This is a genomic window from Gardnerella sp. KA00718, from assembly GCF_049244285.1.
Lineage (GTDB): Bacteria > Actinomycetota > Actinomycetes > Actinomycetales > Bifidobacteriaceae > Bifidobacterium > Bifidobacterium vaginale.
The window spans coordinates 1614798-1672468 of the sequence record NZ_CP058370.1 but is presented as its reverse complement, the minus strand read 5'-3'; the positions used below and the strand labels follow the sequence as shown (position 1 = coordinate 1672468).

General features: G+C 44.2%; 39 protein-coding genes and 3 rRNA genes (1 of these 42 only partly in view). 37 read left to right on the top strand and 5 right to left on the bottom strand.

The genetic code is table 11. The features are described from left to right. The 4 genes from HXT55_RS06755 to HXT55_RS06740 form a co-directional block, all read left to right on the top strand. On the top strand, window positions 1-416 hold the final stretch of the coding sequence (locus HXT55_RS06755; protein WP_116439723.1) for a DNA polymerase III subunit delta'. 772 nt of this gene lie to the left of the window's left edge; only the last 416 of its 1188 coding nucleotides appear in the window; its start codon lies off the left edge, out of view; it ends in the stop codon at window positions 414-416. 245 nt (window positions 417-661) lie between these two features. Continuing rightward, on the top strand, window positions 662-1213 hold the full coding sequence (locus HXT55_RS06750) for a YbhB/YbcL family Raf kinase inhibitor-like protein (protein WP_004113843.1): 552 nt from the start codon (window positions 662-664) through the stop codon (window positions 1211-1213). A 183-nt stretch (window positions 1214-1396) separates the two neighbouring features. Then, window positions 1397-3004, top strand: coding sequence for a C69 family dipeptidase (locus tag HXT55_RS06745; protein WP_246979635.1), 1608 nt, complete (start codon window positions 1397-1399; stop codon window positions 3002-3004). A 187-nt stretch (window positions 3005-3191) separates the two neighbouring features. Then, a complete protein-coding gene (locus HXT55_RS06740) occupies window positions 3192-4709 on the top strand; it encodes a formate--tetrahydrofolate ligase (protein ID WP_064623389.1) in 1518 nt (505 codons plus the stop codon). A gap of 251 nt (window positions 4710-4960) precedes the next feature. Here the strand turns inward: HXT55_RS06740 and HXT55_RS06735 are convergent, their stop codons facing one another. Next, window positions 4961-5806, bottom strand: coding sequence for an alpha/beta hydrolase (locus HXT55_RS06735; protein ID WP_410309734.1), 846 nt, complete (start codon window positions 5804-5806; stop codon window positions 4961-4963). Window positions 5807-5961: 155 nt separating this feature from the next. Between HXT55_RS06735 and rsmI the strand changes: the two genes are divergently transcribed. Further along, a complete protein-coding gene (gene rsmI / locus HXT55_RS06730; RefSeq protein WP_004118187.1) occupies window positions 5962-6855 on the top strand; it encodes a 16S rRNA (cytidine(1402)-2'-O)-methyltransferase in 894 nt (297 codons plus the stop codon). On the opposite strand, the gene HXT55_RS06725 is transcribed toward rsmI, so the two are convergent. Together HXT55_RS06725 and HXT55_RS06720 are read right to left on the bottom strand one after the other, a co-directional pair. Beyond that, window positions 6850-7161, bottom strand: coding sequence for a hypothetical protein (locus HXT55_RS06725; RefSeq protein WP_004113848.1), 312 nt, complete (start codon window positions 7159-7161; stop codon window positions 6850-6852). The two genes, rsmI and HXT55_RS06725, sit on opposite strands and share 6 nt — an antisense overlap. Next, a complete protein-coding gene (locus HXT55_RS06720) occupies window positions 7151-8041 on the bottom strand; it encodes a hypothetical protein (protein ID WP_421792769.1) in 891 nt (296 codons plus the stop codon). The genes HXT55_RS06725 and HXT55_RS06720 overlap by 11 nt, the downstream gene beginning before the upstream one ends. Before the next feature lie 223 nt (window positions 8042-8264). Between HXT55_RS06720 and metG the strand changes: the two genes are divergently transcribed. Further along, entirely contained in the window at window positions 8265-10130 is a 1866-nt protein-coding gene (metG, locus tag HXT55_RS06715) for a methionine--tRNA ligase (protein WP_004112755.1), read from the top strand. A gap of 733 nt (window positions 10131-10863) precedes the next feature. Here metG and HXT55_RS06710 read toward each other — a convergent pair. Next, window positions 10864-12303, bottom strand: coding sequence for an aminopeptidase C (locus HXT55_RS06710; RefSeq protein ID WP_004112753.1), 1440 nt, complete (start codon window positions 12301-12303; stop codon window positions 10864-10866). A gap of 485 nt (window positions 12304-12788) precedes the next feature. On the opposite strand from HXT55_RS06710, the gene HXT55_RS06705 reads away from it, so the two are divergent. The 9 genes from HXT55_RS06705 (at window position 12789) to HXT55_RS06665 (ending at window position 27345) form a co-directional block, all read left to right on the top strand. Next, window positions 12789-13772, top strand: coding sequence for an ABC transporter permease (locus tag HXT55_RS06705; RefSeq protein WP_004138444.1), 984 nt, complete (start codon window positions 12789-12791; stop codon window positions 13770-13772). A gap of 27 nt (window positions 13773-13799) precedes the next feature. Then, on the top strand, window positions 13800-14747 hold the full coding sequence (locus HXT55_RS06700; protein ID WP_004113854.1) for an ABC transporter permease: 948 nt from the start codon (window positions 13800-13802) through the stop codon (window positions 14745-14747). A 20-nt stretch (window positions 14748-14767) separates the two neighbouring features. Next, the gene (locus HXT55_RS06695; RefSeq protein ID WP_103013370.1) at window positions 14768-16663 is read left to right on the top strand and encodes an ABC transporter ATP-binding protein; all 1896 of its coding nucleotides are present in this window, start codon (window positions 14768-14770) and stop codon (window positions 16661-16663) included. 325 nt (window positions 16664-16988) lie between these two features. Further along, window positions 16989-18737, top strand: coding sequence for an ABC transporter family substrate-binding protein (locus HXT55_RS06690; protein WP_004118189.1), 1749 nt, complete (start codon window positions 16989-16991; stop codon window positions 18735-18737). A gap of 332 nt (window positions 18738-19069) precedes the next feature. Beyond that, a complete protein-coding gene (locus tag HXT55_RS06685; protein WP_421792766.1) occupies window positions 19070-20896 on the top strand; it encodes an ABC transporter ATP-binding protein in 1827 nt (608 codons plus the stop codon). Window position 20897: 1 nt separating this feature from the next. Further along, window positions 20898-22694, top strand: a complete 1797-nt coding sequence (locus HXT55_RS06680; RefSeq protein ID WP_421792764.1) for an ABC transporter ATP-binding protein — start codon at window positions 20898-20900, stop codon at window positions 22692-22694. Window positions 22695-22759: 65 nt separating this feature from the next. Continuing rightward, entirely contained in the window at window positions 22760-23740 is a 981-nt protein-coding gene (locus HXT55_RS06675; protein WP_421792762.1) for a TatD family hydrolase, read from the top strand. A gap of 200 nt (window positions 23741-23940) precedes the next feature. Continuing rightward, on the top strand, window positions 23941-26442 hold the full coding sequence (locus HXT55_RS06670; RefSeq protein WP_013399429.1) for a KUP/HAK/KT family potassium transporter: 2502 nt from the start codon (window positions 23941-23943) through the stop codon (window positions 26440-26442). A 69-nt stretch (window positions 26443-26511) separates the two neighbouring features. Continuing rightward, complete coding sequence (locus tag HXT55_RS06665; RefSeq protein WP_004118194.1) at window positions 26512-27345, top strand: HD domain-containing protein; 834 nt, start codon at window positions 26512-26514, stop codon at window positions 27343-27345. A gap of 29 nt (window positions 27346-27374) precedes the next feature. On the opposite strand, the gene HXT55_RS06660 is transcribed toward HXT55_RS06665, so the two are convergent. Continuing rightward, window positions 27375-28115, bottom strand: coding sequence for a FadR/GntR family transcriptional regulator (locus tag HXT55_RS06660; RefSeq protein WP_004112733.1), 741 nt, complete (start codon window positions 28113-28115; stop codon window positions 27375-27377). Between the two features lie 161 nt (window positions 28116-28276). Between HXT55_RS06660 and HXT55_RS06655 the strand changes: the two genes are divergently transcribed. The 22 genes from HXT55_RS06655 to HXT55_RS06550 all read left to right on the top strand — a co-directional run bounded on the left by HXT55_RS06655 (window position 28277) and on the right by HXT55_RS06550 (window position 57613). Next, entirely contained in the window at window positions 28277-28804 is a 528-nt protein-coding gene (locus tag HXT55_RS06655; RefSeq protein ID WP_415691161.1) for a gluconokinase, read from the top strand. Between the two features lie 179 nt (window positions 28805-28983). Beyond that, window positions 28984-30324, top strand: coding sequence for a GntP family permease (locus HXT55_RS06650; RefSeq protein WP_004112718.1), 1341 nt, complete (start codon window positions 28984-28986; stop codon window positions 30322-30324). 97 nt (window positions 30325-30421) lie between these two features. After that, window positions 30422-31297 carry a phosphogluconate dehydrogenase (NAD(+)-dependent, decarboxylating) gene (gnd, locus tag HXT55_RS06645; protein WP_004118197.1) on the top strand — a complete coding sequence of 292 codons (876 nt, stop codon included), beginning with the start codon at window positions 30422-30424 and terminating at the stop codon, window positions 31295-31297. Between the two features lie 72 nt (window positions 31298-31369). Continuing rightward, window positions 31370-31678 (top strand): hypothetical protein, encoded by a 309-nt coding sequence (locus HXT55_RS06640; RefSeq protein ID WP_415682516.1) that lies wholly within the window; start codon window positions 31370-31372, stop codon window positions 31676-31678. Between the two features lie 190 nt (window positions 31679-31868). Continuing rightward, window positions 31869-33396: ribosomal RNA gene (locus tag HXT55_RS06635) — 16S ribosomal RNA — on the top strand. 373 nt (window positions 33397-33769) lie between these two features. Next, window positions 33770-36831 (top strand): 23S ribosomal RNA (locus HXT55_RS06630). A gap of 164 nt (window positions 36832-36995) precedes the next feature. After that, window positions 36996-37112 (top strand): 5S ribosomal RNA (gene rrf, locus HXT55_RS06625). Together the 16S, 23S and 5S rRNA genes form the textbook arrangement of a ribosomal RNA operon. Window positions 37113-37302: 190 nt before the next feature. Next, window positions 37303-37857 carry a cysteine hydrolase family protein gene (locus tag HXT55_RS06620; RefSeq protein WP_004113723.1) on the top strand — a complete coding sequence of 185 codons (555 nt, stop codon included), beginning with the start codon at window positions 37303-37305 and terminating at the stop codon, window positions 37855-37857. Window positions 37858-38090: 233 nt separating this feature from the next. Further along, window positions 38091-40481: a choice-of-anchor M domain-containing protein gene (locus HXT55_RS06615; RefSeq protein ID WP_101886313.1), complete on the top strand. Its 2391-nt coding sequence runs from the start codon at window positions 38091-38093 to the stop codon at window positions 40479-40481. Between the two features lie 13 nt (window positions 40482-40494). Beyond that, window positions 40495-41883 carry a choice-of-anchor M domain-containing protein gene (locus tag HXT55_RS06610; protein WP_064623324.1) on the top strand — a complete coding sequence of 463 codons (1389 nt, stop codon included), beginning with the start codon at window positions 40495-40497 and terminating at the stop codon, window positions 41881-41883. After that, complete coding sequence (locus tag HXT55_RS06605; RefSeq protein WP_064623322.1) at window positions 41876-44305, top strand: choice-of-anchor M domain-containing protein; 2430 nt, start codon at window positions 41876-41878, stop codon at window positions 44303-44305. Before HXT55_RS06610 ends, HXT55_RS06605 begins: the two co-directional genes overlap by 8 nt. A 25-nt stretch (window positions 44306-44330) precedes the next feature. Then, window positions 44331-46175, top strand: a complete 1845-nt coding sequence (locus tag HXT55_RS06600; RefSeq protein ID WP_064623320.1) for an anchored repeat ABC transporter, substrate-binding protein — start codon at window positions 44331-44333, stop codon at window positions 46173-46175. 32 nt (window positions 46176-46207) lie between these two features. Continuing rightward, on the top strand, window positions 46208-47029 hold the full coding sequence (locus tag HXT55_RS06595) for an anchored repeat-type ABC transporter ATP-binding subunit (protein ID WP_064623318.1): 822 nt from the start codon (window positions 46208-46210) through the stop codon (window positions 47027-47029). Further along, window positions 47029-47901: an anchored repeat-type ABC transporter permease subunit gene (locus HXT55_RS06590; protein WP_064623317.1), complete on the top strand. Its 873-nt coding sequence runs from the start codon at window positions 47029-47031 to the stop codon at window positions 47899-47901. The genes HXT55_RS06595 and HXT55_RS06590 overlap by 1 nt, the downstream gene beginning before the upstream one ends. Before the next feature lie 34 nt (window positions 47902-47935). Further along, window positions 47936-48817 (top strand): lysophospholipid acyltransferase family protein, encoded by an 882-nt coding sequence (locus HXT55_RS06585; RefSeq protein WP_064623315.1) that lies wholly within the window; start codon window positions 47936-47938, stop codon window positions 48815-48817. 166 nt (window positions 48818-48983) lie between these two features. Beyond that, window positions 48984-49979, top strand: a complete 996-nt coding sequence (locus tag HXT55_RS06580; protein ID WP_004113710.1) for an NAD(P)H-dependent glycerol-3-phosphate dehydrogenase — start codon at window positions 48984-48986, stop codon at window positions 49977-49979. Window positions 49980-50064: 85 nt separating this feature from the next. Further along, entirely contained in the window at window positions 50065-51210 is a 1146-nt protein-coding gene (locus tag HXT55_RS06575; protein ID WP_421792757.1) for a D-alanine--D-alanine ligase family protein, read from the top strand. A 143-nt stretch (window positions 51211-51353) separates the two neighbouring features. Then, window positions 51354-52346: a CPBP family intramembrane glutamic endopeptidase gene (locus HXT55_RS06570; protein ID WP_048730846.1), complete on the top strand. Its 993-nt coding sequence runs from the start codon at window positions 51354-51356 to the stop codon at window positions 52344-52346. A 72-nt stretch (window positions 52347-52418) separates the two neighbouring features. Next, window positions 52419-53807, top strand: coding sequence for a homoserine dehydrogenase (locus HXT55_RS06565; RefSeq protein WP_116773057.1), 1389 nt, complete (start codon window positions 52419-52421; stop codon window positions 53805-53807). A gap of 92 nt (window positions 53808-53899) precedes the next feature. Continuing rightward, complete coding sequence (gene thrB, locus HXT55_RS06560) at window positions 53900-54931, top strand: homoserine kinase (protein ID WP_004113705.1); 1032 nt, start codon at window positions 53900-53902, stop codon at window positions 54929-54931. A gap of 33 nt (window positions 54932-54964) precedes the next feature. Then, window positions 54965-56398, top strand: a complete 1434-nt coding sequence (locus tag HXT55_RS06555) for a Maf family nucleotide pyrophosphatase (protein ID WP_004113704.1) — start codon at window positions 54965-54967, stop codon at window positions 56396-56398. A 354-nt stretch (window positions 56399-56752) separates the two neighbouring features. Further along, window positions 56753-57613 carry a KilA-N domain-containing protein gene (locus HXT55_RS06550; protein WP_004113703.1) on the top strand — a complete coding sequence of 287 codons (861 nt, stop codon included), beginning with the start codon at window positions 56753-56755 and terminating at the stop codon, window positions 57611-57613. Window positions 57614-57671 lie beyond the last annotated feature (58 nt).

Here is a 57671-nt window from a genome sequence, read left to right as displayed (position 1 = left end):
GCCAGGCAGAAGACGAAGTGCAAAAGTCTGTTGAAGCTGAGCAAAGCGAGTTTTTGCGCATAAATGGCATTAAGCCAACAGATAAAATCCCACCTAAAATTCGTAGCGCATACAATGCGATTGGCAAAAAAGACGATGTTAAGCGCAAAGTCACTCGCGTAAGCAGAGACGTTTTAAACCGCGCAATAGATGCGATTTGCAGCGTGTACAGAGATGTGCTTGTTGTGCTAAACAATGCGCAATCGCAAACACCACTTGTGAATCAAGAATTTAAAGCAGAAATTATGCAGCTTTCTAAAAAGAATACAGCAGAGCGCGCGCTTAAATGCCTGGACGCGCTTGCGGTTGCTAAAAAGCGGCTTGCTGGCAATGGAAACGCAACGCTTGTTTTTGAAGCACTTTTATGTGCGCTTTGACTGAGCTTGAAATTGCATAACGCATTTCAAGCTCCTTCAAAGCGCTGAGCCGCTCAAGGCAGAAGCACTGCTTCTGCGCGGCGAAGACGCTCGCGCAGCTAACCTGCGCGAGCGATGGGTCAAATTTGGTACAAAGTGCGGAAGTTTTTCCGCTTTCCTGCGAGTTTTTTTAATTTTGTGTATTTGTGTATTTGTGTAAAAATGAATTATTTCCTATAGTCACAGCGGTAGTAGATACTTAAATTATGAATATTTCTACAGATTTCACCACTATTCCAGACAACTTTGCAAAAGCTGCGCCGGAAGAAAACAAGATTAACGGCGTTCCAGTCGTGTCTTTTCCATTTTATGTAGACAAGTTGCCGGATTTTGTGCACTACTTGCATTGGCGATTTGTAGACGACGACGCTATACCAGTGTGCGGATTTCAGTGGATTCATTGGGTTGTGGCAAATGTTCCAGTGGAAGCGCTTATGTTTGACTTTAATGACTCGCGCGCTTTGCAAATTCCGCAAGACTTTTCGCGCACAATGCCAACTATGATTCCAGAAGTTGTACAAGGGCGAAACTCGCAAGCTAGCCGATTTGTGGGTTGCACAGACCCTGCAATTACAATGCGCTACAATGGCCCGCAGCCGCCAGACAAGGATCACGACTACATGCTAGAAGTGTTCGGCACGCAAAAGCCTCTTCCAAATCTTAAAGAAGGCTTCTATCTTAACGAAATGATGAATGAAATCAGGCATTACGATTCGTATGTAGACGTTAACGGATTATATTTGCGAGGAAAAGCTTAGAATTTAGGATTTAGGCTTTATATGACTTCGTGCGGATTAGTCGCAAGCAGCTTACGACTATATATGCGTGCGTAAAATAGTCAAAAATAAGCAAAACCAATCAAACTAATCTAAACAAACAAAATAATCAAAAATAATCAAATAACCAAAATAATCAAAAATTAGAAAAATGAGGATGCAAATATGGCATGCACAACAATTTTAGTAGGACGCAAAGCGAGCTACGACGGATCCACGCTTATCGCGCGTAACGAAGACTCAGCAAATGGCGAGTTTAATCCAAAGCGTTTAGTGGTAGTAAAGCCGCAAGACCAGCCTCGCGTTTATAAGTCCGTGCTTAGCCACGTAACAGTAGAGCTTCCAGATAATCCAATGCAATACACAAGCGTTCCAAACGCAGACTTGCGCGAAGGAATTTGGGGAGAAGCTGGCGTTAACGAAGCAAACGTGGCAATGAGCGCAACCGAAACGCTTACATCCAACGAGCGCGTGCTGGGCGCAGACCCAATGGTGGAGCTTCAAAAAGCGCAAGGTAAGGAAGGCGACGCTGATTATAAGTCAGAAGTGCCAGGAGGAATTGGCGAAGAAGACTTCTTAACGCTTGTTTTGCCTTATATTCGTAGCGCTCGCGAAGGCGTTGAGCGTTTGGGCGCGTTGCTTGAAAAGTACGGCACTTACGAGATGAACGGCGTTGCATTCTCGGATGTAAACGAGATTTGGTGGATGGAAACTGTTGGCGGACACCACTGGATTGCTAAGCGCGTGCCAGACGAGGCGTATGTTGTTATGCCAAACCAGCTTGGAATCGACGAGTTCGATTTGGAAGACGCTTTGGGAGACCAAGAAGAGCACATGTGCTCGGCTGATTTGCTTGAGTTTATTGAAGAAAACCACTTAGATTTGTCGGTTGAAAACGCTTCGCCATTTAATCCTCGTGATGCTTTTGGCTCTCATTCAGATGCCGACCACGTGTACAACACTCCTCGCGCGTGGTTTATGGAGCGTTTCTTGAATCCTTATGACGAAGTGTGGGATGGTAAAGACGCTGATCACAAGCCAGATAGCAACGATATTCCGTGGGCGCGTCAGCCTGAGCGCAAAGTGACGGTTGAAGACGTTAAGTACGTGCTTAGCTCGCACTATCAGGGCACTGAGTACGATCCTTACGGCAAGCTTGGCGATGAGCATACTCGTCATCTTTTCCGTCCAATCGGCATCAATCGTCAAAGTCAGCTGGCTGTTATGCAAATCCGCCCTTACGTGCCAGAAGCGTTCCGCACAATTCAGTGGATGGCGTACGGCTCTAACCCATTTAATGCGCTTGTGCCGTTCTATCCAAATGTAAACGAAACTCCAAAGTATTTGGAAGATACGACTACTCGCGTAACAAGCGAAAACTTCTATTGGGAGAATCGCATTATTGCAGCTCTTGCGGATGCCGCATTTAACGACACTGCAAACGCGATTGAGCGTTACCAAGAAGTTGTCGGTTCCCTTGGTCACGCAATGGTTAAGTCTACGGATGCTGCCGTGGCAGACATTCTTGGCGTTTCTTTGAAGGATTACGAACCAGAACGTGAAGGTAATGAAGGCGAAGATTACGATGATTTAGTTCGCGATCCTGAAGCTATTATTGCAGAGCTTCGTAACGACAAAGTGCGTGAAGCTTTGGCTGAAGCGAACGACGATATGGCAGCAAAGTTGAAGAAAGAAACAGATTCTTTGCTTGACACAGTGCTGTACATAACTAGCATGCGTATGAAGAATGGTTTTAATCGTTCCGATCACTGATCGCAAGCTGTTATAGACATTAGTGATAACGCGCATAGTTTTAATGTAATATTGCTATACCACGCCCATGCAATCGTATAGTATAAAAATTGTTCATTTACATTAGCTATGCGCGTTTAATATTGAACGTTTGTTATTGAACACTATTGGGCATCTACTAGGCTTTTTGCTTATGAAAGTGGGGAATATGAGCATTCTTGATTCGTTTACTACGCAATTTGGATTAGTTAAAAAAATAGACGCCTTCGGATTTATGGATTATTTAAAGAAGAATCCAAGTGAGCAAAAAAAGCACGGTAAAGTGCTACTCGTTACAGCTGATACTCCTCTTAAGGCTTCTAGAGGAGAAGGCAAAACAACTACCACTATTGCGCTGGTAGACGCGTTGCGCGAACGCGGGGTAGATGCGGCGGCTGTTTTGCGCCAGCCAAGCATGGGCATTACTGCAGCGGGTTCAAAAGGCGGCGCTAGCGGCGGCGGAAAGTCCTCACTTTCGCACCCTGAGCTAATCGATTGGGGATTGTGCGGAGAAATGGCTGCCATTGAATGTGCGCAGAATTTGCTTGTTTCTTTTGCAGAAAAAGCGATTGACGAGGGTATTTTAGACACGATTTTAGTGCCGCGCGTAAGTGAAGTACCTTCAAGATCTTTGCGTAGTATTGCTGTTGACTTTGGCAAGAGCACGGTTGCGGAGCGCGTTGTGTTAACGCCAACTTGTGAGCTTATGCAAATTGTAGTGCTTTCGAGAAGCATGGAAGAAATCGCAAATCGCGTTGCTGCCATGATTGCTGGCACAAAAGACGGGAATCCTGTTAAATTTGGCGATTTTGTTGACTTGTGGCGAATCACAAATATTCTTGCCGATGCTGTAAAGCCTGCAAAAACTGAGACGATTAATGGTTCTCCGATTTATGTTCATTGCGGGCCATTTGCCAACGTATCTCTTGGTATTCCAAGCCTTGTAAGCGTTGAAATGGCTTGTGCGTTGCACGATGTTGTTGTTGTGGAAGCAGGCTATGGCACGGATGCTGGTGCGCAAAAGTGGCTAGATATTGCTGCTCGCGAATTTGGCGCAAAGTGGCCTGCTGCTGCGGTTGTTGTTACTCGAGCAACTACTTGGCGAGATGACGAAACGCTTGCATGGCGCTACCCGTTCCACGTTTCGCGCCTTGAGTCGCTTGATATTCCTACTTTCCCTCTTATTAATTTGTGGGAAGGGGAAGATAGCCAAGTTCCAGATTTGCTTGAGCAAGCTAAGACTTTGGGATTCCGTAAGCCGATTGTTGGCAATTTATTCCGAGATGGCGGAGATGGATTGGCAGATCAGCTAGACGATTTTGTGTCTGTGATTACCGCTGATGCTGAAACGAAAGTTCCAGAAAGTAGGCGAGGAAAGTCGCTTCGCGAGCGCATTAATCTGCTTTGCTCCGAGGCGTATGGTGTGCCTGCTGAGCGCGTAATCGACAAAGCAGGTTTTGCTGATTCGTTGAAGGAAGCGCAGGATTTGTGCAATAAGGCTGGTGTTGATTTTGATAGCTTGGCTCTTGTTGCTGTAAAGTCGCCAGCAACCATGACTGATGACGATCACGCGCCTGAAGATTCTCGCACTGTAACTTTAAAGAAAGTAGAAGTTCACGCTGGAGCTGGGGTTGTTCAAGTCAACCTTACATCTTCACTAACAACGCCAATGCCAAAAATCGTGTGATCTTTCTCAACTATTTCCGCTTTTTGTAGTTAGACACGCTGATTAGAGCTACAAAAAGCGGAATTGTTTTCCCGAGTTTGTACCAAATTTGACCTAAATCACGTACAATCTCGGGCAGGTCCTGTCGTTCGCGCGGTCTAAGCGCGCGAACGACTTCGCTTGCGTTGAAAACACACTGTGCTTTCAACTTTGAGCAAGCTCAGCGCTCCGAATTACCTTCGCGCTACGCTCTAAGCTCGAAGACAGGTCGATTAGCACGCAAATGTGCGACGAAGCCAATCGCAAGCAAGATCAATCCACTGCTGAACTTCTGGTTGTACAAACTCAGGAATCACTGCGCCATTTTCATCGCGCTTAGCAGTTTCTTTAACAGCCAAAGCCAAGCCGTGCGGACCCTTAGGGAACAAATGTGCTTCCACGCTTACGCCAGCTTTAACACAAGCATTAATAAACATAATTGAGTTTTGAACTGGAACCGTTTGGTCTGTAATCGTTTGCCAAACGAACACAGGTGGAGTCTTAGAATACACGTGATTTTCCAGCGAAAGCTGTTCAACGAGTTGCGCGCGAGTGTTAGAATCTACGTCTCCAAAAAGACGGTCGAAAGTTGGCTTATGTGCGTATTCGCCAGCGGAAATCACTGGGTAAGCAAGCATAAGAGCGTTTGGACGAACGTCATTTGCGTTGTATCCATTTGTTTCTTCAACATCGTCGCTAACGCTAGTCGCAAGATTTGCTGCAACATGGCCTCCTGCAGAGAATCCAATAATCGCCACTTTTTGCGCATCTACATGCCATTCTTTTGCATTATCGCGAATCAATTGCATAGCTTGTGCTGCTTCCAAAAGCTGAGTCGGGTGTGCACTAGGCACAAGAGAATAGCGCAGAACAAATGCGTGGAATCCAGCAGCAGCAAACTTCATAGCAACAGGTTCTGCTTCGCGATTAGAAACGCGCAAGAATCCGCCGCCTGGCAAAATCAGCACTGCTGGGCGTGTTTGATCCCCTTCGCTATCTAAGTTGTCATCTAAAACATATCCAGTAAGAAGCGCGTTGCTACCGTCAATGCCTTTAATTTGGCGTTCTATAATCTTCATGGTATCTCTTTTCGTTTTGCTTATTTGCAATTTATGTTAAGCATAATTACTAAGCGCAATTACTAAGCATAATTCTAATCAAATATCTTATTTTTTAAGTGCGTTATTTTATAAATTCGTGTAGAGTCTTAAGAGGTTTTATAAGGAGATTTAAGATGCGTAATGAAGAAGATAATTTGGGTAAAGTTGTTCTTGCAGCCACTCCTATTGGCAATATGGGAGATGCTTCATCGCGCTTGATTAATCTTCTAGAAACCGCGGATATTGTTGCAGCGGAAGACACGCGCAGGCTTTACGATCTTGCAAATCGCCTTGGCGTGCATGTTTCTGGGCAAGTTATTGCATATCATGATCACAATGAGCACAATAAGGCAGATGGCTTGCTGGATAAGGTTGAGCAAGGCAATACCGTTCTTGTTGTTTCCGACGCTGGTATGCCTACGATTAACGACCCAGGGCTTGCGATCGTTCGCCGTGCAATAGAGCGCGATTTGCCTGTTACTTGCGCTCCTGGGCCGAGTGCCGTACTAGATGCTCTAGCGCTTTCTGGCTTGCCAACAGACCGTTTTTGCTACGAAGGTTTTTTGCCGCGTAAATCTGGAGACAGACAGCAGCATTTGCGCTCGCTTCTTTCAGAGCGGCGAACAATCGTTTTTTATGAGGCGCCGCACAGAATTGCGGAGTCAATGGAAGATCTTCTTGCAGTTTTTGGCGCAGATCGCAAAATGGCGTTATGTCGCGAGCTTACAAAGGATTTTGAGGAAATAAGGCGAGGAACAATTTCTCAAATATGCAAAAGCGTAGAAAACGACCCTCCGCGCGGAGAAATTGTTCTTGTGATTGCGGGAGCTAGCGATGAAGAAATCAAGCAGCAAAACATTGATTTGAGCGTTGAACAGCTTGCGCAAATGTCTTACGATCTTTCGCAAAACGAGGGTTTGCGTATTAAAGATGCTATAACGCGTATTGTTTCACAAAATCCTCTTTCAGACGGTTCTTTTGCGAATCGTAAAGAAGTTTATGCTGCTTGTTTAAACATCAAGTCATGAAATCTGTTTCGCGTAATCGTAGCTTTCTAAAAGTACGTCTAAGCTATGCTTAACATCTGGACCGCCTTTCTGTGAAATATACTCCAGTATTTTTGCGTCAGCGGCTGGGTTTGCTATAACCCATTTTCGTAAGTGCGGAATGTTTCTCGCTATGTGCCAAAGTATTTCTTTGTCTGTATTTTCACAGCATGCTACTTGCTCTGTGAGAATAATTGGCGGTTTTGGCGGTAGGTCTTTTGTTTGTGTTTTATGGAAATTTTCTGTATTTTCTTGTACTTGATTTAAGTGTTCAATATTAATATTCATAAAAAATATCTTCCTGTTCTATAACGTTTTTTAGCCAATCTTTTGCTTTTTGTGCTCCTGGAAAATGTGGGTTGCTGTTTATGATTTTTTCGCATTCTTTAAAGCTTGTGTCATATTCTTGAATCAGATTGAAAATTGTGTCTTTTTTGCGTATCTCGTCGTAAATATTTTTAGACGGTGTTAATGCTATGTCGCAGATTGTTCGAGCAGGAGATGTTATGCGCAAATCTTTAATCACCTTTTGTTCTCTCTTCAACAATTTTCGTCTGAATACTCGTAATGGATGATCATGTGGCACTACACGATAATGGCTGCCAGAGATAATGTCTAATATGTTTGGAATTGTTCCTCCAAGCCAAATCCATGATGCTGTAAACATGCATGCTGCAGAGTCTCGTGGTATTAGTTTTTTGAGTATTTTGCACCGCCCCTCAATGGACTTTGCAGTGGAATGTGCAAATCCGCTTCTTATTGACAATCGTTCAAAAGCTCCGAATTTAGATAATTTCTTCATGCACAATGGTCCTGGCAGATGCGTTGTGTCTAGTAAGGTTGGAAGATTTTTACTAATGTCAATGTGTTGATTTTTATTGTCGTAATTTTCAAGAATTATTTTTGTTTCTTGAGCTATATCTTTAGTCGTACTGTATTTATTCGCATCATAGTTTCTGCTTTTTGAAGTCGTTTTTGAATTGTGCCTTGAAGTCTGTCTTGAAGTCTGTCTTGAAGTCTTTTTTAAATTTTTAGCGATTGGCTTGATCGTGGATTTATCTGTTCTTTTATTTGTTTGCTTATCGGTTGTTTTGCATGTGTATTTACTTGTAGTATTAGTCGAATTGTTAATAGTTTTGTTTGCAATAATTTCTGCTTCGTTATTCATAATCCCTCCTTTCTTGTTAGACATAATGATTGGGAATAATTTTTTAGACATATGGTTTTAGACATATGGTTTTAGACAGAATAGATACGTTTGTTCATGTTGTCCATAAGATTTTTGCGAAATGTGTAAAAGTGGATTTTTAAGCATTTTTACATTAAAAAATGTGCATATGTGTATATGTTTTTTATTAAGGTGTCCTCGCTGAACAAGATAATATTTGGCTATGAGTCATATTTTGGTGAATGTTGCATGGCCTTACGCAAATGGCCCTCGTCATATTGGTCACGTTGCAGGATTTGGTGTTCCTTCAGACGTGTATGCGCGTTATGAGCGTATGAAGGGCAATGACGTGCTTATGGTTTCTGGTACAGACGAACATGGCACGCCGATTTTAGTTGAGGCAGATAAAGAAGGCGTTAGTGCTCAGGAGCTTGCAAACCGCTATAATCGCGTGATTACTAAAGATTTGTGCGATTTGGGTTTAAGCTACGATTTGTTTACGCGCACGACTACAGCAAATCACGAGCATGTTGTTCAAGAGATGTTCCGTCAGTGCTTAAAGAACGGATACATTTATAAGGGTACTCAGAAGGTTGCGATTTCGCCTTCTACAGGTCGTACTCTTCCAGACCGCTACATTGAAGGCACATGCCCACTTTGCGGCGCGGATGGTGCTCGAGGCGACCAGTGCGATGCTTGCGGAAACGAGTTGGATCCAGATGAGCTTATTAACCCTGTATCCAAGATTAACGGTGAGACTCCGCGATTTGAAGAAACAGAGCATTACTTCCTCGATTTGCCTGCTTTAGCTGATGCTAATTTAAGCTGGCTTAATTCAAGGGATGGTTGGCGTACAAATGTTATCAACTTCTCGATTGGATTATTTAAGGAAGTTAAGCCTCGAGCTATTACGCGTGATATTGACTGGGGTATTCCTGTTCCTGTAGAAGGATGGGTTGATAACCCGAATAAGCGCCTGTATGTGTGGTTTGACGCTGTTATTGGCTACTTGTCTGCATCTATTGAATGGGCACGTCGTCAAGGTAAGCCGGATGCTTGGCGCGATTGGTGGTGTGACCCTAAGTCTCCTGGCTATTACTTTATGGGCAAAGATAACATTACTTTCCATTCTCAGATTTGGCCTTCAGAAATGCTTGCGTATAATGGCGCTGGCTCTAAGGGTGGCGAGGCTGGAGTTTATGGCCCGCTGAATATGCCTGAGCAAGTTGTTGCTTCTGAGTTTATGACTATGGAAGGCAAGAAGTTCAGTTCTTCGCGTGGAATTGTGATTTACGTGAAGGATATTTTGGCGCGTTATCCTGTGGATGCTGTGCGTTACTACATTTCTATTGCTGGTCCTGAAAATTCTGATGCCGACTTTACTTGGGCAGAATTTGTTCGTCATAATAACGAAGAGCTTGCTGCCAGCTGGGGTAATTTGGTAAATCGTGTCGCTAATTTGATTCATAAGAATTTCGGAGAGATTCCTGCTCTGGATGAAAATTCAATGACAGATATGGATCGCGCTTTGCTCGATCAAACCTCTAATGCTTTTGAGATTGTTGGTGGTTTGATTGAACGTCATCATCAGAAGAATGCGCTTAACGAGGCAATGCGTGTTGTGTCGGATATAAACAAGTATATTTCTGCAACTGAGCCTTGGAAGATTAAAGATGATGAAGCACGTCTTGGTACTGTTTTGCACGTTGCAGCTCAAGCTGTTTCTGATGCTAATCATTTACTTGCTCCATTCTTGCCACATTCTGCGCAAAAAGTGTGGGAAGCTCTTGGTGGTACGGGTGTGTTCTCGCCTCTGCCAAGAATTGAAGAGGTGACTGACTTAGATAATCCAGATTTTAAGTATCCGATTATTACTGGCGACTATCGTCTTGGCGAAACTGTTCACCCGTGGGAGAGTGAGGAATTAGTGACTGGTACGCCTGTCGCTAAGCCAACTCCGATTTTTGCCAAAATTCCTAAAGAGGCTATTGATGAGGAGCTTGAGCGTTTTGAATCTGCGCTTGCTGCTCGTCGTAAAGCTGACGAAGAAAGATTGGCTGCGGCTAAAAAATCACTAGAATCTAAGTGATTAAACGAAAAATTTTAAGTTATAGTGATGCATGTAACAAAAAATAGGTTGACTATCAGGATTTAAAAAATTTTTTAAGGAAATTTTTAGGTTATATGCGTGTTTTGCGAGAAAAGTGTGGTTATAATGAGTATTGCTGATGGTTATCCATCAGTGAGGTTCGTTCGCGAACCCCATAACTGAAACCTTCTTCTCTCTTTCTCTCTGCCCCGGTGGGTCTTCTCTTTCCCACCGGGCTTCTTTTTATCTTTTTTAACTGTTCGCTGCTTACCCCGATTTTGTAGCTGATTTACGGCGTGTAGGGCTACAAAAAGCGGAAATTTATGGCTTGTGTAGTGCGTTTGTATCACGACACGCCGTAAACTAGGTACAAACGCACTACATGATTACGCCAAATGTGGTAGAGATTCGAGATTTTTCGCAGCGAAAGAGGCGAGCCTCAGCGCCGAAGGTGGTGACTCGCCGAGAGAGCAAGAAAAATCGAGAATCTCAGCGATGAAAACCACGTAAAAGTTCCAGATATTCAGAAGGTTTGATGTATTTCTATACGAGCAATAAAAGAGGAGCGTAGCGACGGGACTTGCGAGGAGAGAAATACTCAAACCTCGCGCAATACCAAGTAAGGAGCGCGCAACCCCAAATAGGAAAGCGCAATAAAATAAAAAACGCAGATTGCATTTGTAATTTGCGTTTGCAATCTGCGTTTATAAATCAGTTACACTCTATATCAAGTTTAGCGGCAGCGCTTTGTAAGTGGAATCCACGGATCAAGCATTACAGGCTCCTGATCCAATATTGCTCGCGTTGCTTCATCAAGATACTTCTTGTTAATAATGATTTCTGTAACGTAGCGGTCAAACCACTGCGCGGATCCAACGTAGTATCCGTCTTCGCCGTTATCTTTACCCCAGCTGTTTTCAATCTTCCAGCGGTCTGGCTCACCATCTTTGTTAAGGTTTACGCCAGTAAAGGTCATTGCGTGGTTGCCTGGGCAATCCATATATTCCAAACCTTTAGCTTTGTCGAATGTAAACTCTACATCGAATAGCTCGTCTACGCGCACAACTGCTGGGTCAAAGAACCCATCTTGCCTTAGCGAGAATTGCGTGCAATCGCAAGCAAACCAAATTGGATGTCCGTCTTTTAGCTGATCGACAGCTGCTTTTCGGAATACTTCTAGCGCAACGTTTGCAAACTCCATTTCCTTCGTCTCAGCAACGTTTGTGGTGTATTTAAGCTGATAGAGCTTGTTGAACGGAGTGTGTTCCATTGGGGAGTTGCACAAGCTCACAAAGTCGTTTACGTCAATTGGAACGTATTTCTTTGCGAATTCTAGTGGTGTTATTCCATATTCGCGAATCATTGGACGATCGTCTTTGCCAGTCTTTGGCTTATCGTCCTTCTTATCGTCTTCTTTGGCTTCGTTCTTTTTGTCGTCCTTTTCGTCTTTCTTATCGTCGTCATCTTTAGTACGTGCAATAAAGTCGAAACGCTCTGGTGGCTCGCCAAGTGCGATAGCTGTCATACGGTATACGGTTTCAAGGTCGCGGATTTTCATTTCGCGCAACTCTTCTATGGAAGTACCGTTCTTGTGTGCTTCGCGCAATTCAGCCGCGAATTCACGCAACTTGGTATTTATGTATTGTACGAATGCATCTGAGTCAATAGCATTCTGTGAATCTGGGTATGCGCTTTTTGGTACGAGTCCGTACTTGTTTACCAAGTTAACGAACATTTGCCACCATCCGCCGTCGTCGATCGGACCGTAGTTAATGTTTTCAAAGACTCGACTATCTAGGGTTTCGTCTAATGTTGCCAACACGTTTTCCAAGTACGCATTTGCCTTTTCAATCTTGTCCCAGAAGAACAGGTAGCTTTCGGAAAACTCGAAGTCGTCTAAATTCCACTTGTGCATTAATTCGTAACGCAAAGTGTTAAGGGAAGCGAACATCCAGCAACGTCCAGAGTGCTGTTGGTTTGTTATTGATCCTTGTTTTAATTCTATGGAGAAGTTGCGTGGTAAAGCGCGTTGTCCTTGATAGCTTGTTGCAGCTTTAAGAACGCCGCTTGCTACAGAAGCGTTTGCGGCTACTCGATTTGCTCGCTGTTCGTTAAAATGCTTGGAATATTCGCGCACGTTGTCTATGGTAACGGCTTTTACGTTTTCAGACATATATCTCCTTTTGTTGTTAGGTTGAAAATAGGCGAATAAGCGTTATTGTAGCGTGTTCAATGCACGAGTAGCGTTTTGCGTGATTTGTGCTTTTTAGTAGGATGCTAGTAAAACTAATTGCAATGTGTTTTGTTAGTACGAAATGTTATTGTATTTACACTTTTATTACGATTTACGAAACTAATTTTCGTAAAATTTAAATAATTCCGTTAAATATTCTGATGTTTTGTTGATTTTGTGTATTAATTTTTGTGATAATTGATATTTATTCCGTATTATTGCATGTTTATTTTAAGCAATGTACATAGGTTAGCTAAAAATATACTAATTACATGTCCCATTTATGAGGGCTTACTTAAGTGTGCCTTGAGTATGCTTTTGATTTGCTTTTGCAACTGGGTATAGCAAACGATGGCAGTGTGCAAGCTTTAGGCTTGCAGTTACCAGATGGAGGTAACAATGGTTAGACGTAGAAAAGAGTCACAATGATACGATACATCGTTAAACGATGCCTGAATTATGTTGTGATGCTGTTTGTCTCCGTATCCATGACGTATTTCTTGGCAAGTGCTTTTATGGATCCGCGATCGAATTATATGTCTAGGCATCCGCATCCACCAATTCCTTCGATTAACCGTTCTTTGGATTTGGCGAACATTAACGACCAAACTCCAGTTATTACGAGATATTTGCGTTGGATTACTGGCGTTCTTACTCGTTGGGATTGGGGATTAAGCCCAGAGCAGGCTCCTGTTGGTCCTGCGATTGCGGCTCGTATTGGTGCGTCTGTCCAATTAGTTACTTGCGCAACTGTTCTTGGTATTGTTTTCGGTGTTAGTGTTGGCGTTTATACTGCTATTCGTCAGTACAAGTGGCAGGATCGAGTTCTTAACTCTATTGCTACGTTCTTGCTTGTTGTTCCAGCTGCTGTGTTTGGATTGCTTATTGTGTTAGCTGCAATTAGCGTTAACAATGCTGCTGGCTCTCGTTTATTCTTTGTTACGGGATTGCATTCTTATCAAGGTTCTAACCCTATTGCTTTTGTTCTTGACTTCTTACAGCATTTGATTTTGCCGACAATTGTTATGACTGTTCCTGGCATGGTTGGATACCATCTTACGCAGCGTACTTATTTGCTTGACACTATGAATGCTGATTATGTTCGCACTGCTCGTGCTAAGGGCTTGCCTTTGAACATTGCTATTCGTCGCCATGCTTTGCGTACTTCTTTGATTCCTACGGCTGTGGATGTTGCCTTCTCTATTGCAGGTGTGTTCACGGGTGCTGTGATTACTGAGACCGTGTTCGCAATTAACGGTTTGGGTAGCTATTTTGTGCAAACAATTTCTAATAATGACATTAATGGTTCTGTTGCTATTGCTGCATTCGGAGCTGTGTGTACTTTGGCTGGAGCTTTGCTGGCAGATATCTTCTCTGCTTGGCTTGATCCACGTATTCGCTTGAACTAATTGCAGAACAGTGTAGGTGTTATTGATATGAGTAAAAAAGATGTATCTTCAAACCTTCAAGAGTCTGCTGCAGACAAGAAGGCGACTGCTAATTCTTGGGGTAATTTTAAGCGCACTGGCAAGATTACGCTTTATACGCGTCGTTTCTTTAGGCGACCATCTGCCGTTGTTGGCTTGGTTCTGCTTGTGTTCTTGATTCTTCTTGCGTTGTTTGGATCTAAGATTAGTAAGTGGGGCTACGATGAGCCTGATTTTACGGCTCTTGCAACTCCTCCTAGCGCAGAGCATTGGCTTGGCACAACGCCTGGCGGTTCTGACATGTATGCGATGGTTGTTCGCGGACTTGGTCGCTCGCTTTCTATTGGTATTGTAAGCTCCATTTCTATTACAATTATTGCTGCTTTGGTTGGTACTGCTATTTCTTACTTTGAGGGTTGGTTTGAGCAGGTTGGCATGTGGGTTTTGGACATGCTTTTGATTGTTCCATCCTTCTTGCTTATTGCTTTGATTGTTAGCTCCGCGACTGGTGGCAATGATTGGCTTTGGCTTGCGTTTGGTATGACTTCCTTTGGTTGGATTGGTTATGCTCGTACGCTTAGAACTTTGACTTTGAGTTTGCGCGAGCGTGAATATGTGCGTGCAGCCAAGTTTGAAGGTGTTTCTTCGTTCCGCATTATTGTTCGCCACCTTGTTCCAAATCTTGGTTCTGTATTGATTATTAATACGGTTCTCGGTGTTATTGGTGCAATCAACGGCGAAACCGCATTGAGCTTCTTGGGTCTTGGTATCAAGGCTCCAGATACTTCTTTGGGTACTCTTCTTAATGTTGGTCAAAGTAGCGTTATGACCTCTCCTTGGGTTCTTTTGGTTCCTTCTGCGGTTTTGGTTATTTTGACTTTCTCTGTTCAGCTTATTGGCGATGGTCTTCGCGATGCGATTGATCCATATTCTAGGTCTGTTGGTAAGGCCGAGTAAGGCTTGTTGGAGGTTTAAACATGACTGATATGGTGAATGACGCAATTAAGGAAGATTCTGTGATGGAAAATCAGAACAACGAACCACTTCTTTCTGTACGCAATTTGCAAATTAGCTTTGCTTCGGAAGCTGGTACGGTTCATGCAGTACGCAATATGAATTTTGATTTGTACCGAGGAAAAACCATTGGTATTGTAGGTGAATCTGGATCTGGTAAGTCGGTTACTTCTCTTGCTGTTATGGGTTTGCTGGATAAGAACGCGTCTGTTAAGGGTTCTGTTGTTTATAAGGGCGAAGAGCTGTTAACGAAGTCTGATGCAGAGATGAGTAAGATTCGTGGCAAGAATATTGCTATGGTGTTCCAGGATCCTCTTTCTGCTTTAACTCCAGTGTTTTCTATTGGAGATCAGCTTAAGGAAGCTTTGGTTATTCATAATCCAAATATGACCGAAGATCAGATTCGTGAGCGCTCTATTGAATTGCTTAACTTGGTTGGTATTACTAAGCCAGCTGAGCGCTTAAAGGCTTTCCCTCACGAGTTTTCTGGCGGCATGCGTCAGCGCGTTATGATTGCAATGGCAATTGCTAACAACCCAGATATTATTATTGCTGATGAGCCTACTACCGCTTTGGATGTTACGATTCAGGCTCAGGTTTTGGATGTTTTGAAGAAAGCACAGAAAGAAACTGGCGCCGCAATGATCTTCATTACTCACGATTTGGGTGTTATTGCTGGCGTTGCAGACGAAGTTATTGTTATGTATGCGGGTCATTTGGTTGAGCATAATAGCGTTGAAGAGATTTTTACTCACCCAACTCAGCCATACACAATCGGCTTGCTTGGCGCTGTTCCGCGCGTTGACCAAAAGCGTACTCGCCGCTTAACTCCAATCTCTAAGCCAACAATGGATATGTTGATGGCAGAAGAAAAGAGTGGAGATACTAGCGATATGATGGGTCTTGAGGCAGAAAGCGAAACCGTTCGTGCGCTGCTTCATGCAGAAACCGAAAAAACTATTAAGCCAATGTTTGAGGGCATTCCTCGCGAGGATCGCAAGGTTGTTTTGGATGTTAAGGGCTTAGTTAAGACATTCCCAATTACTGGTGGCGGTTTCTTGCGACGCAAGGTTGGCGAAGTTCGCGCTGTTGATGGCATTGACCTTGAGATTCGCGAAGGCGAAACTGTGGCCCTTGTTGGCGAATCTGGTTCTGGTAAGTCAACTACTTTGATGGAAATCATGAGTTTAAAGAAGCCAGAAGCTGGCTCTATTACAGTTTTTGGCACCGATCTTAACGATAAGTTGACTAAAGAGCAGCGTCGCGAGCTTCGTTCTAAGATTCAATACGTGTTCCAGGATCCTATGAGCTCTCTTGATCCTCGTATGCTTGTTTACGATATTTTGGCAGAGCCTCTTCATGTTCAAAAGAAGTCTAAAGAAGAGATTCGTCAGCGTATTGCGGAGCTTATGCAGCTTGTTGAGCTGAATCCAGATCAGGTTGATCGATTCCCAACTCAGTTCTCTGGTGGTCAGCGTCAGCGTATTGCTATTGCTCGTGCTTTGGCTGTGAATCCTAAGCTTTTGCTTCTTGATGAGCCTGTTTCTGCTTTGGATGTTTCTATTCAGGCTGGCATTATCAACTTGCTTGAAGACTTGCAGGATAAGTTGGGAGTTGCATACTTGTTCGTGGCTCACAATATGGCAGTTGTTCGTCACATTTCTAGCAGAATTGCTGTTATGTACCATGGACGCATTGTTGAATCTGGAGAAACGGATGAGGTGTTTGATAATCCTAAGCATCCGTACACTAAGGCTTTGATTAGTGCTGTGCCAATTCCAGATCCTACGATTGAGAAGAATCGTAAGCGTATTATTCTCAACGAAGAAGATTCGTTTGATGACGTTGCAAGCGTCTGATTCTAATCTTTTGTGAATACGCCTAAACTTTTGTTTAGGGCAATTTTGATCGCGTGTGTTATGCAAGACACACGCGATTTTTTGTTACAGGCATATAAATTCTAAAAAAAGTAATATATTTTGTTTTTTAATTAAAATAAACTAAAAAATTTTCTGTTTGACTGTTTTATGTATTTAATTTTCTTTTTTATGGATTAAATCTTAAGTAACAAAAGCTTAAATTCAGTATTTGTTAAAAAAGTCGTAACACAAAATGTCAAAAGATTAGATATACTCTACACACATACCAGAAAGCGGACATCATTTCTGGGGAATGAGAGGAATCATGAAAAAAACTAATGCAGGCAAATTAACTGTATTCGCCGCAGCTGCACTTTCTGTTGCAATGCTGCTCGGCGCTTGCGGTGGCACAACTGCTACTACAGCAGATAAGGCCAAGGGCGGTATGACCGAAGAGCCAGCCGCAGGTGTGGATACTTCCTACGCTGGCGCTCTTCCAATGCCTAAGGTTGACAAGCGTTATGACAATCCACAGCCTCGTGACAATGTTAAGGATGGCGGTACTTACACGTTCTCGCTTTCTGACATGGGTCCAAACTGGAACTACGCTTCTAACGACGGTAACACCGCGTATATGAGCACTTTGTGGGGCTTCTACCAGCCATCGCTTCCTTATTACGATACCGTTAAGGGCGAGAAGGTTAAGTACAACCCTGATTACATTACTTCTGTTAAGAAGGTTAGCGACAAGCCACTCGTAGTTCAGTACGATTTGAACCCAAAGGCTAAGTGGAACGATGGTACAGACATCGATTACACTGCTTTCAAGGCTACTTGGGAAGTTATGAATGGCCAGAACGAAGCCTACTCTGTACCATCTCACGAGGGCTATGACTGCATTGAGTCCGTTGAGCAGGGCGCAAATCCTAAGCAAGTAATCGTTAAGTACAATAAGCCATGCGCAACTTGGGAATTGCTTTTCGCTCCATTGGTTCATCCAAAGGCAACCGATCCAACCGTATTCAACCAGGGTTGGGTAAATAATCCTCACAACGAGTGGGGTGCAGGTCCATTCGAGATTCAGTCCGCAACCGAAGATCAGGTTGTTTTCGTGCGCAATCCAAAGTGGTGGGGCAAGAAGGCAAAGCTTGACAAGGTTGTTGTAAAGCGTATGGAAGATACCGCTGCAATGAACGCCTTCCAGAACGGCGAAATCGATTCCGTGGATTCCATCTCCACCAAGGATAAGGTTAAGGCTGCTCGTAGCGTTAAGGGCGCTCAGCTCCGTTACGGCTACAGCACCAAGATTCGTGTTATTAACTTAAACGCAAAGGCTGGCGCATTCAAAGACAAGGCCGTGCGTAAGGCCGTTGTCCAGGCATTCGACGTTGCCACCTACAACAAGATTCAGTTCCAGGGTATGAGCTGGAAGAGCGAGCAGCCAGGTTCGGAGCTTCTCTCCATGTTCCAGGCTGGCTACAAGAACAACCTCCCAGCTGATGGTAAGTTCAACGTAGAAAACGCTAAGAAGACTCTTGAGGCCGCTGGCTACAAGATGGGCAAAGACGGTTACTACGCTAAGAATGGTAAGACCGTTCAGTTCACATTTACCTTCTTCGGCGATGACTCTACTCAGGCAGCTCTTGCTAACGCATTCCAGGCCATGATGAAGAAGGCTGGCATGAAGTGCAAGACTGTAAACAAGCCTGCTTCTAAGTTCTCTAAGACTGTAAGCTCCTTCGACTTCCAGGTGCTTCCAATGGCTTGGGTTTCCCAATCCCCATTGAGCTTCGTGGGATCCGCTTCCCAGGTCTACGGTTCTAAGAGCGATTCCAACTTTACTGGCACTGGCAACAAGAAGATTGATGCCCTGCTCGCCAAGGTTGGTAAGACTTACGATTACAAGGAACAGACTGCATTGGCCAACAAGGCTGAGTCCATGGCTTTCGCCGAGTATGGTACGCTTCCAGTTTCTGCTCCTCCAACCTATCAGGCATACAAGAAGGGCTTCGCTAACGGCGGTCCTGCTGGATATGCTAACGTTTTTGTTGAAAACATTGGTTGGCAGAAGTGAGTAAATTTGTAGCGATAACTCGCGCAAGTTTACTAAGCTGATTGCTTAACTTATAGCATGTGGCGTGTGGTCTTTGGCTGCACGCCACATGCTTTTGAGTGCGCTTTGACTGAGCTTGAAATCAACAGGATTTCAAGCTCCTTCAAAGCGTGATTTGGCTCAATTGTGAAGCACGGTGTGCTTCACATGCCAAATCAGCCGAACGGCTATGCCGTGAGGAATAAGCGCTCGCTATGAAACTCGCTCAACACCAAACAAGAGCTGTCGATTAAACTATAAATTTAAGATTAAGTCTCAAAAAACAAAGTCAAAAATAAGGGAGAATCTAGCGCATGTATGTAAATCCAAATAAACGCAAAGACGCGAGTAACGTGCGCTGGGTTTTGCAATATTGTAAGCCAGATATGTGGAGAGTAGGCGTATCGCTAGTTCTTTTTACTATAAACGACACAATGGCAATGACAATGCCTCTGCTTTCGGGCTTTATTGTAGACAAAATAATTATTGGCAAACAGCATGATTTACTTCTTGGCGTATGCGTGCTAATGGTTGCAATGATGATTGTTCGCGTTGGATCAAGGTATATCTACCAGCTTCTAATGGAAAAGTTTGGTCAAAATGCCGTGTATCGCCTTGTAAGCGACGAGTACGAAAAGCTACATTCACTTGACTTTACGTACTTTAATCACACGCGCACAGGCGACATTATGAGCCGCATGACTTCGGATACGGACGCGATTCGCCACGTTTTAAGCTGGGTATCTTATATGGCGCTGGATTGCTTAGTGATGTTTGTGTTTGCGCTAGTTATAATGTTTTCAATACAATGGCAGCTAGCTCTAGCACTTATGGCAATTACGCCATTTTTGTTCTGGCTTGCAAGACTTATGGGCAAGAATGCTAGGCCAAAGTTCCTTGCGATTCGCGAATCGTTTGCGCGAATGAACTCAATGGTAGAAGAAAATATTGAAGGCAATCGTGTTGTAAAAGCTTTCGTGCGCGAGCCTTTTGAAACACAGAAATTCGATAAATGCAACGAAGACTACTTTAACCGCAATATTACGCTTGCAAAAAACACGCAAAAATACATGCCATGGCTTGACGGCATGGGCTTTGCGCTAGAGCTTGTAACAGTAGGATTTGGCGGATGGCTTGTACTTAATGGAAGCATGACTTTGGGCGCGTTTGTAACGTTTAACAGCTTCCTTTGGATGCTCCACATGCCAGTAAGAATGGTTGGGTGGCTTATTAACGATTGGCAGCGATTCAACGCAGGATGCGTAAATATTCGTAAGCTTCTTACGCAAGAATCGCATATTGATTTGCCATCTGCCTCCGAGAAAAACGTTAAGGTAAAGGGCCATGTAACTTTTGAACACGTTGATTTTGCGTTCCCAGATGATCTTGATTCCCCAGTTTTAAGCGATATTGATTTAGATGTTCCAGCAGGAACAAAGCTTGGAATCTTAGGCGAAACAGGAGCTGGAAAGTCAACGCTTGTAAGTCTTATAGCAAGATTCTATGATCCTACGCGTGGTCGTGTTTTGATTGATGGAAAAGACGTGCGCGAATGGCCTCTAGAAACTGTTAGGAATCAAGTTAGCATAGTTGCGCAAGAAACATTCCTGTTTTCCGATACGATTGCAGGAAATATTGGCTTTGGGTTGCCTCAAAACGAGGAAAATTGCAAAGAATTAGATAACACGATTAGGCGTATGGCAAGAATCGCAGATGCAGACGATTTTATTATGAATATGCCAGAAGGCTACGAAACTATAGTAGGCGAGCGAGGAGTTGGTCTTTCTGGCGGCCAAAAGCAGCGCTTAAGTCTTGCTCGCGCGCTAGCTAATAATCCTGCAATCTTGATTATGGACGATACAACTTCTGCAGTAGACATGGAAACTGAGGAGCATATTCAAAAAGAGCTAAAAAAGTTAGATGGTTCTCGCACAGTAATCACAATTGCGCACAGAATCTCGTCTGTTAAAGACGCAGACATGATTATTGTGCTAGATCACGGCAAAATCGTAGAACGCGGAACGCATGAGCATCTTGTGGCGTCGCATGGAAGATATTGGGAAATATACAAAAAGCAGCTTGGTATGCAAATGGGCAAAGCTTTGGGATTTGAAGATTTAGACAAGGCTAAAGGTGAGTAGAATGGCGCAACGCAACACTTATAAAGAAGATGAAAGCCAAGAAGAGCACGTAAATTTACACGAGTTGATGCGCGTTCGCAAATACATAAAGCCGTACGCATGGCAATTAGTAAAAATAGTTTTAGTTGTTATTAGCGGAAGTTGCATTATGACAATAACGCCAATGATTACAAAAACACTTATAGACGTAGTTTTGCCTAATAAAAACGTTTCGTATTTGTATGCGCTTATTGCATTGTTTGGCGTGCTTATTGTGTTGTATGAGCTTGGTTTGGCATACAGAACGCTTGCTATTACGCGACTTGGTCAAATGATAATTAAAGATATGCGCCGCGATATTTTTACGCATGTGCAATCGTTGTCGTTTGATTACTTCGATTCGCGCCCACACGGCAAGATTTTGATTCGCATAGTAAACTACATTAATACGCTTTCCGACACGCTTTCGTCTGGTTTAATCAACGTATTTTCCGATGTTTTTGTGCTAATCATTACGCTGATCGCAATGTTTTCTATAGATTGGCGAATGGCATTGTGGAGCCTTGTATTATTCCCAGTTTTTATAATCTGGACTCGCACTTTGCAAATTTTGCAACGAAAAGCGTCTAAAAAACTGTCAAATAAGCAAAGCAATCTTAACGCATATTTGCACGAATCAATCGCAGGCGTAAAAACCACTCAAACTTTTGCGCGTGAATCAGAACAATACGCTACATTCCAAGAGCAGCAGTCGGGAGTTAGAAAAGCGTGGATGCGAAACGTTAGAGTGCAAATGCTACTTTGGCCAGGAGCTTCGATTATTGAAAGCGCAGCAATTTCGCTGCTTTACTACGTTGGCATAATGAATGCAAGTAGTATGAACATAAGCACGGGTACGCTTATAGCATTTGTGTGGTATTCGAGCACTTTTTGGGAGCCAGTTGTAAACATCGGTAACTTCTACACGCAACTCGTAACATGCTCAGTGTATTTGGAGCGTATTTTTGAAACGCTAAGCATTAAGCCAAATATTGTAGATAAGCCAGATGCAAAAGAATTGCCGCAAATTAAAGGCAGGGTTGACGTAAACGACGTTGTGTTCCGCTACGAAGAGAACGGAAAGCCGATTTTGAATTTAGTTGACTTGCACATTGAGCCTGGAACAACGGTTGCGCTTGTAGGTCCTACTGGAGCGGGTAAAACAACACTTGTAAGCCTGCTTTCTAGATTCTACGACGTTTCCGAAGGCTCAATCACAATTGACGGCTACGATGTGCGCTCAATAACGTTAGCATCTTTGCGCAAACAAATGGGCGTTATGCTTCAAGACAGCTTTATATTTAGCGGAACTGTTAAAGAAAACATTCGCTACGGCAAGCTTGACGCAACAGACGAAGAGATTGAAGCTGCGGCTCGCGTAGTTCACGCGCACGAGTTTATTGAAGAATTGCCTAAAGGCTACGATACGGAAATTGAGGAGCGAGGAGCCACTCTTTCTGCAGGACAAAGGCAGCTTATATCGTTTGCCAGAGTATTACTTGCGAATCCGCGAATTCTAATTCTAGACGAAGCAACAAGCAATATAGATACGCGTACAGAAGAGGCGTTGCAAGCAGGATTAGCTCAATTGCTTAAAAATCGCACTTCTTTTGTAATTGCACACAGGCTTTCTACAATAGAGAATGCGGATTTGATTTGCGTGATTGACCATGGTCAAATCGTGGAGCGCGGAAGCCACGAGCAACTTATGGCGCAAAAAGGCGCATACTACAGGCTTGTGGAATCGCAATACGCTGCGATTAGTGCTGCGATCCAGTAAGCGCAAAAGTTGCGTTTTAAGTCACGTTTTAAGCCACGTTAAATATGTGACTACACTTGTAAATCATGAGTAAGCATCATCGCGAACATAATTGGGCACCTTCTTTAACAGAACAATCTACAATATGGGAAAATTTGCTTAAAGAAGGCATAACAATCGCAGACGACCACACGCACATGTTAAGCGTAGTAGACTTTGTGCAAAATCTTAATCAAGAATTAGCGCAAAAAGGGCGAGAACCAATTGCTGAACCAACTGCAGATGACTTAGTAAATAGTGCAAAAGCATCAGGGGTTTCGCAAATGATCGAAGTTGGATGCGAATACCCAGATTGGCAGCCGACAATAGATTTTGCAGCTGCTCACCCTGATTGCGTGCGTGCTGCAATAGCGATTCACCCAAACGAAGCGCCTCTACATGGCCATAGGGGAGCAGAAGGACCAGATGGTTTACCAGTAGTTTATAAGCCGTACCACGATATTTCATTTGATGAAGCGATGCAACACTTGCGCTCGCTAGTCGTAGATAATACCAAAGAAGTAGTTGCGATTGGCGAAACTGGTTTAGACTATTTCCGCACGGGCGAATCTGCAAGAATTTACCAGCGCGACTCATTCCGCGCGCATATAGCACTTGCAAAAGAGCTTAATTTGCCGCTTCAAATTCACGATAGAGATGCTCATAGTGATGTTGTAGAAATTTTGCTAAAAGACGGAGCGCCAGAGCGCACAGTGTTTCACAGCTATTCTGGCGGGAAAGACTTAGCTCAAGTGCTAAAAGAAAACGGATGGTACGCAAGTTTTTCTGGAACGATTAGCTATAAAGGTAACGAAGATTTACAAGAATCTGCGCGAATCATTGGCAAAGATCATATAACTGTTGAAACAGATGCGCCGTACCTTACACCAATGCCGTATCGAGGTCGTCCGAACGCGCCTTATATGGTTCCTTATACACTTGAATCGTTAGCAACCGCGCTTGACTGTTCTTTGCTAGAAGTAGCAAAGTCAACTTTAAAAACAACGAAAGAAATCTACGGTTTTTAGATGATCTAGTCTTATATTCTTGCTTTGATTAAGCCTTATTTTTCAAGGATTCTATGCTGACTTTGCTTTATATATCTGTTATTGTATACAATATTTAGGTACAAATAAATAAAACTGTAAGCAGTAAGACCATATGCGACTTCTTATTATGGCAGATTATTGCAAAGAAGAGGTCTTACTTTTTGGAGGAAAAATCAAGCATGACTAAGTCACGCGTTTCAGCGCTATCTAACGATGACGCTAAGGATCTTCGCAACGGGGCGAAGGAGTCTGAGAAGGCTGCTAAGGGAGTAACGAACCCTAAAGAGGCGATTCTAAAAGCCGCTTCTTTTACAAAAGCGCCAAAAGTTTCTCAGAAAACCACCACTCGCGAAGAACGAGAGGCGTTGGCGTATCAGCAGGCTAAAGAAGTTAAAGAGGCTGAAAAGCTTGCGGATAGTGCGGTTAGAGGTCCACTTGGCAGATGGTGGGCAAAGATACAAACCAGCTCAGATAAATTTACTTTAGGTATGTCGATAGTGGCATTGGGCGTTGTTTATGGAGATATTGGAACTTCTCCTTTGTACACTGCTCAAACATTCTTAGCTGGTCAAGGCGGATTGCAAAACATTAGTCGCGAAGCCGTTTACGGAATGTTATCCCTAGTGTTTTGGTCAATCACGCTGATCACAACCGTAAAATACGTGTTTGTAGCTATGCGCACAGACAACAAAGGCGAAGGTGGAATTTTTGCACTCTACTCGCTTATTAGACGGAAAGGCGCGTGGCTTGCGATTCCAGCAATGATTGGCGGTGCTGCGTTCCTTGCTGATTCTGTTCTAACTCCAGCAGTTTCAATATCTTCTGCAGTTGAAGGTCTGCGAACTATATCTGCGTTTAGGCCTATTTTCTTAGAAAACGACAATCTATCTTTAATGATTACCGTGGTTATTATTGTGATTCTGTTTTCGGTTCAACAGCGAGGAACTGAAAGAATAGGCAAAGTTTTCGGCATAGTAGTTATGATATGGTTTGGATTCCTAGCGCTTGTTGGAATCATGAATATTGGAGAAGATTGGGCAATTTTTGAAGCTTTGAACCCAATTTACGGCTTGAAGTTTTTGTTTAGTTCGCACAATGTGCAAGGAATGGCGTTAATGGGCATCATATTCCTTTCCACAACAGGTGCGGAAGCCTTGTATTCTGATATGGGTCATGTTGGGCGTGGAAACGTTTACGTTACGTGGCCATTTATTAAAGTTGCTCTTGTTCTAAACTACTTTGGTCAAGGCAGCTGGATGCTACAACATCAAAACAATAAAGCATTATGGTCTATAGAAGGCTTAAATCCTTTCTTCCAGATGCTCAGCCCGAATTTACGTTATGTAGCAGTTGTGCTTTCTGTAACAGCAGGCATTATTGCATCACAGGCTTTGATTACTGGTGCATTCACTATGGTTTCAGAAGCTACAAGCCTTAATTGGATGCCTCATCTCCAGGTGCGTTACCCTGCGCGTACTCGTGGTCAGCTTTATATTCCAGTTGTTAATTTTGTGCTTTGTCTTGCAACTCTTACGGTTTTAGCTGTGTTTAAAGATTCAGAGCATATTTCGGGAGCATATGGTCTTGCACTTACGCTTACCATGATTGCTACAACAACACTTCTTACTGTTCACATGTGGTATCAAAAGAAGAAGATTGCTGCTTTAATTTTTGCCACTGTGTTCTTGATTATCGAGATTTTGTTCTTTATAGCATCTATGGCAAAATTCATGCATGGTGGTTGGTTTACCATGATTCTTGGGGCTACGATTCTTATCGTTATGCTCACTTGGAAGGATGGCACTAAGATTGAGCGTTCTCAACGCTTGCACATGAAGCCTAAGGATTTTCTGCCTGTGCTAGATAAGCTTCATCGTGATTTCCGTATTCCTTATTTTGCGGATAACATTGTTTATTTGACTTCCGATAAGGAAATGAAGCGTTTGGATACTGGAATCTTCTTCTCTATTTTTGCGGATCATCCTAAGCGTGCGCGCGCGTGGTGGGCTGTGTCAGTGGAAACGGATGATGCTCCGTTTACTCGCGAATATTGCGTGGAGAATTTTGGTACGGACTATTTGTTCCGCGTTAAGATCAAACTTGGGTTTAAGGTTTCTCCTTCGATTCCTGCGTATTTGCATCAGATTATGCACGATTTGTCGCATACTGGCGAGCTTCCGCAACAGCAATCTGTGTACCCTAAGGTTGATGCGGATCCAGATATTGGTCCAATTCGTTACGTGCTTTTACATAAGGCTTTGATGCCTGAGTCGAATATTTCTTTGCGTGGTGCGTTATCGCTAAAAATGAAGTATGCGATTCGTCATATTGCTGGTACGCCTGTTAAGTGGTTTGGATTAGCTCCGTATAATCCTGTTGTAGAAGTTCAGCCGTTGTTTGTTTCCACTCGTAGACCTCCTCGTTTAAAGAGAGAAGAAGTTGCTTCTTCTAGAGCAGTTCAGTCTTTGCAAGGTTCAGGAATTGTGTCTGATGTTGCGTCGGATGCTGAACAAACAACTATTATGAACGCTAGAGATATTGTTAATGCAAATGTTTCTAGCGATGGCAAGTCTGAGAAGTCTGAAAAGTCTGCAAATAAGGAGACTAAGGAATCTAAAATATCTAACACTGGCAAAATCGCTAGAATAGATACTGGTCAGATTAAAGCAGTTAAAAAGTGAAGTGATTTAAGCAACTAAGCAACAAGTGCTTTGTTTGTGTTGCTTTGTTTTAAGGAGCGCGGTGTAATTATGCTTGCAGATTTGCCTGATTTTAATAGGATCGAAAAGTTGCATCGCGCTACTGCGCCAAGTGAAGCTGCGTACAATTTGATTCACTGCCATTGTGTTGTTATTGCTACGATTTCTTGGATGATCGCAAGACGTCAAAATCAGTTGTTGGCTTTTAAGCAGCTTGGTAGTATTGAGGATTTTGCGGATAAGTCGCCAGCATCCGTCGAACGGATTATGCTTTGTCAAATATCTAAAATCAATAAAGACTTAAAAAATAGATGTGATTTAGCAAAGTCGTGTCTTGAAAAATTAATAAATTTAGATCCGTTATCTCTTCCTCAAATCGATGGAGGTGCGGCTCCAAGTGATTATGTAGACGAATATGCTGCATTTGCTGGAGGATTGTTGCACGATATCGGAACTTATTTTGTTTTAGATAAAGACGGTTCGCGCGAAGAGAACAGTAAGTTGGAGTTTGACGGTCCTCATTATATTTTGCACGGCTTGCGCGGCTACAACTATTTGATTGATAACGGTTTTAGCGAAGATACTGCGCAATTTGCGCGTAATCATACTGGTGTAGGGCTGACTCGCGAGCAAGTTGTTTCTCAGAATTTACCGCTTCCAGCTGGCGACTATATTCCGCAAACTATTGAACAAGAAATTGTGATGGTCGCAGATAAATACAACAGTAAGTCGATTCCGCCGCGATTTTTAACAGTTGATACATATAGATGTAAAGCTGAACGATTTGGCGAAGAAAATGCAAAGCGATGGATGTTCTTGGTTAATAAGTATGGCAGAGTGAGTGTTTGCAAGCTTGCAGATTTCTTTGGGCTTAAGGTTGATTAGGCAAAGTTGATTAAGCTTTGCTTTTATGGCTATAAAGCCGCTAATCCAAGTGCAGTGTTTACTTCGGCTACAATATCGTGCATAGCAGCGCTTGCTGCAGCTGCGTCACCTTCCATAATTGCCTGCGTTACCTTTTTATGGTTTAATATCGCTTCTTTATTTGGTTTTTGCGGATAAAGATTTAGCTCAACTCTGCCGCGTAATACGCTTTCGACTATTGAACTAAGTTTTGCAAAAATCGGGTTACCGCTATTTGCAAGCAAAAGAGTATGGAACTGGATATCTAATTCATGAAAATCTGCCAGTCTATTTTCTTCTACCGCTTTTACCATATCGTGACCAATTACGCCCAATTTATAGCGTATTTCTACATCTCCGCGTAATGCACATCCAGCTGCTGCGGCAGGTTCTACAACAAGACGAAGTTCTGTTAATGCTCGTAGTTCATTTTCTCTGTATGGTGAATGTAGTTTCCATGTGATTACTCGTGTATTTAAATCGTCCCAATTTTCTGGATTGCAAGCTATTACGCCTGTTCCGCGTTGAAATTGTACGCAACCCAAAGATGCTAATAGTCTTGTTGCTTCTCGAGCTACTGTTCTAGATATTCCATATTGTTTTTGAATATCTTCTAGTTTTCGATTAGTTTTTGGCTCCCATTTGTTATTTACTATTTCATCTGCGAGAGAATCTGCTATAGATAGATGTAAAGGAGCGTTTTCGGTCACTAAGTCACTAGAAATTTGACTTTGTGTGGTATTAGACACCATATTTGCCTCGCAGTTTTATGTATACTTATGGTTTCATCCTAGCAAATAGAAAATGAAAATATAGTTATGCTCAAAAAATAACATATCAAAGACTCTTAATTCTTTGACAAAGAGTCTTTGTGTGGTATTCTTATAGTGTTGTCAATAACAAAGGAGCTATTATGGCGATTCACATTGTAGTGATGGGCGTTGCTGGTTGCGGCAAGTCTACTGTTTCTGAGGCAATTCGCGATCAACTTGGTTACACTCTGGCAGAAGGTGATGATTTTCATCCAAAAGCTAATATAGATAAAATGTCCGCAGGAATTGCGCTAACAGATGAAGATCGTTGGCCTTGGTTGGATCTTATTAACAAATGGATGGTTGCGCGTGAAAGTCTTGGAGAAAACACAGTTGTTTCAAGCTCTGCATTAAAACGGTCATATCGCGAAGTTCTTTCTAAAAATCTAAACGTGTACTTCTTGCATTTAAACGGAAGCCATGAGTTAATAGCGCAGAGGCTAAAAGATCGTAAAGGACACTTTATGCCACCATCTTTATTGCCAAGTCAGTTTGCAATTTTGGAGCCTCTAGGTAAAGAAGAAAACGGAACCGTTATATCGATTGAAGGTTCTGTTGAATATATGGTTCATAGAGCTATCAAAGCAGTAAAAACATATGAACAATCGCAGATGCAAAAACAATCATAAATGCAAAACAATAGCAATTGTAAAGTGGCGCAATTGTAAAGCAGCACAAAAATATACATTCAAAAATTACTAACGCAAATAACAAAGTTGTTAGCGCATTGATCGTAAACAAAAGATCACAAGGAATATAAATAAAGCATCACAATAATTAAAACAATTCACAAAATCATGGAGGATTTATGAGTGGGTTAATTCTTGCGGCAATATTAGGTATAGCGCTTATTGTCGTACTTATTGCAGTGGTAAAAGTACATCCCTTCCTATCGTTAATGATTGGTTCGATTGCAACTGCAATCATTGCAGGAGTTCCATATGATAAAAGTCTTACAAGCTTTACTAATGGAGTTGGCTCCACAGCATCAGGAGTTGGATTACTCATTGCTTTAGGCGGAATTATTGGAATTCTTCTTACGCGTTCTGGTGGAGCAGACGTGATTTGTGACACCATACTTAAGAAAGCTCCAGAACATAAGCTTCCATGGGCTATGGCGCTGAGCGCATTTATTGTTGGAATTCCACTGTTCTTTGAAGTTGGTGTAGTGATACTTATACCAATTATTCTTCTTGTTGCTCGTCGTACAAAAATGCCAGTAATTGCTTTAGGAATACCGGCGCTCGCAGGCTTATCGGCTTTGCATGCTTTTGTACCGCCACATCCTGGACCACTTGTTGCTATTGATGCTTTGCATGCAAACCTTGGATTGACTTTGGCTTTTGGTTTGATTATCGCCATACCAACTGTAGCAATCGCAGGACCTCTAATGGTTCATTGGATGGTAAAAATGGTTCCTATTCAAGCTAAGCAAGAAGAAGACAATAAGAAGGAAGATAAGCCACAAAATCGCCCTACATTCGCGGAAGCATCTAGCGTAATTTTACTTCCAGTAATTCTTATGCTTGCAGCCAGTGTTGTTGATATTACGGGGCAATCAAAATCTACATTTGGTAGTGTAATCGCATGGATTGGAACACCGCTTGAAGCTCTTACAATCACTACTATTTTTGCGATGATATTATTTGCTATTCGCGCAAAGTGGAGTAGGGATACATTAAATTCTCTGGTAGGCCTTTCGTTCTCCTCAATTGCAAGTATCTTGTTGATAGTTGCTGCTGGGGGTGGATTCAAGCAAACCCTTGTAGATTCTGGAATTGGTAAAGTTATTGCTACGGGCATTGTTCAGGCAAATCTTAATCCTCTTCTTGCTGGATGGATTGTTGCTGTACTAATTAGACTGGCGACTGGATCTGCAACCGTTGCAACCGTAACGGCATCTGGTATTGTTGCACCTTTGGCTGCAAATCTAAATCAAGTACAATTAGCGTTACTCGTACTAGCTATTGGTGCTGGATCAATCTTCTTATCTCATGTAAATGATGCTGGATTCTGGTTGGTTAAAGAATATTTCGGTATGAGCGTAGGACAAACATTTAAAACATGGTCATTAATGGAAACAGTATTGTCTGTTGTTGGACTTGCAATTATTATGCTAGTTTCCGCTGTTGTTCCTGTGTTCATATGAAATTAAAAAGATTATCTGAATAAGTTTTGTGACAGTTTTGCAAAAGTTATTAAAAGTTATTAAAAGTTATCAAAAAATTTGAAGGAAGGAATTTATTATGCAATTAGGTGTTATCGGTTTAGGGCGCATGGGTGGAAACATGGTTAAGCGCTTGCGCGAAGGAGGTCATGAAGTTGTTGGATATGACGTTAGTGCCGAATCAAATCGAGATGTTGATTCTTTAGAAAAATTGGTACAAAGACTTTCTAGTCCGCGTATTGTATGGGTTATGGTTCCAGCTGGTTCTCCTACAGACACAACTATCGAAAAATTAAGCAATCTTCTCGAAGATAATGACCTAGTAATTGATGGAGGCAATACTAGGTATATTGATGATCAACGTCATTCTGCTGAATTAAAAGCAAAGGGAATCCATTTTATGGATGTTGGAGTTTCAGGCGGAGTTTGGGGATCGACTCGTGGATACGCATTGATGGCTGGCGGCTCCGATGAAGATTATCAGAGAATGCTACCAATTTTCGAGACTTTGAAGCCTGAAGGCCCTGACGGACTCGTTCACGCTGGTGCTGTTGGCGGTGGTCATTTTGCCAAGATGGTTCACAATGGAATTGAATACGGGATGATGCAGGCTTTTGGTGAAGGCTTTGCAACAATGATGCGTTCAGAATTAATAGATGATCCAGCTAAGGTTATGTCTTCATGGCGCCAAGGTTCTGTTGTTCAGTCTTGGTTGCTTGACTTATTCGCGCGCGCTGCAAAAGACGATCCAACATTAGAATCTATGCCTCCTGTTGCTAATGAATCTGGTGAAGCAAAGTGGATGGTTGAGGCTGCACTTGAACTTGGTGTTCCAACCCCAGTTACCGCATGCTCATTGTGGGCTCGCCAAGTATCTCGCGGAGGTGGAGATGACACTTTGCGAGTAGTTTCATCGTTGCGTGCGCAGTTTGGTGGTCATGTCACTAAAAAATAGTCAAAGTAAGTAGAAAATATCTAAGGTAAAAATAGATAAAAAATAGATAAAGAATAGATAAAGATTGTATAGATGGGCAGTTATGTGTTAATTGCCCATCTATTTTATTTTCGACACTCCCGGGTTTTGTGTTTTTTATGGTTTTTTGTTTGTTTTTTGGGTTGTTTTTGGTTTTGTGTTGGTGGTTGTGGTGGTTTGTTGTGGTTTTTTGCGTGTTTTCGACACGCCGATGTTTTGGCTTGTTTTCAATGGTTTTGTGGTGTTTGTTTGGTGTTGGTTTGCGTTTTGGTGGGGTTTGGTGTAAGTTTATCTCTTGCTGCTCAGCGCGGCTGGTTCTCCTCGGTTGAGGTTGATGGGCCGGCTGGTGTGGTGGTGGTTTGAGAACTCAAGAGCGTGTCTGTACTACTTATTAGTTAATTATTGCCAGTTCATTGTCAGCCTCACGGATTGTGGGGTGCCTGAGAGATGGTTAAATGATGGTGAGGTTTTTTGTTGGGATGTTCTTTCCTTAAAGAATGTCTCGTCTTTTTCTTTTATATTGGAGCCTTTTGTTGGCTCTTCATTGAAGTTTTTCGTGGAGGGTTCGATTCTGGCTCAGGATGAACGCTGGCGGCGTGCTTAACACATGCAAGTCGAACGGGATCTGACCAGCTTGCTGGTTGGTGAGAGTGGCGAACGGGTGAGTAATGCGTGACCAACCTGCCCCATGCTCCAGAATAGCTCTTGGAAACGGGTGGTAATGCTGGATGCTCCAACTTGACGCATGTCTTGTTGGGAAAGTGTTTAGTGGCATGGGATGGGGTCGCGTCCTATCAGCTTGTAGGCGGGGTAATGGCCCACCTAGGCTTCGACGGGTAGCCGGCCTGAGAGGGCGGACGGCCACATTGGGACTGAGATACGGCCCAGACTCCTACGGGAGGCAGCAGTGGGGAATATTGCGCAATGGGGGGAACCCTGACGCAGCGACGCCGCGTGCGGGATGAAGGCCTTCGGGTTGTAAACCGCTTTTGATTGGGAGCAAGCCTTTTGGGTGAGTGTACCTTTCGAATAAGCGCCGGCTAACTACGTGCCAGCAGCCGCGGTAATACGTAGGGCGCAAGCGTTATCCGGAATTATTGGGCGTAAAGAGCTTGTAGGCGGTTCGTCGCGTCTGGTGTGAAAGCCCATCGCTTAACGGTGGGTTTGCGCCGGGTACGGGCGGGCTAGAGTGCAGTAGGGGAGACTGGAATTCTCGGTGTAACGGTGGAATGTGTAGATATCGGGAAGAACACCAATGGCGAAGGCAGGTCTCTGGGCTGTTACTGACGCTGAGAAGCGAAAGCGTGGGGAGCGAACAGGATTAGATACCCTGGTAGTCCACGCCGTAAACGGTGGACGCTGGATGTGGGGCCCATTCCACGGGTTCTGTGTCGGAGCTAACGCGTTAAGCGTCCCGCCTGGGGAGTACGGCCGCAAGGCTAAAACTCAAAGAAATTGACGGGGGCCCGCACAAGCGGCGGAGCATGCGGATTAATTCGATGCAACGCGAAGAACCTTACCTGGGCTTGACATGTGCCTGACGACTGCAGAGATGTGGTTTCCTTTCGGGGCAGGTTCACAGGTGGTGCATGGTCGTCGTCAGCTCGTGTCGTGAGATGTTGGGTTAAGTCCCGCAACGAGCGCAACCCTCGCCCTGTGTTGCCAGCGGGTTATGCCGGGAACTCACGGGGGACCGCCGGGGTTAACTCGGAGGAAGGTGGGGATGACGTCAGATCATCATGCCCCTTACGTCCAGGGCTTCACGCATGCTACAATGGCCAGTACAACGGGTTGCTTCATGGTGACATGGTGCTAATCCCTTAAAACTGGTCTCAGTTCGGATCGTAGTCTGCAACTCGACTACGTGAAGGCGGAGTCGCTAGTAATCGCGAATCAGCAACGTCGCGGTGAATGCGTTCCCGGGCCTTGTACACACCGCCCGTCAAGTCATGAAAGTGGGCAGCACCCGAAGCCGGTGGCCTAACCCTTTTGGGATGGAGCCGTCTAAGGTGAGGCTCGTGATTGGGACTAAGTCGTAACAAGGTAGCCGTACCGGAAGGTGCGGCTGGATCACCTCCTTTCTACGGAGTTTTTGTGCACGCTCGGTTGAGTGTGGTTACTGGTGTGGAAAACAATAGTTAATGTTTTTAGATGAGTATGTTGGGCATGCTTTTGGGTTCCCGGATTGCCACCCCCCTTGTTTTGGGGTTGCGGTCCTGGCCCTTGGATTACAGGTTGAGGCTTTTTGGTTTTTGGCTTGTGTTCTTGGTGTTTGGTGGTTTGAGAACTGGATAGTGGACGCGAGTAAGAATAGTGAGACTATTTTTGGTTTTGCTTGTTTTTACTTTTATCAATTTCAACCGGCTCCATTTTGGTGGAGTCGCTTGATCGTTTTGTGATCGTTTAGTGTGATGATTTATTGTCTAGAGAGTTAAGCGATAGGCTTTTTACTGGTGTATCACTGGTAAGGGCGTATGGTGGATGCCTTGGTAGACAGGACCGATGAAGGACGTGACGGGCTGCGATATGCCTCGGGGAGCTGCCGAGTGGGCTTTGATCCGAGGATTTCCGAATGGGGAGACCCGGCCACTGTTATGGGTGGTCACCACAGTTTTTGTGGGGGGTACGCAGGGAAGTGAAACATCTCAGTACCTGCAGGAAAGGATACTCCGTGAGTAGTGGCGAGCGAAAGCGGATCAGGCTAAACCGAGTACGTGTGATAACCGTCAGGTGTTGCGTATTCGGGGTCGTGGGATTGACTGTTCAGCCTCTGACGGGGTTGAGAAGAGTGATAAAATGTCGTGTTATGTGAATGGGATTGAATTCCCAGCCGTAGAGGGTGATGGCCCCGTAGCAGGTTGCGCGATGTCTTTTTATGTTTATTCCCAAGTAGCGCGGGCCTCGTGGAATCCCGCGTGAATCTGCCCAGACCGTTGGGTAAGCCTAAGTATTCCTGTCTGACCGATAGTGTACTAGTACCGTGAGGGAAAGGTGAAAAGCACCCCGGGAGGGGAGTGAAATAGTTCCTGAAACCGTGCGCTTACAATCCGTCGGAGCCTTCTTTGTGGGGTGACGGCGTGCCTATCGAAAAATGAGTCTGCGAGTCAGTGGTATGTGGCGAGGCTAACCCGGGTGGGGGAGCCGTAGCGAAAGCGAGTTTTAAAAGGCGTTTTAGTCGCATGTCCTGGACCCGAAGCGGGATGATCTAGCCCTGAGCAGGTTGAAGCGCGGGTAAGACCGTGTGGAGGACCGAACCCACCTAGGTTGAAAACTGGGGGGATGACTTGGGGTTAGGGGTGAAAGGCCAATCAAATTCCGTGATAGCTGGTTCTCTCCGAAATGCATTTAGGTGCAGCGTCATGTTATTGCTTGCAGGGGGTAGAGCTACTGGATGCTTGCGGGCCCATACCGGGTACTAATAGCAGCCAAACTCCGAATACCTGTTAGGTTTATCATGGCAGTGAGTCGGCGGGGGATAAGCTCCGTCGTCAAAAGGGAAACAGCCCTGATCGTCGTCTAAGGTCCCGAAGCGCGTGCTAAGTGGGAAAGGATGTGGAGTCGCATAGACAGCCAGGAGGTTGGCTCAGAAGCAGCCATCCTTGAAAGAGTGCGTAACAGCTCACTGGTCTAGTGGTTCCGCGCCGACAATGTAGCGGGGCTTAAGCACGCCACCGAAGACGCGACTGCATGATTTAGTTCATGTGGGGTAGGAGAGCGTCCTGTATGGGGTGAAGCGGCAGTGTGAACTTGTCGTGGACTATACGGGAGTGAGAATGCAGACATGAGTAGCGAGAGACAGGTGTGAATCCTGTCCGCTGAATGACTAAGGGTTCCGGGGCCACGTTCGTCGTCCCCGGGTGAGTCGAGTCCTAAGGCGAGGCCGACAGGCGTAGTCGAATGGATGAACGGGTTGATATTCCCGTACCGGTGTTACACCGTTCGAACTGAATCTGAGAGTACTAACCTTCGTTATTCTGGTTGATTATCTTTCGGGGTTTTCTTCTGGTTTAGTGTTGGGAGCGTATCGGTAGTAGGTTAGCGTGGGAGTGACGCGGGTAGGTAGCCGGCTGCGGAGGTGGTTTTCCGTGGCTAAGCGTGTGGGCTGTCCTCTAGGTAAATCCGGGGGATGTTAAGCTGAGGCGTGATGGGTAGGCTGTAAGGCTGATTCCGGTGATCCTGCTTGCCGAGAAAAGCTTCAACGTGAGGTGTGATTCCGCTCGTACCCTAAACCGACACTGGTGGTCTGGTAGAGTATACCAAAGCGATCGGGCGAATCCTGGCCAAGGAACTCGGCAAATTACTCCCGTGCCTTCGGCATAAGGGAGACCCCTGATGGTGATATGGTTTCACATTGTTGAGCTGTTGGGGGTGGCACAAGCTAGGGGGTAGCGACTGTTTACCAAAAACACAGGAGCGTGCGAAGGCGTAAGCCGCTGTATACGCTCTGACGCCTGCCCGGTGCCGGAAGGTTAAGAGGATCCGTTAGCTTCGGTGAAGCGGTGAATTTAAGCCCCGGTAAACGGCGGTGGTAACTATAACCATCCTAAGGTAGCGAAATTCCTTGTCGGGTAAGTTCCGACCTGCACGAATGGCGTAACGACTTCCCCACTGTCTCGGCCAGGAGCCCGGCGAAATTGCAGTACGAGTAAAGATGCTCGTTAAGCGCAGAAGGACGAAAAGACCCCGGGACCTTTACTATACCTTGGTATTGTCGTTAGGTGTGGATCGTGTAGCATAGGCGGGAGGCTGTGAAGCGTGGGCGCTAGCTTGCGTGGAGTCGATCAGTGAAATACCGCTCTTTCCATATCTGGCGTCTAACCTCGACACGTTATCCGTGTTAGGGACAGTGCCTGGCGGGTAGTTTAACTGGGGCGGTTGCCTCCTAAAGAGTAACGGAGGCGCTCAATGGTCCGCTCAGCCCGGTTGGCAATCGGGTGTTGAGTGTAATCGCACAAGCGGGCTTGACTGTGAGACTGACGGGTCGAGCAGGGACGAAAGTCGGAGATAGTGATCCGGTGCCGGCGTACGGACGTGGCATCGCTCAACGGATAAAAGGTACCCCGGGGATAACAGGCTGATCATTCCCAAGAGTCCATATCGACGGGATGGTTTGGCACCTCGATGTCGGCTCGTCGCATCCTGGGGCTGGAGCAGGTCCCAAGGGTTCGGCTGTTCGCCGATTAAAGCGGCACGCGAGCTGGGTTCAGAACGTCGTGAGACAGTTTGGTCTCTATCCTCTGCGCTCGTTGGAATGTTGAGGAGACCTGCCCATAGTACGAGAGGACCTGGGTGGACGAACCTCTGGTATGCCGGTCGTCACGCCAGTGGCGCTGCCGGTTAGCTACGTTTGGAAGGGATAACCGCTGAAAGCATCTAAGCGGGAAGCCTGCTCCAAGATTAGCATTCCTTGCACTTTGTGTGTGAGCCCCCATGTAGAACACGTGGTTGATAGGCTGGATGTGGAAGCCCTGTAAGGGGTGGAGCTGACCAGTACTAATGGGCGATTGTGATACTACTTGTATTGCTTATCGTTTAATTCTCTTAACTTTAGGGAGTGTTAGACGGTCATTTTATGGTTAAGTTGTTGATTTTGATGATTGTTTTTCTGTTGCTCGCGTTCATGTCCGGTTCCCAAACCGCCAATTTGCCGCTCGTTTAAAGCGAGTGTATAATCTAGTTTTGCGGTGGTCATGGCTCAGGTGAGACGCCCGGTCCCATTCCGAACCCGGAAGCTAAGGCCTGACACGGTGAGGGTACTGCACTCGATAGGGTGTGGGAGACTAGCACGCTGCCGCATTATTCTTTCTAGCGGGGAACTTGATTGTTCCCCGCTTTTTTATTATTTAAGTTTAGGTTATCGTCGAACACGTTCATATTCTTGTAGTGCGATTGTACCAAAACATGTTAGTGTAAAGAATCTTGTTAGCGTAAAGAGTAGTGTGTAAGTGTAGCTTTAACACAATTAAACTGATTAAACGGAAGTATGTATGAAAAAGGCTCTTATTAACATTGATTATACGAATGATTTCGTTGCAAGTGATGGCTCGCTTACAGTAGGAGAGCCTGCACAAAAGCTCGAGAAGCGAATTACAGAGATATCGCAAGAATTTCTAGACGCTGGAGAATTCGTTGTTTTTGCAATCGATACGCATCATCTAAACGATCCGTATCATCCTGAAACTAAGCTTTTCCCACCTCACAATATTGCTGGAACACACGGTCAGAAACTGTATGGCATGCTTGGCAATTTTTATGAGGCAAATAAAGATAAAAGCAACGTTTATTACATTCATAAGACGCGCTACTCGTCGTTCAATGGCACTGATTTGCTGATTAAGCTTCGCGAACGTCATATTGAGGAGCTGCATTTGGTAGGCGTTTGCACAGATATTTGCGTGCTTCACACGGCTGTCGATGCGTATAATCTTGGATTCAAGATTGTGGTTCACAAAGATGCAGTCGCAAGCTTTGATCCTCAAGGTCACGAGTGGGCTTTGCGCCACTTTAAGACTTGTCTTAATGCAGATATTGTAGAAAGCTAAGATCTTTAGCTAAAAATATAAATAATTATTAAATAATCAATTATTAAATAATCGACGCTGGTTGCTTTGAGCTGCCAGCGTTTTTGTTTAATCGGAGTGTCGACTTGACTATTAATGAGAATCATTATTATTATTGATAGACGTTGTAAAGATGTCTTCGAGTAGTTATGTGTAAAAGAAGAGTACACATTGCGAAATAGAGAAGATGAAGTGTAGAGAGCGAAATAGTAATTATGACTCAGGTCATTAAGAATATGGTAAAACGCGCGTTTGCAATGTGTGGCGTTGCGGTGCTTGCGTTTGCGGTGCTGGTATCGGGGTTCAGTGCTGCAAATCCTGCGTATGCGGATGAAGAACAAACTATCTATAAGTATGATGCAAGTGCAAAAGATGTGCTGGCAAACGGTCATATGGACATCTTCTATCCATTTATGCATAATGGCAAGCTCATAATGGGTTTTGAAGCCAACTCTATTCTATACAAGCCTGAAAATGTAACAATGAAGGTTGGTCAATCATCATACAGTACGCAAGATTTTGATAATTACAAAAACAAGTTACCATTCGATGCTTCACAAGGTTATTGGCTTTTAGACGAATCTGGTAATAAACAAGATAAAGAGCTATTCCCAGGGTGGGATACTTCCATTACTTCTAAAGCAGTTGGATCGGAAAATCCAGATGGCGCATCAGCAGATATTGTTATACAAAAAGTAACAGCTCCTAAAGGTGCAAAAGTATTAATATGGCAGTCTGCAAAAAATAAGGATAAAGAATCCATAGCAAAATCATTTGAATATCAAGATAAAGATGATGAAAAAGAGGAAGGCAGCCGATTCGAGCTTCCAGGAGTGATTCATCAATCTCAAGTTACACATCAACATACAAACTGGGTATTCACTCAGCCTGGAACTTATACATTAGAAGCGTACGCTGTTATTAAAAATAAGACGACGAAAGAAACTAAAACCACTAATACTGCCAAATATACTTTTATTGTTGAAGCAAGCCATAATCATACCGTGTCATCTGAGTCTGTTGTTAAAGAACGCGGAAAAGCGGAAATTCCAGTTTTGGATGCAAACACTAAAGACGATGATCCTTCTGAAAACTCTGACTGTGCTGATGGCAATCTGTGCATACTAGGGATTCGCAATACAGGTAGCCACCCACATTATCATTCCTACGAGCCAGGCGGTGGATTGAATCTTTACACGTATCGTGAAGGATTCAAAAAAGATATTGAAAACGGAACAATAAAAAAACCATCATACGAATGGTGTATAAACAGGGCTGACGAACAAGAAAACACGTTTGCATCATGCTTCTTAGGTGAAAGGCTAAAGCTGCCAGCCGAACCTGCGATGAACGGAATGAAAGTTCGCGTGATTCTAACAGGTGAAGGAATCGGAGCTTTCGATAGAGATAGAGCTTTCGGAACAATAGTCGTAGAAGATCATGGCGCTGACGGACGCCCAGTAGTACAAGCATACGGAAAGTCCAAAGTCAATTTAGGAGAAAAAGTTCATCTAAAAGCTAAACTGTTCTCCCCACGAGTTCCTACTGTAAAAGGTGAAGCGTCTGATCCAGAAGAGCCAGCGACATCCATAGTAAAAAAATACAAGTGGATGATTAAAAAAGATGGCGAAAAAGAGTTTAAAAATATTGAAGGTTCTGCTGACGGAAGCACATGCGAATTAACAATTGATGAAAGCATGCAGGATGCTGTCGTTCGCGCTTATCTTGTGCTAGACGACGGAACGTTATATAGGAACGCAGGTTTCGATGATTTTTGCGATTGGAATGTCAATATAAAGAATTTAGACAAAAAAGATCATGCGCAACCTGAAAACTCAAAAGATTCTAATAATAAGAAGAACAACAAGAACAATAAAACAAAAAACAAGAAGAATAAGAAAAATAAGAAGAATCGTAAAAAGAATAAGAACCATAAGTCTAATGGAAACGATGAATCTGATAGTCAGAATGAGATAGAAGACGGCAATCAGAACGAAGAATCCAATAACACAGGTGAATCAAAGGAAAAGAATAACAACAAGGAATCAGAGTCAGATAATAAAGATTCTAAGAAGAACAAAAAGAAAAACGATAAGGATAAAGATAAAAAGAAGAATAAGAATAAGTCAGATGAAAGCGAAGATGATTCCAATTCGTCTGAGTCTTCCAATTCGCATAACTCTTCCGAATCGTCAGACTCTGACAATAACAGTTTTAAGCAATCCGCAACCACTCCGTTAGTTGCAAGAGCTAATACTAATAATGTATTTACAAATGCTAGTGGAAGCTTCACAAAATCTTCTTCTAAAGGATTAGGCGGATTGTCAAATGGTATTTCTTCCTCAAAACATTCTAAGAAGATGAAAAAAGTGAAACTGCTTAGTAAAAAAAGCAAAAAGTCAAATAAGACTAAAGCTGCTTCATACAATTCTGATGATGAAAACATTGAGGATTCAGAAGTACTAGAAGATTCAGAAGAAGAACAAGAAGCAAAAAGTCACAAAACAAAATGGGTAGCTGCTGCTGTAGGAACTGCAAGCGTGAGCTTGTGTGCTGTAACAGGAGCTGGGGCTTTCTTGATGAGACCACGTATGAAGTTGTTGTAGAAGGAGAAGAAAAATGACTAAAAACAAGCACTATATAGCAACGGCAATAATAGCATCAATATGCACAGCAATTATGCTACTAGCTACGGCTCTACTCCCATCTCCATTTATGGGGTCCGCCAAAGCTGCAACAAGCAACCAGCCAGTTATGATTCAGGCAGGTCACGCAGATTTTGGACCAACACTTTCTGGCGGAAATTGGAAAATACAAATTCGCGATGATACTGGCGACGAACCAGTATGGAGAGACCCAGAAAACGTAGTATTCAAACTTGGCAACAGCTCAATAGTTCCTATGCCAAACGATGCAACGTACAACTTTATCGGCGAAAAACCAGGAACAAAGCTTTATGTGATTCCACAAACACAAAACTCTAATGTGGTATGGCTCGGATGGAACACGCAGGAAGGCGGAGTGCTTAACGAGCTAGATCGCGGAGCAAACCTTTCGCTTGATGGCGTTAGCGGCCCTGGAAAACTGCACGTTTACCTTGAAAATGGCAATAATGCTCCACAGCAATTATGGGATAGTACTAAAGGATATCCACAAAACAGTTGGATTGAAGCGAACGCGCACACTCACGTAAATTGGGTATTCTCAAAGCCTGGAATTTACCATGTAAAGCTCACTTTTTCTGGAAAACTAAAGAATGGTCGCGCTGTAAGCGATACTCGTGTGCTTAATTTTGCAGTGGGAGAAAAAACAGATCCACAAGCTGCGTTAGCTGGAGCAGCAGGAGCAGCATCTTCAGGCGCGCACTCTCAGTCTGGCTCATCGAATGCAAACGAAGGAAACGACGGAGAAAATAACGAAGAGTCTGACGCAGACAACAATGATGAGAATGCGGAAGGAAGCGAATCGAGCAATGCTTCCGCCAGAAAGCATAAGAAAGCTAGTAGCGCTGACGATACAGTAGCGATAGCGCAAATTGTGATGATTGTATTTGTAATTCTAACAATCGTAATTATTGCGTTTATTGTATTTGCTGTAATTAAAAGCAAGAAGGCAAAGCAGCAGGCGATTAGTCAGCATGGTGTGAATCAGCAAGTTTCGCCAATGGCTCCTATGCAGCAACCAACGCAACCGCAAATGGTGGCTCCAGTGCAGCAAATGCAACCGCAGTACGTACAACAGCCTGTACAACAGCAGCAGTATGGCGTTCCGCAGCAACCAATGTATGTTCAGTCTAATGTGCCAGTGCAGCCAGTTGCTCCAGCACAGACTTATGCTCAGCCATATTCGCAGCAGTACGTTCAGCCTCAAGCGAATCAGACTTATGCGAATCCAAATCCTCAGTATGTTGAAAATCAAAGTTCACTAAGTGACTTAGTGAATCCTACAGAAGAAACAACGATCTTACCGAACACAGATTTTAATAATTTAGGACAAAACAATGCGTAATAAATCAACCTTAATCTGCTTTAGACTACTAAGCGCGATTTTAAGCGCAATAATATCTTTTGGATTCTTGGCATCGATGTGCTGCTGCAATTGCGGCAGTGCGTATGCGAGTGAAGCGCAAAAAAATGGGCTTTCTGCTACAGAAAGTGATAATAGTAGCGACGAGGATAAAGATCCTGACGAGAATGTATATTCGGATGATTCAAGTAGTTATGATTCTTCCAATATGCCTAAAACTGATCAGAATCCTGCAAAAGATCCAAAAAAGAGCGATAATCCTAATAAAACCAGTAATGAAGAAGCTTGCAAGGCCGCTGTTGTAGCTAAAGATTCCAGTAAGCCAAAGGATTCAGACACACGATACGAAAAGTGTAAGGTGTACAAGGGTCATACTGATGGCATTGCTGTGTATATGGATAAAAGCAGGCATCTTGTGTTGGGAACGCAAGGAGATTATTTCCCAGGCGTACCCCAAAACGGTGTTAGGTACAATTCTGATCGCATAGAATTTATGCTTGGAAGCAACACAAAATTAAGAAAATCTGATTTTGCTAAAGAATTAAGTTTTCTTTCTAAAGATAATAGTAGCGAGTATGTTTGGGCTTTGCCTCAAGGACAGGAAGATAACAAGTTGTGGTTGGGTTTTACAACACAAACATTGCCTCGTAAAACTGTTTCCGCTGTAAAGTTTCACTTAAAGTCTGCGACTATTCCAGAAGGCGGAGCAGTGTATGTTTATGAGAATGATTCTCACGGTAAGGTAATACCTGTTTTAGGATCGCCTAATACTGATTTTCCTCATAAGTTTTATAGAAACGACAATACGCATTTGCATGTTAATTGGGTGTTTACCAAACCAGGTGAATATGGTCTGTGCATAGAAGTAACAGTTAAAACAAAAGACGGGAAAATCCTTAAAGATTCGCAAGGATACACGTTTAATGTGGATATGCAAGGTGATGCTACTGGTGAATATTTTCGTATAGAAGATAAAGATCCTGATAACGATAGCGAATTAAATAAACACGAAAATCAGAATACAAACGAAAGTGACGAAGACGGTAACGATAGTGATAATGAAGATGAAGAATCTGAAGACAACGAAGATGAAGATGATGAAGATTCTTCCACTTCAATAGTCATAAACGGAAACAATAACAGAGTTTACGTAACACCATGGCCTGGAGCCAAGCCAAATGGCGGACTAGCGAACCAAAGTTCTGACGAGGAAGATGGCAATGGGAAAAGTGAAGGTGGTAACGGATCTGAAACCGAATCTGGATCTGAAACCGAATCTAAAGGCAAAAACAAAAAGCAAAAAACCGTCAAAAAATGCTCAAAATTTAAGGATTTACAAGGCGATAAGCTAGTAATAAAGCATGGTCACGTTGATTTAGCAACCTATTCAACTGGCAATGGAATAGGATTTGCAGTACAAGAAGACGTGACTGGAAGCCACGTGAAACGCGACCCGAGCAAAGTTGTGTTTTATGCTGGAAAATCAGCTAAAGATAAAGGTGTGTGGCGACTTCCACAAACGCAAAAAAATAGCGTACCGTGGGTTGGCTGGAGTAACCAGAATTTAAGCCCACACAAGCCAAGCAAGATCAGCCTTAAATCTGTAAAAGGGCCAGGTAGCGTGCGAATTTGGTTGCAAGGCGGACTTGGTGTAAAAGCTAAAACACTCATGTCTAGTAGTGGAAACAGTACGTATACAATCCCAGCAAACACGCATATGCATTTAAACTGGGACTTCTCAAAGTCTGGATATTATACGATTACTTTTGCTGTAAGTGCAAACGGAAAAACAGTTACAAAAGACTTCCACTTTGCAATTGGTGTAGACCCAATGGAAAAGCCAATGAGCTGCTCTATGACAAAAGTCGATGGCGAAGACGTAGATTCAGATGATAAGTCAAATGAAACTGATGAAACTGATGATGACTCTGAGAACAGTTCCGACGACAAAGTCAACAATAACGACAATTCTGGAAATAATGGAAATTCTGGCAATAATAGTGGCACGACGCCATTAGCAGCTGCAGCTAGAGGAAACTCCGGTTCGGGAGGATCATTCTTTGGTGGTGGAATTGGAGCATCGAAAAGCGCTAATCGAGGCAAAACTGGCAGGTCTGTAAGTCTTTCTGGCGGAATTGGAAATCATGCAAACAAAGGCATCCAATCAAAATACAATTCCAAACGAGTTAAAGGTCTAAGAAAAAGTTTGCAAAGCGGCGTTAAAAGCGAAGAGCCTAGAGGAATAGTAGGATTGTTCAAACGCAAGCCAGTAGTTGCATACACGGCTTTAATTCTTGGTATTACAGCAATTTCTGGAACTTGCGCAGCTGGATTGTTCGTTCTACGCAAACGCGGATTAATACCTGCAGGAGGCTTATTTAGAGCACTTATGAATTTGAAATAAAGCGTAGAAAACATTGGTAAAATTAATGAAAATCGTTGATTTACTAGGTAAAAAAAGTGTGAAGCGCGCGGTTTCTGCTGCTCTAGCAGTTTTAACCGCGCTGCCGCTGGGCGCGTGCGGTGCGCCTAACAACGCGCTTCGTGCAAATAGCGAGAATAACGCAAAATCTGGGAAAATTAACGTTGTAACAACAACGGGCGTTTTGCGAGATATGGTTGCGAATGTTGCAGGAGACGCTGCAAATGTAAGTGCGATTGTGCCAGATAACGCGGATCCGCATTCGTACGAGCCGCGTTTGCGTTCAATTAGAGACGTCGTGTACGCGGATGTTGCTTTTAGCAACTACATGATGCTGGAAGAACACGGCGTAATTACAGCTTTGGACGCGAATTTGCGAAAAGGTGTGCCAAATGTGCAACTTGCAGAAGAAAGTGTGAAGCACGCGGCAGATATTATTCCGATGGTAGAAGACGTGTCTTTAGACACAATTTGGCTAGGGCTTGCTACAGAACGCATGGCTGCGCAACCGAGCGAGGAAGCGCATAGTGCGCAAGACGGTGCAAGCGCAAATACGCAAAAGCGTGCGGAAGAATCGCCCTCGGCGGCGGCTAGTGAGTTAGCTTCGCTAAACAATCTCAATAAAACAAAAACAAATTCACAGCAAGTTAGCCAACTAGAAAAGTCAGGTCAATCTTTGCAATCAAATGCGCCTTCTACCGCAACAAAAGAAGGTCGCGCAACTGTAATAAAGCCAAACGCATACAACATGAAAAGGTCCGACAGAATACGCTTAACAGCTACAAAAGTAAGCGGACCAGGCGCGCTATTTGCATACTTGACTGGCACTTTTGGAAGCGTAGAAACATACTTTAACAGCGCAAACGGCATAAGCGCAGAAGACCACGTAGACTTGCCAGCAGACGCGCACACGCATTTAAGCTGGGCGTTTAGCAAGCCAGGCGAATACACGCTTGACTTGCACGCCGACATGCTAAACGCGCAAAACGAGGTAGTTTCTAGCCTTGGAAACGCTAAAATGCGATTTGCTGTAGGCATAAATGCGCAAAAAATAGCCAAAAAGCGTGGAGCTAGCGTAGTGCTGAACAAAGGTCATGCAGATTTAGCTTACGACTTAGCAAAACGTGGATTTGTGTACCGCGTAGATACTTTGCAAGAAAAGCGCTCCGCTGCGCCAAAACGCGTGTATTATGCGCCTCGCGATGTGGTTGTAGAAGTTCCAACTAACGCGCTAAAAGAGATACCAGCCGAACAAGGATACAGGTTTTTGGGATCTGCAAGGCAAAAGATTTATCAGCTGCCGCAAGCAGTTTTAGGAAAGCACGTTCACGGAGATATTGACCCGCATTTGTGGCAATCCGTAAAAAATGGCATAGCATACGTGCGCACAATCGCAGATCGCCTTTGCGAAGTGGACCCTAAAAATGCTCGTAAATATCGCGCGAATGCAGATCGATACATTAACAAGCTATTAGATGTAGACGCGTATATGAGGCAAAAAGTGGCGTCAATACCAAAAGAGAAGCGCAATTTGGTTACAACGCACGACGCTTTTGCGTACTTAGGTAAAACTTACGGCGTGAATATTGCAGGATTTGTAACGATTAATCCTTCGAGCGAGCCGAGCGTGCAAGATAGGCGTAGATTGCAGCAGATTTTGCGCGATTTAGAGATTCCAGCTGTGTTTTTGGAGCCAAATTTGATTTCGCGTTCGTCTGTGCTTAAAGAGCTTGCGGCGCAAGCGCACGTAAAAGTGTGCCCGATTTATGGAGATGCTTTCGATTCTAAAGTGCGAACTTATGCGGATATGATGCGAGCGAACGCGGATTCTTTGGCAAAGTGCTTGAAGTGAGATTGATGTTGGATTTAAGTGAGATTTAAGCGATGAGGATTGACGAGGGAAATATGGATGCGAATATGGATGCGAATACTGTTATAAGCGCGCAAAACTTAATCGTAAGTTACGGCAGTCGCACGATTGTAAAAGACGTTTCGTTTACGATTAAAAACGGCGAATTTGTGGGACTTCTTGGTGCAAATGGAGCTGGAAAAACAACGCTTTTCCGCGCGATTATGGGGCTAATACCGCATTCTGGAAAACTCGAAGTGCACGCTAATAAAAGCGGTGAATCTTTGATTAATTCGCGAGTAAACAACGTTGGATACGTGCCACAACGCCACGATATTGCGTGGGATTTCCCACTTTCTGTACTAGACGTGGTAATGATGGGCCGCATTCGTCACATTGGCTACGTTCGTCGCGCAAAAAAAGAGGACTACGAGATAGCGCTCGCTTCTCTTGAGCGCACAGGAATGGCGGATTTTAGGGATCGCACAATCGGCGAGCTTTCGGGCGGGCAAAGGCAGCGCGTACTCGTTGCGCGCGCTCTTGCAGGTCAGCCGCGATTGTTGCTTTTAGATGAGCCATTTACAGGCTTAGACATGCCTACTCAAGAGCTGCTCACGAGTCTTTTTTTGGATTTAGCAAAGTCGGGAGAAGCTATTTTGATGAGCTCGCACGACATAATCGGATCTATAAACTCGTGTTCTAGAATCATGCTTTTCGACGGAAGCATAGTGGGCGACGGCGCTCCAGAATCGTTAAACGCAAATCAATGGGTGCAAACATTCCATGTGGATGCGCAAAATCCACTAATCAAAGCTGTAGAGCGCGTTATGGCGCATGAAAGTGTGGTAGAAAAATAATGCTATCTCCAATCGACTTTATACAAGACCTTACAAACCCAGACCTTTGGTTCTTACTCAAAGCGCTTATAGTAGCGTGCCTTTCTAGCGTAATATGCGGAGTTGTAGGATGCTACGTAGTGCTACGCGGAATGGCGTTTATTGGAGACGCAGTAGCGCACTCCGTGTTTCCAGGACTCGCAATCGCATTTGTGTTGCAAGGAAACTTGCTATTTGGTGGCGCGCTCGCAGGAGTTGCAACCGCGCTAATCGTATCAATCTTTAGCCAAAATCGTAGACTTCGCGAAGACTCGTTTATAGGCGTATTTTTTGTGTCTGCCTTTGCGCTCGGAATCGTAGTAATATCAAAAGCTTCTGGCTATGCAGGATCCTTGGAGTCGTTCCTATTTGGCTCCATTACAGGAATACCAGACTCTGACATTGCTGTAGTAGCAATAACAGGGCTAATAATCGTAACGCTTCTAATGATGTTCCACAAAGAGCTAGTATGCGTTTCAATGGATCGAGAAACAAGCCGCGCAATGGGGTTGCCAGTAGCATGGTTGGATGGAATGCTATACGTTTTAGTTGCGATTGCTGTAGTAGTATCTGTGCAAATAATTGGAAACGTGCTTGTTTTAGCGCTTTTGATTACGCCTGCGGCGACTGCGCGATTGCTTACCGACAGGCTTGGAAAAATGATGATTTTGGCGCCTGCTATTGGGTGCGCTTCTTCGATTATTGGAATGTACTTGTCTTGGAGTTTAGACACTGCTACTGGCGGCACAATCGTTTTGGTTGCGACTTTTATGTTTGTTCTAGCGTGGGTGTGCTCGCCTAAACATGGGTTGGTGGCGAGGATTGTGCCGAAACTGCGATCAGTCGTTTCGTAAAATTGCGGTTTATAGTTTGCGGCACAATAGACGTATGGTATCTAAAGGAAAGCCTTCGCCTAGAAGCGCGGTTAAGCCGCTCAGTGATGAGCAAGTAGAACGCTTAGCGCGAGCACACAAGTTAGTTGATCCTACTTATTACTACCCAACTGGCGCGCGGACGCCAAATACGGCAGAAATCAACGCGCAAAATCCAAAAGCAACTGAGCGCCTGCTCGAAGGAACGTCTCGCGTGCTTAGATCTCGTTGCAAAGTGCGCGCATGGGGATTAGAGAATGTGCCAGAAGAAGACGTGTTTATAACCGCTTGCACGCACGTTACAATGTTCGACGTTTTCGTGCCAATGACGTCTCTATTCCACCAAGGCCGACGTCCGCGATACATGGCAAAAGCAGAGCTTGCGCATTGGCCAATCTTAGGAAAATGGTTCCAGCTTGTTGGCATGCAACCAGTTCCACGCAGAAGCGGAAAAGCACGTGAAATCGAAGAAGAATCGATTAAAATCCTAACAAACGGTAGACCGCTTAGCGTATGGCCAGAAGGAACAGTTACGCGCGACCCTCAAAAATGGCCTATGAGCATGAAGCCAGGAATCGGAGTTATTGCGCTCGAAGCATCGCGTAGGCTGGGGCATCAAATTCCGCTATTTTGCGCTGTTACATGGGGTGCTGCAAGCATCAATCATTGGTGGCCGTGGCCAAAGAAGAACGTTGTAATGTGCTACGATGCGCGTCTTGATTATTCGGATCTTCTAAAAGATATGGAAAATTGGGGTGATTTGCCGCCTATGGAGTCTGCTGCCGAATTGGCTCGTCGCGTACGCATACGCATGACGGAAATTATGGAAGAGATCCGCGGAGAAAAAGCACCAGAAGGATACTTTGACTATAGACTTATGAAGAGAGTCAAAGAATAGTGACTGTAAATTTGCGGTTCACTAAGCCGTAAAACTTTTGTGAATCATCCGTAAAGCGGGCTGTGTAGAATTATGCAATAGTTTGATTAAAAGTATGCAAACATAAAATCGTAAATACTTAAATCACAAAAGTATATAGATTAAAACCGAAAGGCTAGGCGTAAACATGAACGTTACGGTGTTGGGTGCTGGAGCTTGGGGTACGGCGTTTGGGCAAGTGCTTGCAGACGCGGGAAATCAAGTGACAATGTGGGCAATAGAGCCGCAAATTGTGGAAGGCATTCGAGATAATCACCGCAACGAAGTGAGGCTGCCAAGCGTAGAGCGTTTGCCAGAAAACATGACTGCTACTGGGGATCGCGAAGAAGCTGTAGCAAACGCAGACATTGTAGTAGTTGCGATTGCAGCACAATTTGCGCGCGTTGCACTTGAAGAATTTGCTGGCAAAATTCCGCAACATGCGATTGTTGTTTCGCTTATGAAGGGCATTGAGCGCACGACAGGCAAGCGTATGGACGAAGTTGTGTGCGAAGCTTTAAGCTTACCGCGCAACCGTTTTGCAGCATTATCGGGGCCAAACTTAAGCAAAGAAGTGGCATTAAGGCAGCATGCGGCAGCGGTTGTGGCGTGCGAGAATCGCGCAAATGCCGAAGTGGTGGCAAAAGCTTGCTCAAACAGCTACTTTAAGGCGTTTGTATCAACCGACGTAATCGGCGTAGAAATGTGCGGATCGCTTAAAAACGTGGTTGCGCTCGCAGTTGGCATGGCTCGAGGCGCAGGATATGGAGAAAATACAGCAGCTATGATTGAAACGCGTGGACTTGCAGAGTTGACGGCATTGGGCGTTGCAGAAGGCGCAGATTCGCGCACATTCGCAGGACTTGCAGGCTTTGGTGATTTAGTTGCAACTTGCGGGTCTCCGCTAAGCCGCAACTACACTTTTGGATCAAATCTTGGGAAAGGCATGAGCGTTGAAGAAGCAACTGCCGTAAGCAATGGTGTGGCTGAAGGCGTTCCAACTACTAGCGCGGTTGTTTCAATGGGTAAGCGTTTGGGAGTTGCTACTCCGCTTGCAAGTGCGATGGCTCGTGTGCTAGAAGAAGGAATATCGTGCCAAGAGATGCTTGCAATGCTTTTCGATAACGATGTTTGCGAAGAGTAGTGAAATTCCTTATAAGCCGTGCGCGTAGAGAATTCAAAATAATTAAAATAATTAAGATAATTAAAATAATTTTCAAAGGAAAAAAATGACTAAAAAGCGTGTAGTGTTCTTGTATGGCGGTAAAGCAGACGAACATTCGATTTCTTGCATATCGGCTGCTGGAGTACTCAGTGCTGTAGACGAAAGTCGATTTGAAATCGTACGTATTGCAATAACAAAGCAAGGCGAGTGGATTGTTGGCGGCGAAGATCCGCGAAACTTCCGCATGGAGCAAGGCGAGTTGCCAGTAATCACAAAAACCGAGCAGACGCGCGATGTTGTGCTAGACCCAGCTAAAGGTGCCGACGGATTTTTGGTGCGAGAGGCAGATGGCACGCTTACAAGTTTGGGTCATATTGACGTTGTTTTTCCAGTTCTTCACGGCCCAAACGGTGAAGACGGAACCTTGCAAGGTTTGCTAGAAATGATGCAAGTTCCATACGTTGGTTGCGGAGTTTTGGCATCCGCCGCATGCATGGATAAGTATTACGCTAAGCAACTTTTTAAGGCGGCTGGAATTGATGTTGCTCCAGGAATCGCGCTGGATGTGCGAAAGTTCGCTAATGATTGCGCAAATCACTTTGACGCGTACGCAAACGAAATTCTTGAGCAAGTTGAAGAAGCAAAACTCGAGTATCCACTTTTTGTAAAACCAAGCCGAGCAGGATCTAGTTTTGGAGTTACAAAAGTTGAATCGCGCGATGCTAAAGCTTTAGCAGATGCCGTTTTTGAGGCTTCGAAGCACGATTGGCGAGTATTGATAGAGCAAGGAATTGACGCGCGAGAAATTGAGTGCGCGGTTCTTGCCGCTCGCGACGGCGAAGAGCCTAAAGCGAGCTGGCCTGGAGAAGTTGTGCTTGACAAGCGCGAGGCTGGAGAAGACCAGTTCTACGATTTTGACAGCAAATACATGGATTCCGCAGCTTCACACGTGGAAGTGCCAGCAAATCTGCCAGAAGAAACTTTGCAGCGCGTTCGCAATACTGCGCTCGCAGCGTTCAAAGCAGCGGACGGTCGAGGACTTAGTCGCGTGGATTCTTTCGTTACTCCAGAAGGACATGTAATGATTAACGAGATCAACACAATGCCTGGATTTACGCCAATTTCCATGTATCCAAAAGCTTGGGAAGCAACAGGAATAAGCTACGGTGATTTAATCACAAAACTTATTGAAGGCGTGATTTTAGACTGAGACAAACTTCAAAAAATCATGGTTTTTGAGGATTAGTCGCCAGCAACCGAAGAATTTGTGCAAATTTGCGCAAATATCAAATCTTAAAGTCTGTATAAAATCAGGTTTAAGAGAAAACTTAAAACACAAACGAAGAGGTAAAAATGCGAAAAACTCAGCATAACGACATGTACCATTTAGCGCGAAAACGTCAAGGAGATGTTGGTGTATCGCTGTGCTTATTCCTATTTGTTTGGATTCTTGCAACTATTTTAATAGGTGAACTTATAGGCTTGTTCATTCCAAAAGGTGTTCTAAGTCCTTCATTAAGCTCCTTCGTTTCGTCAGACATTGCGCAATACTTAATCGCGTTGCCGATAGCGATGCTTGTTTTAAGACGAGTGCCAGCGGTAGAAACACGCAAATTCACAATGACATTCAGACAGTTTGCTGGATTTTTCGCAGTGAGCGTACCGATAATGTATGCAGGAAACTACCTAGGTTTGGCGATTTCTGCGCTTATATCTGGCGGAAAAGCTGAAAACAGGATTGCAGATATAGTGGCAGGCGGAAACGTATGGGAAACCATGATTTTCGTTGTTTTCCTTGCTCCAGTTGTGGAGGAATGGCTGTTTAGAAAGCAGATTATAGACAGGCTGCGAGTGTATGGCGAAAAGCGCGCGATTGTGTTCTCGGCTCTGGCGTTTGCGTTGTTCCATATGAACATGTTCCAGTTCTTCTACGCTTTTGGGCTGGGACTTGTGTTCGGCTACATGTATGCGCGCACATCGCAGCTTAGATACAGCGTTGCTTTGCACATGATTGTGAACTTCCAAGGAAGCGTTATAGCGATGTGGATTTCCGACAATATGATGGATTCAAACGGGAACTTAATTAAAGTTGAGAATCTTACAACGCAAGAAATCGCGGATTTGGCTCCTGGATTCATGTTTATAGGTCTTTACGCGATGTTCATGATTGTTATGTTTGTGTTTGGAATTGTGCTGTTAGCAAGGAGTAAAAAATATCTCGAATTCTACGATTCGCCGCTTGAAATTCGCGGAAGTGCTGGAATAAAGGCGCTTTACGGAACAGTCGGCATTATGGGTTTCCTTGTGGTTTCAGTGCTTATGAATATGATAATGCTTTTTGTGTGAGCGAGAACGCGTTTAGTGTGATTTCGGATTACGGGATTATTTGTGATTGATTAGTGTATTGGAGGCGATTTTATGGTTACGGTAAATGCAGAAAATGCAGAAAATAGTGATGGATCGGTTGCTGGCGACTTTTCTGCTGAGCCAATCCGCGTGGGTCTTTTAGGCGCCGGAACAGTAGGATCGCAAACAGCGCGTCTAATAGTGGAAGAAAACGCTGACTTATCGGCGAGAATCGGCGCTCCGCTAGAACTTGCAGGAGTAGCATGCTTGCATCCAGAAGATGTGGACGCTCCATGGATTGCCAAAAATCTTCTAAGCGCAGACGCTCTAGCATTATGTGAACGCGAAGATATAGACATAATCGTTGAGCTAATTGGCGGTTTGGAACCAGCGCACACATTTGTAAAAACCGCTCTAGAATGCGGAAAGTCGGTTGTAACAGCAAACAAAGCATTGCTTGCAAAGTTTGGTCCAGAACTCTACGATTGCGCGCAAAAAAACGGAGTGGATTTAAGTTTCGAGGCGTCTGTTGCAGGTGCAATCCCAATTTTGCGTCCGCTTAGAGAGTCGCTTGTAGGCGACAAAATCACGCAAATTTTTGGAATCGTAAACGGAACTACAAACTATATTCTTGACGAGATGACGGTTCGCGGTCTTGATTTTGATTCGGCTTTACGCGCGGCTCAAGAAAAGGGGTACGCGGAGGCGGATCCTACAGGAGACGTTGAAGGATTTGATGCAGCAAACAAGGCTGCTATTCTTGCAACACTTGCATTCCAAATGCCAATAAGCATTGATGACGTTAGTGTTGAAGGAATTAGCGCGATTACGGCTGAAGACATTGCTGCGGCAAGTGCAGAAGATCGCGTGATCAAGCTGCTTGCAGCGGTTTCTTGCGATTCGAATGGATTGGTGAGCGCAAGCGTTTACCCAGCGTTGGTTAGCAAAGAGCATCCGCTGGCCTCCGTTCATGGCAGCTTTAACGCCGTTTTTGTTAAAGCGCAAGCGGCGGATGATCTTATGTTCTACGGCCGCGGCGCTGGTGGTGCGCCAACAGCCAGCGCGGTTGTTGGAGATATTGTTGGAGCTGCTAGAAACATAGCGCGCGGTTGCAGCGATGCCAGCGTGCCAATGTATAACGCAAAATCTTTGGCTTCCACGCGCTCGATTCGTGCGGATTTTGTTGTGCGATGCAGCATGGAGGATACTTCACTTGCGCTTTGCAGCGAAGTGATGGATGTGTTTGATGCGCATGGAGTTAACGCGGAACGATTGCCTATGCTTTGCCAAACTCAATATGAGGGCGAGGGCGATTGCCCAGCTTGCGGAATCGGCGGTCCTGGCGATTTGCGTGTGCTTGTAAAAGATTGTACAGAGGCGGATTTGAGCGCAATTCTTGCGGATTTGCAAAAAGTGGATGTTGTGTGTGCAAAACCGCTTGCTTTGCGAATTATTAAGTAATTGAGTAATTAAGTAATCGCGTAATTGAGTAATTATTGAGTAATTAAGTAATTAAGTAATTAAGTAGTCTGCTCGAACGGAAAAGGTGCGAAATGAAACCAGTATGCAACAGTGTGTCAGTTTGCGTGCCAGCAACCAGCGCAAATCTTGGGTCGGGATTTGACGTTGCAGGAATTGCGCTTGATTATGCGGATTCGCTAGTTTTTACGCTTGATGATACGCTTGACGATTCGCAAGATGTTCGCGTGATTATTCACGGCGAAGGCGAAAATACTTTGCCGAAAGACGAGACTCATCTTGTTGTTCGCGCATTTCGCAAAGCGTGCGAAGCGTTTGACTTGCCGCATTTGCGCTTTACTCTAGAAGCGCATAATCGCATTCCACAAGCGCGAGGAATGGGATCTTCCGCCAGTGCGATTGTTTCGGGTGTGGCTGCAGCTTGGGCTTTTGCGCATAATGGAAATCTTAATAAGCAGGCGATTTTTGAGCTTGCAGCTGCGATTGAAGGACACCCAGATAATGTTGCTCCAGCGGTTTTTGGCGGATTAACAACCAGTTGGAAGAATGGCGATGAGTTCCACACAGTTCGATACAGCGTTTCTAAGCAAATTCGCGCAACGATTTTTGTGCCAAACTTTACTCTTTCAACGCAAATGGCTCGCCAAGCGCTTCCAGAAAAAGTGCCATATGCAGATGCCGTATTTAACGTTTCGCGCGCTTGCTTATTGCCGATTGCGTTTGGCGATTTTGGTGATTTTAACGCGTTTGCTGATTCTCGCGATTCTGCCAACTCTTGCGCAAAAACCACTCTTTCTAGAAACGATTTGCTTTTTACAGCTACTCAAGACGCTATTCACCAGCCATACCGAGCAAGTCTTATGCAACCAACTTGGGATTTAGTAAAAGCTTTGCGAGATAAGGGGTTTGCAGCTGCTATTTCTGGAGCTGGATCTTGCGCGGCGGTGTTCTATGAGGAAAAGTCGCCAGCAACCGTAGATGAAAATAACGCTACTAATATAAGCGAAAGAATAGAAAAAATTGCAGAACCGCTTTTAAGCGGCTGCGATTGGAAAGTTTTGCACGTGCATGTTGATTCTATTGGCGTTGCAATAACTCGCGAATAATTTGTGTGAAGTTGTAAAAAGGAAGAGTAAGGTATGACAGTTTCGTTGATTTTAGCTTCTCAATCGCCAGCGCGTAGATCTGTGCTGACTGCTGCAGGCGTGATTCCTGTGATTCACGTGAGCGAGGTAGATGAGCCAGCGGCGTTGCGTAATGCTGCAAATGCGCAAGGTGTTAGCGTGGAGCAGATGAGCGCCGAGGAGCGCGTTTCGATTTTGGCGCAAGCAAAGGCTTTTGCGGTGTATGAGTCGTGGAAGCTTGTTGCAAATGCGGCGGCTTCGGCTAGTGGCGATTTGGTTGTGGGGTATCCGCTGGAGGCTGAGGCTGAGTCTGCAGAATCTGAATCTTCTGAAACTGCTAGTAGCGCTTTGACAAACGATTCGCAATCGCATATAACGCATAACGTAGATACCGCGCAAACTCGCGATTTTTCGGGCGTAAAAGTTCCTACTAAGACTTTTGATATTCACGATTTTGCGCACGTGAACAAGTCTTCCGCTGATTCCAATAGTGTGCTTATTGTTGGCTGCGACTCCATGTTTTTGCTAGACGGCGAATGCTACGGCAAGCCGCATACTCCTGAAGTGGCATTTGAGCGGATTAAGCGAATGAGCGGAAAAACTGGAGAATTGTTTACTGGCCATTGCTTAATCGACACGAAAAGTGGCAAAACAGTGTGCAAAGTGAGCCGCGCAAGCGTGACTTTTGCGCATATGAGCGATGAGGAGATCCGCGCATACGTAGAAACTGGCGAGCCATTGGAAGTTGCAGGATCCTTTACGCTAGAAGGCTTTGGCGGGGCATTTATTGAGGGAATTCAGGGTGATCCGCATGGAGTTCTTGGGATTAGCTTGCCGCTACTAAGGCAGATGGTTTGCGATTTTGGGTACGCTTGGCCAGATTTGTGGAATAGTCGCAAGTTAGAGGGAGAGGCGATTAAGGACGATCCTGCTTCCGCGCAAGTGCCTAAAGAAAACGTGCACCAGCCTGGAGACGGATGGGTTATGTGCGATTGCGGGCGCAAGCATTGGGGCCATAATGGCGCGGCTGGCGTGTTGCTCGCTAGGCGAGATGAGACCACTGGGCGCGTGACTCATGTTGTTATGCAACATCGCGCGCTTTGGAGCGCGGAAGGTGGAACGTGGGGGATTCCTGGTGGCGCAATATCTGATGGCGAAACTGCGATTGAGGGTGCGTTGCGCGAGTCGTTTGAAGAAGCTAACATAACGTCTCAAGACATTGATGTTGTTGGAGCGTATTGCGAAAATCACGGGAATTGGCGTTATACAACGGTTTTTGCGTTTGAAAAGCCTGGGCATTGTGTGAATCCGTGCGCGCACGACGACGAGAGTATGGAAATCAAGTGGGTGCCGATTGACGATGTTCCGAAGCTAAAGCTGCTTACGGCAATGCGCACGGATTGGCCGTCTTTCCGCGCTCGCCTCGATTCGCTAGCAGCGCAAAGGTAGCTGTGCAAAGAGATCTGCAAGCTGGAAGTAGACTTCCAGCTTGCATACTTTTAGTTAGAATCTTGTTTTTAGAATTAACTCTTTATTTTGTTTTCCGCTTTTTGTTGTTCAACACGCCGTTTTGAGCAACATTTTCGGTAAATCCTCTTGCTTTGTAGAATTATATTTATGCGCTGATGCATACTAGTTTTCTGCTAGTTGTTAGATGTTGTTAGAAGTTTATGGCTTTGCGAGATTTTGTAGTTTTGTTTGTGATTCATTGTGGGTTTGTGCTAAGCGCATAAAAATAAAGCAAACTAAGCAAGTAAATAAAATAATTACGTAAAAAACTTGCGCAAAAACTAGGGGAATATTATGTCTAATATGTCGAAAATTAAAAAAGAAACTATTGAAGCAAAAGGCTTTACAATACAGGTTTATACGGAAGATTTTAGGAATGATTACGTTAGTTTAACCGATATTGCGAGATATAAAAACAAAGAAGAGCCTAATGTGGTTGTTGCAAACTGGATGAGAAATTACAGTACAATAGAGTATTTAGGCATATGGGAGAGACTAAACAATCCGAATTTTAAACCCGTCGAATTCGAGGGGTTTTTGAAAGAAGCTGGTAGCAATGCTTTTACACTATCTCCTAAAAAATGGTCAGAAATCACGAATGCAATAGGTTTACTTGTAAAATCCGGTAGAGGTGGTGGAACTTACGCTCATAAAGATATAGCATTTAAGTTTGCGGCTTGGATTTCAGCAGAATTTGAACTATATATTATCAAAGATTATCAAAGACTTAAATCTGATGAGAACTCAAGGCTTTCGCTGAATTGGAATTTGAATCGTGAGATTTCGAAGATTAATTACAAGATTCATACGGATGCTATTAAAGAATATTTGTTGAAGGATTTGACTCCTGAGCAGTTGATGTATAAGTATGCAAATGAAGCAGATTTGTTAAATGTTGCACTGTTTAATAAGACTGCTAAACAATGGAGAGATGCAAATCCTAAGTCAAAGGGCAACATTCGAGACGAGGCGAGTATTAATGAACTTCTGGTATTGGCGAATATGGAAAGCTATAACGCTGTTTTGATTTCTAAGGGTTTGCCACAGGCTGATCGAATGGTGGAACTTAGAAATTTGGCGCGAGCACAGATTTTATCTCTTGAGAATTTGAATAATTCTGGAATAAAGAGTTTGGATTCCGTGATAAAAAATTGAGTCTAATCACTTTTTAATTCTGCGCTTAGTGCTGATATTTACATCGTTTTCGGGCGCG

Coding starts and splice junctions, on each gene's coding strand:
- HXT55_RS06750 (WP_004113843.1), top strand. CDS start 662: ATGAATATTTCTACAGATTTCACCACTATTCCAGACAACTTTGCAAAA.
- HXT55_RS06745 (WP_246979635.1), top strand. CDS start 1,397: ATGGCATGCACAACAATTTTAGTAGGACGCAAAGCGAGCTACGACGGA.
- HXT55_RS06740 (WP_064623389.1), top strand. CDS start 3,192: ATGAGCATTCTTGATTCGTTTACTACGCAATTTGGATTAGTTAAAAAA.
- HXT55_RS06735 (WP_410309734.1), bottom strand. CDS start 5,806: ATGAAGATTATAGAACGCCAAATTAAAGGCATTGACGGTAGCAACGCG.
- rsmI (WP_004118187.1), top strand. CDS start 5,962: ATGCGTAATGAAGAAGATAATTTGGGTAAAGTTGTTCTTGCAGCCACT.
- HXT55_RS06725 (WP_004113848.1), bottom strand. CDS start 7,161: ATGAATATTAATATTGAACACTTAAATCAAGTACAAGAAAATACAGAA.
- HXT55_RS06720 (WP_421792769.1), bottom strand. CDS start 8,041: ATGAATAACGAAGCAGAAATTATTGCAAACAAAACTATTAACAATTCG.
- metG (WP_004112755.1), top strand. CDS start 8,265: ATGAGTCATATTTTGGTGAATGTTGCATGGCCTTACGCAAATGGCCCT.
- HXT55_RS06710 (WP_004112753.1), bottom strand. CDS start 12,303: ATGTCTGAAAACGTAAAAGCCGTTACCATAGACAACGTGCGCGAATAT.
- HXT55_RS06705 (WP_004138444.1), top strand. CDS start 12,789: ATGATACGATACATCGTTAAACGATGCCTGAATTATGTTGTGATGCTG.
- HXT55_RS06700 (WP_004113854.1), top strand. CDS start 13,800: ATGAGTAAAAAAGATGTATCTTCAAACCTTCAAGAGTCTGCTGCAGAC.
- HXT55_RS06695 (WP_103013370.1), top strand. CDS start 14,768: ATGACTGATATGGTGAATGACGCAATTAAGGAAGATTCTGTGATGGAA.
- HXT55_RS06690 (WP_004118189.1), top strand. CDS start 16,989: ATGAAAAAAACTAATGCAGGCAAATTAACTGTATTCGCCGCAGCTGCA.
- HXT55_RS06685 (WP_421792766.1), top strand. CDS start 19,070: ATGTATGTAAATCCAAATAAACGCAAAGACGCGAGTAACGTGCGCTGG.
- HXT55_RS06680 (WP_421792764.1), top strand. CDS start 20,898: ATGGCGCAACGCAACACTTATAAAGAAGATGAAAGCCAAGAAGAGCAC.
- HXT55_RS06675 (WP_421792762.1), top strand. CDS start 22,760: ATGAGTAAGCATCATCGCGAACATAATTGGGCACCTTCTTTAACAGAA.
- HXT55_RS06670 (WP_013399429.1), top strand. CDS start 23,941: ATGACTAAGTCACGCGTTTCAGCGCTATCTAACGATGACGCTAAGGAT.
- HXT55_RS06665 (WP_004118194.1), top strand. CDS start 26,512: ATGCTTGCAGATTTGCCTGATTTTAATAGGATCGAAAAGTTGCATCGC.
- HXT55_RS06660 (WP_004112733.1), bottom strand. CDS start 28,115: ATGGTGTCTAATACCACACAAAGTCAAATTTCTAGTGACTTAGTGACC.
- HXT55_RS06655 (WP_415691161.1), top strand. CDS start 28,277: ATGGCGATTCACATTGTAGTGATGGGCGTTGCTGGTTGCGGCAAGTCT.
- HXT55_RS06650 (WP_004112718.1), top strand. CDS start 28,984: ATGAGTGGGTTAATTCTTGCGGCAATATTAGGTATAGCGCTTATTGTC.
- gnd (WP_004118197.1), top strand. CDS start 30,422: ATGCAATTAGGTGTTATCGGTTTAGGGCGCATGGGTGGAAACATGGTT.
- HXT55_RS06640 (WP_415682516.1), top strand. CDS start 31,370: ATGGGCAGTTATGTGTTAATTGCCCATCTATTTTATTTTCGACACTCC.
- HXT55_RS06620 (WP_004113723.1), top strand. CDS start 37,303: ATGAAAAAGGCTCTTATTAACATTGATTATACGAATGATTTCGTTGCA.
- HXT55_RS06615 (WP_101886313.1), top strand. CDS start 38,091: ATGACTCAGGTCATTAAGAATATGGTAAAACGCGCGTTTGCAATGTGT.
- HXT55_RS06610 (WP_064623324.1), top strand. CDS start 40,495: ATGACTAAAAACAAGCACTATATAGCAACGGCAATAATAGCATCAATA.
- HXT55_RS06605 (WP_064623322.1), top strand. CDS start 41,876: ATGCGTAATAAATCAACCTTAATCTGCTTTAGACTACTAAGCGCGATT.
- HXT55_RS06600 (WP_064623320.1), top strand. CDS start 44,331: ATGAAAATCGTTGATTTACTAGGTAAAAAAAGTGTGAAGCGCGCGGTT.
- HXT55_RS06595 (WP_064623318.1), top strand. CDS start 46,208: ATGAGGATTGACGAGGGAAATATGGATGCGAATATGGATGCGAATACT.
- HXT55_RS06590 (WP_064623317.1), top strand. CDS start 47,029: ATGCTATCTCCAATCGACTTTATACAAGACCTTACAAACCCAGACCTT.
- HXT55_RS06585 (WP_064623315.1), top strand. CDS start 47,936: ATGGTATCTAAAGGAAAGCCTTCGCCTAGAAGCGCGGTTAAGCCGCTC.
- HXT55_RS06580 (WP_004113710.1), top strand. CDS start 48,984: ATGAACGTTACGGTGTTGGGTGCTGGAGCTTGGGGTACGGCGTTTGGG.
- HXT55_RS06575 (WP_421792757.1), top strand. CDS start 50,065: ATGACTAAAAAGCGTGTAGTGTTCTTGTATGGCGGTAAAGCAGACGAA.
- HXT55_RS06570 (WP_048730846.1), top strand. CDS start 51,354: ATGCGAAAAACTCAGCATAACGACATGTACCATTTAGCGCGAAAACGT.
- HXT55_RS06565 (WP_116773057.1), top strand. CDS start 52,419: ATGGTTACGGTAAATGCAGAAAATGCAGAAAATAGTGATGGATCGGTT.
- thrB (WP_004113705.1), top strand. CDS start 53,900: ATGAAACCAGTATGCAACAGTGTGTCAGTTTGCGTGCCAGCAACCAGC.
- HXT55_RS06555 (WP_004113704.1), top strand. CDS start 54,965: ATGACAGTTTCGTTGATTTTAGCTTCTCAATCGCCAGCGCGTAGATCT.
- HXT55_RS06550 (WP_004113703.1), top strand. CDS start 56,753: ATGTCTAATATGTCGAAAATTAAAAAAGAAACTATTGAAGCAAAAGGC.